The organism is Streptomyces sp. NPDC046870, from assembly GCF_040704595.1.
Taxonomy (GTDB): Bacteria; Actinomycetota; Actinomycetes; order Streptomycetales; family Streptomycetaceae; genus Streptomyces; species Streptomyces argyrophylli.
Genome location: NZ_JBEYXM010000019.1, coordinates 114,137 through 159,891, shown reverse-complemented (window position 1 = coordinate 159,891; position 45,755 = coordinate 114,137). Strand labels below are relative to the sequence as shown.

The 45,755-nt window shown below is 73.2% G+C and carries 46 protein-coding genes; 28 read left to right on the top strand and 18 right to left on the bottom strand.

The features are described from left to right. Positions 1 to 91 precede the first annotated feature (91 nt). A complete protein-coding gene (locus AB0946_RS30935) occupies positions 92 to 796 on the bottom strand; it encodes an SDR family oxidoreductase (RefSeq protein ID WP_366763963.1) in 705 nt (234 codons plus the stop codon). 607 nt (positions 797 to 1,403) lie between these two features. Between AB0946_RS30935 and AB0946_RS30930 the strand changes: the two genes are divergently transcribed. Beyond that, positions 1,404 to 2,201 carry an SAM-dependent methyltransferase gene (locus AB0946_RS30930; protein WP_366763962.1) on the top strand — a complete coding sequence of 266 codons (798 nt, stop codon included), beginning with the start codon at positions 1,404 to 1,406 and terminating at the stop codon, positions 2,199 to 2,201. A 329-nt stretch (positions 2,202 to 2,530) separates the two neighbouring features. Next, complete coding sequence (locus tag AB0946_RS30925; protein ID WP_366763961.1) at positions 2,531 to 4,009, top strand: glutamate--cysteine ligase; 1,479 nt, start codon at positions 2,531 to 2,533, stop codon at positions 4,007 to 4,009. 50 nt (positions 4,010 to 4,059) lie between these two features. On the opposite strand, the gene AB0946_RS30920 is transcribed toward AB0946_RS30925, so the two are convergent. Continuing rightward, a complete protein-coding gene (locus tag AB0946_RS30920) occupies positions 4,060 to 4,452 on the bottom strand; it encodes a helix-turn-helix domain-containing protein (protein WP_366763960.1) in 393 nt (130 codons plus the stop codon). Positions 4,453 to 4,582: 130 nt separating this feature from the next. On the opposite strand from AB0946_RS30920, the gene AB0946_RS30915 reads away from it, so the two are divergent. Then, the gene (locus AB0946_RS30915; RefSeq protein ID WP_366763959.1) at positions 4,583 to 5,233 is read left to right on the top strand and encodes an NAD(P)H-dependent oxidoreductase; all 651 of its coding nucleotides are present in this window, start codon (positions 4,583 to 4,585) and stop codon (positions 5,231 to 5,233) included. A 79-nt stretch (positions 5,234 to 5,312) separates the two neighbouring features. Here the strand turns inward: AB0946_RS30915 and AB0946_RS30910 are convergent, their stop codons facing one another. Further along, positions 5,313 to 6,074, bottom strand: a complete 762-nt coding sequence (locus AB0946_RS30910; protein WP_366763958.1) for a cache domain-containing protein — start codon at positions 6,072 to 6,074, stop codon at positions 5,313 to 5,315. A gap of 37 nt (positions 6,075 to 6,111) precedes the next feature. Next, positions 6,112 to 6,858: a GntR family transcriptional regulator gene (locus AB0946_RS30905; protein ID WP_366763957.1), complete on the bottom strand. Its 747-nt coding sequence runs from the start codon at positions 6,856 to 6,858 to the stop codon at positions 6,112 to 6,114. Between the two features lie 104 nt (positions 6,859 to 6,962). On the opposite strand from AB0946_RS30905, the gene AB0946_RS30900 reads away from it, so the two are divergent. The 8 genes from AB0946_RS30900 to AB0946_RS30865 all read left to right on the top strand — a co-directional run bounded on the left by AB0946_RS30900 (position 6,963) and on the right by AB0946_RS30865 (position 13,731). Then, positions 6,963 to 7,994: an ABC transporter ATP-binding protein gene (locus tag AB0946_RS30900; RefSeq protein ID WP_366763956.1), complete on the top strand. Its 1,032-nt coding sequence runs from the start codon at positions 6,963 to 6,965 to the stop codon at positions 7,992 to 7,994. 28 nt (positions 7,995 to 8,022) lie between these two features. Next, positions 8,023 to 9,222 carry an ABC transporter substrate-binding protein gene (locus AB0946_RS30895; RefSeq protein WP_366763955.1) on the top strand — a complete coding sequence of 400 codons (1,200 nt, stop codon included), beginning with the start codon at positions 8,023 to 8,025 and terminating at the stop codon, positions 9,220 to 9,222. Between the two features lie 3 nt (positions 9,223 to 9,225). After that, positions 9,226 to 10,119: an ABC transporter permease gene (locus AB0946_RS30890; RefSeq protein WP_366763954.1), complete on the top strand. Its 894-nt coding sequence runs from the start codon at positions 9,226 to 9,228 to the stop codon at positions 10,117 to 10,119. A gap of 41 nt (positions 10,120 to 10,160) precedes the next feature. After that, positions 10,161 to 10,976, top strand: a complete 816-nt coding sequence (locus AB0946_RS30885; RefSeq protein ID WP_366763953.1) for an ABC transporter permease — start codon at positions 10,161 to 10,163, stop codon at positions 10,974 to 10,976. 60 nt (positions 10,977 to 11,036) lie between these two features. Further along, entirely contained in the window at positions 11,037 to 11,318 is a 282-nt protein-coding gene (locus AB0946_RS30880) for a hypothetical protein (RefSeq protein WP_171150319.1), read from the top strand. Between the two features lie 69 nt (positions 11,319 to 11,387). Further along, positions 11,388 to 12,170 (top strand): DUF2071 domain-containing protein, encoded by a 783-nt coding sequence (locus AB0946_RS30875; protein ID WP_366763952.1) that lies wholly within the window; start codon positions 11,388 to 11,390, stop codon positions 12,168 to 12,170. Continuing rightward, a complete protein-coding gene (locus AB0946_RS30870; RefSeq protein WP_366763951.1) occupies positions 12,167 to 12,709 on the top strand; it encodes a hypothetical protein in 543 nt (180 codons plus the stop codon). The genes AB0946_RS30875 and AB0946_RS30870 overlap by 4 nt, the downstream gene beginning before the upstream one ends. A gap of 140 nt (positions 12,710 to 12,849) precedes the next feature. Continuing rightward, positions 12,850 to 13,731, top strand: a complete 882-nt coding sequence (locus tag AB0946_RS30865) for a DMT family transporter (protein WP_366763950.1) — start codon at positions 12,850 to 12,852, stop codon at positions 13,729 to 13,731. Between the two features lie 33 nt (positions 13,732 to 13,764). Here the strand turns inward: AB0946_RS30865 and AB0946_RS30860 are convergent, their stop codons facing one another. The 3 genes from AB0946_RS30860 to AB0946_RS30850 form a co-directional block, all read right to left on the bottom strand. Beyond that, positions 13,765 to 14,247, bottom strand: a complete 483-nt coding sequence (locus AB0946_RS30860; protein WP_366763949.1) for a carboxymuconolactone decarboxylase family protein — start codon at positions 14,245 to 14,247, stop codon at positions 13,765 to 13,767. A gap of 75 nt (positions 14,248 to 14,322) precedes the next feature. Continuing rightward, on the bottom strand, positions 14,323 to 15,882 hold the full coding sequence (locus AB0946_RS30855) for an alpha/beta fold hydrolase (protein ID WP_366763948.1): 1,560 nt from the start codon (positions 15,880 to 15,882) through the stop codon (positions 14,323 to 14,325). Further along, positions 15,879 to 17,012, bottom strand: coding sequence for a serine hydrolase domain-containing protein (locus AB0946_RS30850; protein WP_366763947.1), 1,134 nt, complete (start codon positions 17,010 to 17,012; stop codon positions 15,879 to 15,881). The genes AB0946_RS30855 and AB0946_RS30850 overlap by 4 nt, the downstream gene beginning before the upstream one ends. Before the next feature lie 388 nt (positions 17,013 to 17,400). Between AB0946_RS30850 and uppS the strand changes: the two genes are divergently transcribed. Both uppS and AB0946_RS30840 read left to right on the top strand, forming a co-directional pair. Continuing rightward, positions 17,401 to 18,147 (top strand): polyprenyl diphosphate synthase, encoded by a 747-nt coding sequence (gene uppS, locus AB0946_RS30845; protein ID WP_366763946.1) that lies wholly within the window; start codon positions 17,401 to 17,403, stop codon positions 18,145 to 18,147. Further along, the gene (locus AB0946_RS30840) at positions 18,144 to 19,616 is read left to right on the top strand and encodes an oxygenase MpaB family protein (RefSeq protein ID WP_366763945.1); all 1,473 of its coding nucleotides are present in this window, start codon (positions 18,144 to 18,146) and stop codon (positions 19,614 to 19,616) included. The genes uppS and AB0946_RS30840 overlap by 4 nt, the downstream gene beginning before the upstream one ends. Positions 19,617 to 19,643: 27 nt before the next feature. Here AB0946_RS30840 and AB0946_RS30835 read toward each other — a convergent pair whose 3' ends face one another. Further along, complete coding sequence (locus AB0946_RS30835) at positions 19,644 to 20,516, bottom strand: SGNH/GDSL hydrolase family protein (protein WP_366763944.1); 873 nt, start codon at positions 20,514 to 20,516, stop codon at positions 19,644 to 19,646. 373 nt (positions 20,517 to 20,889) lie between these two features. Here AB0946_RS30835 and AB0946_RS30830 point away from each other — a divergent pair, with 373 nt between their 5' ends. The 9 genes from AB0946_RS30830 to AB0946_RS30790 all read left to right on the top strand — a co-directional run bounded on the left by AB0946_RS30830 (position 20,890) and on the right by AB0946_RS30790 (position 28,800). After that, positions 20,890 to 21,045 (top strand): DUF6131 family protein, encoded by a 156-nt coding sequence (locus AB0946_RS30830; RefSeq protein WP_014676832.1) that lies wholly within the window; start codon positions 20,890 to 20,892, stop codon positions 21,043 to 21,045. 456 nt (positions 21,046 to 21,501) lie between these two features. Further along, the gene (locus AB0946_RS30825) at positions 21,502 to 22,272 is read left to right on the top strand and encodes a polysaccharide deacetylase family protein (protein ID WP_366763943.1); all 771 of its coding nucleotides are present in this window, start codon (positions 21,502 to 21,504) and stop codon (positions 22,270 to 22,272) included. A 150-nt stretch (positions 22,273 to 22,422) separates the two neighbouring features. Further along, on the top strand, positions 22,423 to 23,721 hold the full coding sequence (locus tag AB0946_RS30820; protein ID WP_366763942.1) for an extracellular solute-binding protein: 1,299 nt from the start codon (positions 22,423 to 22,425) through the stop codon (positions 23,719 to 23,721). Positions 23,722 to 23,768: 47 nt separating this feature from the next. Continuing rightward, positions 23,769 to 24,710: a sugar ABC transporter permease gene (locus tag AB0946_RS30815; protein WP_366763941.1), complete on the top strand. Its 942-nt coding sequence runs from the start codon at positions 23,769 to 23,771 to the stop codon at positions 24,708 to 24,710. Further along, a complete protein-coding gene (locus AB0946_RS30810; RefSeq protein ID WP_366763940.1) occupies positions 24,707 to 25,555 on the top strand; it encodes a carbohydrate ABC transporter permease in 849 nt (282 codons plus the stop codon). The genes AB0946_RS30815 and AB0946_RS30810 overlap by 4 nt, the downstream gene beginning before the upstream one ends. Before the next feature lie 158 nt (positions 25,556 to 25,713). Further along, a complete protein-coding gene (locus AB0946_RS30805; RefSeq protein ID WP_366763968.1) occupies positions 25,714 to 25,992 on the top strand; it encodes a hypothetical protein in 279 nt (92 codons plus the stop codon). Between the two features lie 125 nt (positions 25,993 to 26,117). Further along, the gene (locus tag AB0946_RS30800; protein WP_366763939.1) at positions 26,118 to 26,921 is read left to right on the top strand and encodes an alpha/beta hydrolase; all 804 of its coding nucleotides are present in this window, start codon (positions 26,118 to 26,120) and stop codon (positions 26,919 to 26,921) included. Next, positions 26,921 to 28,204 carry a SpoIIE family protein phosphatase gene (locus tag AB0946_RS30795; protein ID WP_366763938.1) on the top strand — a complete coding sequence of 428 codons (1,284 nt, stop codon included), beginning with the start codon at positions 26,921 to 26,923 and terminating at the stop codon, positions 28,202 to 28,204. The genes AB0946_RS30800 and AB0946_RS30795 overlap by 1 nt, the downstream gene beginning before the upstream one ends. Then, positions 28,201 to 28,800: a 2'-5' RNA ligase family protein gene (locus AB0946_RS30790; RefSeq protein WP_366763937.1), complete on the top strand. Its 600-nt coding sequence runs from the start codon at positions 28,201 to 28,203 to the stop codon at positions 28,798 to 28,800. Before AB0946_RS30795 ends, AB0946_RS30790 begins: the two co-directional genes overlap by 4 nt. A 50-nt stretch (positions 28,801 to 28,850) precedes the next feature. Here the strand turns inward: AB0946_RS30790 and AB0946_RS30785 are convergent, their stop codons facing one another. From AB0946_RS30785 to AB0946_RS30775, 3 genes are all read right to left on the bottom strand, one after another. Then, the gene (locus AB0946_RS30785) at positions 28,851 to 29,741 is read right to left on the bottom strand and encodes an SDR family oxidoreductase (protein WP_366763936.1); all 891 of its coding nucleotides are present in this window, start codon (positions 29,739 to 29,741) and stop codon (positions 28,851 to 28,853) included. Between the two features lie 78 nt (positions 29,742 to 29,819). Next, on the bottom strand, positions 29,820 to 30,002 hold the full coding sequence (locus tag AB0946_RS30780; protein ID WP_366763935.1) for a hypothetical protein: 183 nt from the start codon (positions 30,000 to 30,002) through the stop codon (positions 29,820 to 29,822). Positions 30,003 to 30,156: 154 nt separating this feature from the next. Further along, a complete protein-coding gene (locus AB0946_RS30775) occupies positions 30,157 to 30,771 on the bottom strand; it encodes a TetR/AcrR family transcriptional regulator C-terminal domain-containing protein (RefSeq protein ID WP_366763934.1) in 615 nt (204 codons plus the stop codon). Positions 30,772 to 31,034: 263 nt separating this feature from the next. Between AB0946_RS30775 and AB0946_RS30770 the strand changes: the two genes are divergently transcribed. The 4 genes from AB0946_RS30770 to AB0946_RS30755 all read left to right on the top strand — a co-directional run bounded on the left by AB0946_RS30770 (position 31,035) and on the right by AB0946_RS30755 (position 35,387). After that, a complete protein-coding gene (locus tag AB0946_RS30770; protein ID WP_366763933.1) occupies positions 31,035 to 32,495 on the top strand; it encodes an APC family permease in 1,461 nt (486 codons plus the stop codon). A 25-nt stretch (positions 32,496 to 32,520) separates the two neighbouring features. Next, positions 32,521 to 34,107 carry an amidohydrolase family protein gene (locus AB0946_RS30765; RefSeq protein WP_366763932.1) on the top strand — a complete coding sequence of 529 codons (1,587 nt, stop codon included), beginning with the start codon at positions 32,521 to 32,523 and terminating at the stop codon, positions 34,105 to 34,107. An 85-nt stretch (positions 34,108 to 34,192) separates the two neighbouring features. Beyond that, positions 34,193 to 34,594 carry a VOC family protein gene (locus AB0946_RS30760; RefSeq protein WP_366763931.1) on the top strand — a complete coding sequence of 134 codons (402 nt, stop codon included), beginning with the start codon at positions 34,193 to 34,195 and terminating at the stop codon, positions 34,592 to 34,594. A 73-nt stretch (positions 34,595 to 34,667) separates the two neighbouring features. Beyond that, positions 34,668 to 35,387: a hypothetical protein gene (locus AB0946_RS30755; protein ID WP_366763930.1), complete on the top strand. Its 720-nt coding sequence runs from the start codon at positions 34,668 to 34,670 to the stop codon at positions 35,385 to 35,387. A gap of 193 nt (positions 35,388 to 35,580) precedes the next feature. On the opposite strand, the gene bla is transcribed toward AB0946_RS30755, so the two are convergent. From bla to AB0946_RS30740, 3 genes are all read right to left on the bottom strand, one after another. Beyond that, entirely contained in the window at positions 35,581 to 36,510 is a 930-nt protein-coding gene (gene bla / locus AB0946_RS30750; protein ID WP_366763929.1) for a class A beta-lactamase, read from the bottom strand. Between the two features lie 220 nt (positions 36,511 to 36,730). Next, positions 36,731 to 37,384 (bottom strand): response regulator transcription factor, encoded by a 654-nt coding sequence (locus AB0946_RS30745; RefSeq protein ID WP_366763928.1) that lies wholly within the window; start codon positions 37,382 to 37,384, stop codon positions 36,731 to 36,733. Continuing rightward, positions 37,381 to 38,523 (bottom strand): sensor histidine kinase, encoded by a 1,143-nt coding sequence (locus tag AB0946_RS30740; protein ID WP_366763967.1) that lies wholly within the window; start codon positions 38,521 to 38,523, stop codon positions 37,381 to 37,383. Before AB0946_RS30740 ends, AB0946_RS30745 begins: the two co-directional genes overlap by 4 nt. 241 nt (positions 38,524 to 38,764) lie before the next feature. On the opposite strand from AB0946_RS30740, the gene AB0946_RS30735 reads away from it, so the two are divergent. Then, positions 38,765 to 39,331 (top strand): heme-binding protein, encoded by a 567-nt coding sequence (locus AB0946_RS30735; protein ID WP_366763927.1) that lies wholly within the window; start codon positions 38,765 to 38,767, stop codon positions 39,329 to 39,331. Between the two features lie 98 nt (positions 39,332 to 39,429). Here AB0946_RS30735 and katG read toward each other — a convergent pair whose 3' ends face one another. Both katG and AB0946_RS30725 read right to left on the bottom strand, forming a co-directional pair. Further along, the gene (gene katG / locus AB0946_RS30730) at positions 39,430 to 41,655 is read right to left on the bottom strand and encodes a catalase/peroxidase HPI (protein ID WP_366763926.1); all 2,226 of its coding nucleotides are present in this window, start codon (positions 41,653 to 41,655) and stop codon (positions 39,430 to 39,432) included. 33 nt (positions 41,656 to 41,688) lie between these two features. Beyond that, positions 41,689 to 42,126 carry a Fur family transcriptional regulator gene (locus tag AB0946_RS30725; RefSeq protein WP_366763925.1) on the bottom strand — a complete coding sequence of 146 codons (438 nt, stop codon included), beginning with the start codon at positions 42,124 to 42,126 and terminating at the stop codon, positions 41,689 to 41,691. A 333-nt stretch (positions 42,127 to 42,459) separates the two neighbouring features. On the opposite strand from AB0946_RS30725, the gene AB0946_RS30720 reads away from it, so the two are divergent. Further along, entirely contained in the window at positions 42,460 to 43,410 is a 951-nt protein-coding gene (locus AB0946_RS30720; protein WP_366763924.1) for a hypothetical protein, read from the top strand. Between the two features lie 222 nt (positions 43,411 to 43,632). On the opposite strand, the gene AB0946_RS30715 is transcribed toward AB0946_RS30720, so the two are convergent. Both AB0946_RS30715 and AB0946_RS30710 read right to left on the bottom strand, forming a co-directional pair. Then, positions 43,633 to 44,778 (bottom strand): PP2C family protein-serine/threonine phosphatase, encoded by a 1,146-nt coding sequence (locus AB0946_RS30715; protein ID WP_366763923.1) that lies wholly within the window; start codon positions 44,776 to 44,778, stop codon positions 43,633 to 43,635. After that, positions 44,775 to 45,563, bottom strand: coding sequence for a TetR/AcrR family transcriptional regulator (locus tag AB0946_RS30710; RefSeq protein WP_366763922.1), 789 nt, complete (start codon positions 45,561 to 45,563; stop codon positions 44,775 to 44,777). Before AB0946_RS30710 ends, AB0946_RS30715 begins: the two co-directional genes overlap by 4 nt. Positions 45,564 to 45,755: the final 192 nt, after the last annotated feature.

Here is a 45,755-nt window from a genome sequence, read left to right as displayed (position 1 = left end):
TGCCATGGCTCCGCCATGGCGCCCTCCTCCGCCTTGCGATGCACGGCACCAGACCCCGCTCCCTGATCCGGCCTGATCCAAACGAAAGACCCTAGGCCGACAGCTGGGGGTACAGCGCGGCCGGGTCTGCGGAGAGTCCCGCCTTGACCTGTCGGCTGATGTCGTCCGCCAGCACCTCGTACGTCCCGGCCTCCACACCGTCGAGGGCGAGCGCGGCGACGTCCCGCGGGGCGGACTTGGGCCCGTCCACGTGTGCGGCCATGTCGGTGTCGACGTAGCCGACGTGCAGTCCGGTGACCCCGATGCCCCGGTCCTTCAGCTCCAGGCGGAGCGAGTTGGTCTGCGACCACAGGGCCGCCTTGGTCGCGCTGTACGAGCCGGCGATGCCGATCCAGGACAGGACGGAGTGGACGTTGAGGAGGTGTCCGCCGCCGTTGCGCTCGATGGCCGGCACGAAGGCGCGGGTGACCAGCAGCGGTCCGTAGAAGTTGGTCTCGAACTCACGGCGCACGTCCTCCAGCGGGGCGTCCAGGAAGGAGTGCGCGCCGACCGAGATGCCCGCGTTGTTGACCAGGACGGTGACGTCCCCGGCCTGCGCCGCCGCTGCCGCGACGGACGCGGGGTCGGTGACCTCCAGCGCGAGAGGTACGGCGTCGGGGTGCGTGACGCTGCGCGGGTCGCGGGCCGTGGCGTACACCTTGGCGGCGCCCCGGGCGTACAGCTCCTCCACCAGCGCCTTGCCCAGACCACGGCTGCCGCCGGTGACCAGCGCGACAGAGTTCTTGATCGACGTCATGTCTCTCTCCAACCTTGGAAACCGATCTGTTTCCGCCACCGTAAACCGATCGGTTTCCAGAGGCAAGCCCATCAAGGCACGCATGTGTGGGCGTGCGCCACGGACGGGCTGGTGCGGATGCCTCTGCCGGTACGGATCCACCGGGCGGCGTGACCGGACGACTCGGGCGGGCCGCATGACCGGGCGGCGTGACCGGGCGACTCGGGTGGGCCGCGTGACCCGGTGGTGCGAGCGGGCGGTGTCCGGCGGGGCGGGGAACGGCCCGAGCGCATGGATTCACCGTTCCCCGCGCCCGCCGGACCGGCCCGCCACCGCCGCGCGGCGGGGCGACGTGCCGGTCCGTGGGGTCCGCCCTCGGCGGACGTGCCGGGATCCCGGTCCTGTTCCGACCCTGCGGCGCCGGGCCCGTGCGGGCCAGCCGGAAGGGTCCGGCCGGGTGAGGCGCCGCACGCGCGGCGCGGGTCCGGCACCGGCGGCCCGCTCCCCACGCGGCACCGGTAACCTGCGGGAACTCCCGACGCGATGACCGAAGTTGAGCGGTGATGTGGGAAGCTGTGCCCGGCCGTGCGCGGACCCGGGCCGTGAGGGTCGTCGAGAGGAGCTCAGCGTGACACAGGACGGCTTCGAGGCCGTGGGCATCGACACCAGCAAACCGCATCCCGCGCGGATCTACGACTACCTGCTGGGCGGCAAGGACAACTACGAGGTGGACCAGCAGGCCGGCGACCGACTCGCCGCCGCGGCACCCGAGGCGCGGATCGGTGTACGCGCCAACCGGGCCTTCCTGCAGCGCGCCGTCCGCTACGTCGTCGGCGGCGGGGTCCGCCAGATCCTGGACATCGGCACCGGACTGCCCACCTCGCCCAACGTGCACGAGGTCGCGCAGTCGGTGGCCCCGGACGTCCGCGTGGCCTACGTCGACAACGACCCGATCGTGGCCGCGCACGGCAACGCCCTGCTCAGCCGGTCCGGCACGACCCGCATCATCCTGGGCGACGTGCGGGAACCGCGGTCCGTCCTGGACCACCCCGACGTCCGCCAGCTCATCGACTTCGACCAGCCGGTCGCCCTGCTCCTCGTCGCCGTCCTGCACTTCCTCACCGACGAGGACCGGCCCGCCGAGATCGTCGCCACCCTGCGCGACGCGTTGCCCGCGGGCAGTTTCCTGGTGCTCTCGCACGCCACCGGCGACTTCGCCGACCGCAGCGCCGCACAGGCCGTGTACTCCAACGCGACCGCCTCCCTGAACCTGCGCACCCGCGCGGAGGTGGAGCGGTTCTTCGAGGGCTTCGACCTCGTCGAACCCGGCCTGGCCCAGGTGCCCTTCTGGCGCCCGGACACCCCGCCGCCGCCCCACTCGGCACAGATCGGCTTCTACGGCGGCGTGGCCCGCAAGACCACCTGACCGACGGGCCCGCGCACGGTCCTCGCGGTGCGCGGGTACGCGGGTGCACGGGCCGACGGCGCGGCAGCGGCCGGCCCCGTGGCCGCACCACGGCGCGGGGCCGCCGCCGACCGGCCGGGTCGTTCCGGTGGCCTCGCCCGGTTCGCCGACGGCTTCCCGACCCGCTCGTGCGTACGGCCTCGGCGGGGCCGAGCCGGAACCCCGCCCGCCGCACCCCCCTTCCGAGGCCGGGCCGAGTCTCCCGCCCCCGGCTCCTCGTCCGCATGGTGGCCGTCCGCCGCTGGTGCCACGCTGGGGGGAGAGGTCCGACGAGGGACGCTGGAGGGTCGATGGGGCGTGACGTCCCGGCGCTCGTCTTCACCCGCGAGGACCGCCGCCGGTACCGGATCAAGATGCAGGAGTGCCTGGACGCCTTCGCGCAGATGCTCCGTGAGGCACGGTTCGAGTCGGAGCGGCCACAGGTCGGCCTGGAGATCGAGCTGAACCTGGTCGACGACGACGCCGAGCCGGCGATGCGGAACACCGATGTACTGGAGGCGATCTCCGACCCGGCCTGGTCCACCGAGCTGGGCCGGTTCAACCTGGAGATCAACGTGCCGCCCCGGCGGCTGACGGCGGGCGGACCGGACGCCTGGGAGTCGGAGATCCGGGCCGCGCTGAACCACGCCGACCAGCGGGCCCGCTCGGTCGGCACCCGCCTGCTCATGGTCGGCATCCTGCCCACGCTGCGGCAGGAGGACATCGGCGAGGACACCCTGTCGGAGAACCCCCGCTACCGTCTGCTCAACGACCAGGTCTTCGCGGCCCGCGGCGAGGACCTGCGCATCGAGATCGACGGAGCCGACCGGCTGCGCACCTACGCGGACACGATCACCCCGGAGGCCGCGTGCACGAGCACGCAGTTCCATCTCCAGGTGTCCCCCGAGGACTTCGCCGGTTACTGGAACGCGGCGCAGGCGATCTCCGGGGTGCAGGTGGCGCTCGCGGCCAACTCCCCGTTCCTGTTCGGCAAGGAGCTGTGGCACGAGACGCGCATCCCGCTGTTCGAGCAGGCCACCGACACCCGCCCGGAGGAGATCAAGGTCCAGGGTGTACGGCCCCGGGTGTGGTTCGGTGAGCAGTGGATCAACAGCGTCTTCGATCTGTTCGAGGAGAACCTGCGGTACTTCCCGGCCCTCCTGCCCCTGTGCGACGACCAGGACCCGGCGGAGACGCTGGACCGCGGCGACGTCCCCGAGCTGCCCGAACTGACCCTGCACAACGGCACGATCTACCGCTGGAACCGGCCGGTCTACGCCGTCGCGAACGACCTGCCGCACATCCGGGTGGAGAACCGGGTGCTGCCCGCCGGCCCGACCGTGGCCGACACCCTCGCCAACGGCGCCTTCTACTACGGCCTCACCCGGGCCCTGGTGGAGGAGGACCGTCCGGTGTGGTCGCGGATGTCCTTCTCGGCCGCCCGGGACAACCTGCACGCAGCCGCCCGGCACGGCATCGACGCGCGGCTGTACTGGCCCGGGATGGGCGAGGTGCCGGTGCCGGAGCTGGTGCTGCGGCGGCTGCTGCCGCTCGCGCACCGCGGGCTGGAGCAGTCGGGCATGGACGCGGCCTGGCGGGAGCCGTTGCTCGGCGTCATCGAGCAGCGCTGCGTCACGGCACGCAACGGAGCGGTGTGGCAGAAGGAGACGTTCCACCACCTCGCCGGCACGACGCACGCCGGCCGGCACGAGGTGCTGCGCCGGATGACCCAGGTGTACATCGACTACATGCATCTCAACGCGCCGGTGCACACCTGGCCGGTCGACTGACGCGGGCCCTGGCACCGCGCCCCGATCCGGCCTGACCCGAACGCAGGACCCTAGCCCCGCGCCCCGGCCGGACGTTCCAGGTTCGCCTCGGTGCATCCCGACGCCTCCGGCAGGTAGGCCTTGGCCCAGTCCGCCAGTTTGCGCAGGGCGGGCTCCAGGGCGGCGCCGGACTCGGTCAGCCGGTAGGACACGCGCAGCGGCGGCCCCTCGTCGACCTCGCGCAGGACGAGGCCGGCCGCGCCGAGCTCGGCGAGCCGGTCGGAGAGCATGCGCTCGCTGATGCCGGGGATGGCCCGCCGCAGGTCGGCGAAGTACGCGGGCTGTTCGACGAGGACGGCCACGATCGGGCCACTCCAGCGTTTGCCGAGCAACTGGAAGACCCGGGTGATGCCGTCGTCCACCCGTTTGCACGCCGCGCTGTCGTGGTTCTGCTCCGCCGCCATGGCCCCAGCTTACTACCCCGCCGTAGGGGGCTGAGAAAAAGTAAGTGAGTGTGTTAAACATAGTTCTGAACGAAACGTGAGCCGGCACCTCGGTGTCAGGCTGTCCTGCCTTATTTCAGGAGAAATCCGCATGCCTACCCTGCTGCACATCGACTCGTCCGTGTTCTCGACCGAGGCGTCGGCTTCCCGCGCCGTGACGGAGACCTTCCGCAAGCACTGGGAGGAGCAGCACCCCGGCGGCACGGTCGTCTACCGCGACCTGGCCGCGGAACCCGTGCCGCACCTCTCGGCGGAGGCGCACGTCGCCGGCTTCGTCCCCCCGTCCGCGCACTCGCCCGAGCAGGCCGCCGTCTTCGCGGAGCGCGTCAAGCTGATCGAGGAGCTGGAGCAGGCCGACGCGGTGCTGATCGGCGCCCCGATGTACAACTACACGATCCCGTCGACCCTGAAGGCCTGGCTGGACAACGTGATCCTGTTCGGCCGCACCGCGGGCGAGACCCCGTCCGCCAAGGGCACCCCGGTCACCGTCGTCGCCAGCCGCGGCGGCTCCTACGCGCCGGGCACCCCGCGCGAGGGGTACGAGTACGTCCAGAACTACCTCACGGCCGTCCTCGCCGACGCCCTGGGCCTGGACCTGGACTTCATCGTCCCGGAGCTGACCATGGCCCCGCAGAACCCGGCGATGGCCGAGCTGATCCCGCTGTACGAGGCCTCCCGGGACCAGGCCCACGCCGCCGCGGCCGACAAGGCCAAGCAGCTCGCGGAGCGCCTCGCGGCCTGACGCCGGCCGTACCGCACGACGGACCCCGGGCACGGGCGGCCCGGGGTCGCGCGCGTGCGCGGGGCCGGCCGGAGAGCGCTCAGGCGAGCACCAGCACCAGCGGCACGCCCGGGCACGGCACCAGCCGCAGGCCGTCGTACCCGGCGGGCCGCCCAGCGGTGAGGAGCTCGCCGAAGTCCGGGCCCTTGGTGAGGGAGCCGGCCAGGTGGGCGGGGTCGGCGGAGGCGGCGACCCGGCCGCGCGCGTTCACCAGGCGGGCCGGCCGGGACAGGCGGCGCAGCAGCGGGAGCACGGCCGCCTCGAAGTGCCGCAGGTACACGTCGGCCGCGGCGACCCCGGCGAACCGCCCCTCGCTCCACACCGGTTCGGACAGCGTGAGGCTGTACTCGTCGGAGCAGAGGTAGTCCACGTACGGTCCGGCGACGGCCCGGCGCCCGGTGTCCCGGGGCAGCGCGAACCAGTCCCAGTGCGTGTAGTCGGAGTAGGCCGACCGACCGGGGTCGAGATCGAGGAGAAGCGGGCGTACGGCGCCGTCGGCGGCCGCCTGCCACCACTCCAGCCAGGCCGGCACGTCGGTCAGCAGGCCGGGGGCGGCGACGAAGCCGGCGCCGGAGACCAGTTCCTCGTGGTTCAGGCGCAGATGGAGACCGGGGCGCAGTGCGGCGAGGTCGCGGCTGGCGGGCCGGCGCCCCTCGGCGGCCACCCGCTCCAGCAGGGCCGCGGTGTCGGCACGGGTGGCGGCGACCGACGCGAAGACGGCCTCCAGCGCGCCGCACACCCGCGCGGCCACCCACGCCTCCTGATCCGTCGCGGCAGTGGCCGGCCCGGCGCTGACGCCCATGTGTCCTCCAGCGGACGAAGAACCGGACGCGGCGCGGTCAGAGGGTGAGACGTACGGCGACGAGCCGCCCCGTCGCCTCCCTGACGCACCGCTCGGCCAGCGTGCCGGCCGTTTCGTGGGCCCCATCCTGCACGGCGGAGATGACGGCGCGATGACGGTCCGCAACTTCTTCACGACATGCGTCGTCGGCGAGGACGAGGCAGAGCAGGGCGCCGACCTCGCTCTGCAGGGCGACCTGTTCGCGGGTGAGCCGGGCGGACTGCGCGGCGGCGGCGAGCTCGACGTGGAAGCGGCCGTACAGCCGGCTGCGCGCCGCCGCGTCCTCGGCGTGGCCCAGCTCCTCGGCCGTGCGGCGCAGGGGGTGGAGGTCCGCGGGTTCGGTGCGCTGGGCGGCGAGCCGGGCGGCGGCTCCGGACAGGGCGGCCCAGTGGTCGCCGAGGTCCCGCAGCTCCTCGGTGCTCCAGCCGCGCAGCCGCGCCCTGAGCCGGTCGTCGGCGGGCACCTCGGGCAGCGAGACGAAGCTGCCCCCGCCGCGGCCCCGGCGGGTGGTGAGCAGGCCCTGCTGCCGCAGTGCCATGAGCGCCTCGCGCAGGGTGACCGTGGAGACACCGAGCTGTCCGGCCAGTTCGCTCTCGCCGGGGAGCTGTTCGCCGTCGGCGAGGAGGCCCAGCTCTATGGCGTCGCCGAGGCGGCGGACGACGGCGTCCACGCGGGCCCGGCTGTCCACCGGGCTGAAGACCGCCTTGCGGGCGCCTCCGTCGGTCTCGTGCTGCCTCACGGCCATCACCTCGTGCGTTGACTCAAGCTTTACCTTAAGGGGACCTTGAGCTATGACCTATGACTTCATATGTTTACGGTCAACGATCAGCGCGCCAGAAAGGTTCCCGTATGGAGGGAATGGCGATCCGGCTCCAGGGTCTGCGGAAGTCGTTCGGCGGCACCACCGCCGTCGACGGGGTCGACCTGGAGATACGGGACGGCGAGTTCTTCTCGATGCTCGGCCCGTCCGGCTCCGGAAAGACGACGGTGCTGCGGCTCGTCGCCGGGTTCGAGACCCCGGACCAGGGCCGGATCGAACTCGCCGGGCAGGAGGTCACCGGCCTCGCCCCGTTCGAGCGGGACGTGCACACCGTCTTCCAGGACTACGCGCTGTTCCCGCACATGACGGTCGAACAGAACGTCGCCTACGGGCTGAGGATCCGCCGGACCCCCAAGGCGGAACGCCTGGTCCGCGCCCGCAAGGCGCTGGCCGAGGTCCGCCTCGAAGGCTACGGCCAGCGGCGGCCCTCCCAGCTCTCCGGCGGTCAGCGCCAGCGGGTCGCGCTCGCCCGCGCGCTCGTCGGCCGTCCCCGCGTCCTGCTGCTGGACGAACCGCTCGGCGCGCTCGACCTGAAGCTGCGCGAGCAGATGCAGGTCGAACTCAAGGCCATCCAGCGCGAGGTGGGCATCACCTTCGTCTTCGTCACCCACGACCAGGAGGAGGCCCTGACGATGAGCGACCGGATCGCCGTCTTCGACCAGGGCCGCGTCGCCCAGGTCGGCACCCCCGCGGAGATCTACGAACGCCCCGCGACCCCCTTCGTCGCCTCCTTCGTCGGCACCTCCAACCTGCTCGAAGGCGAGGCGGCCCACCGGATCACCGGCACGGCCGGCACGTACAACATCCGTCCGGAGAAGATCCGCGTCCTGAAGGAGGCCGCCGAGGCCGACGAGCCCGGGCACGCCACGGCCACCGGCACCGTCGCCGAGGTCGTCTACCTCGGCGACGCCACCCGCTTCCTGGTCGACCTGGACGGCGGCGGCCGGCTCACCGCGCTCCAGCAGAACCTGGAGACCTCCTCCGCGGACGTCGCCGCCTACCGCGGCACCCGGGTCCGCCTGCAGTGGCACCGCCGGCACGCCGTCCGGCTCCCCTCCTGACACCGTCCCCCTCCCCCTGGAGAACGCCGTGCGTCTCACCCGTACCCTGCGTGCCTCGGCCGTCTGCGCCGCCGCGCTGCTGCTCGCCACCGCCTGCGACTCCTCCGGCTCCGGCGGCACCTCCGCCACCGGCCTCAACCCGCCCGACCTCGAGGCCCCCGCGAAGCTCGGCAGGACGGAGGGCCAGGTCAACCTCGTCGCCTGGGCCGGCTACGTCGAGGACGGCTCCAACGACCCCAAGGCGGACTGGGTCTCCGGCTTCGAGAAGCAGACGGGGTGCCAGGTCCACTCGAAGGTCGCCGCCAGCTCGGACGAGATGGTCAAGCTGATGAAGACCGGCGAGTACGACGCCGTCTCCGCCTCCGGCGACGCCTCGCTGCGCCTGATCGCCTCCGGTGACGCGGCCCCCGTCAACACCGCTCTGGTCCCCAACTACAAGGACGTCTTCAGCGGGTTGAAGAACGGTGCCTGGAACTCCGTCAAGGGGAAGATGTACGGCATCCCGCACGGCCGGGGCGCCAACCTGCTGATGTACGACACCGCCAAGGTGAAGCCCGCGCCCACCTCCTGGTCCGCCGTCTTCGACGACGCCGCCCGGTACAAGGGGCACGTCACCGCCTACGACTCGCCGATCTACATCGCCGACGCCGCCCTGTACCTCAAGGCCACCAGGCCCGAGTTGAAGATCAAGGACCCGTACGCGCTCGACCAGAAGCAGTTCGACGCCGCCGTGGCCCTGCTGAAGCGGCAGAACGCGAACGTCGGGGAGTACTGGAGCGACTACCTGAAGGAGGTCTCCGCCTTCAAGAGCGGGGACTCGGTGGTCGGCACGACCTGGCAGGTCATCGCCAACCTCGCCGCCTCCGAGGGCGCGAAGGTCAAGGCGCTGGTGCCGAAGGAGGGTTCGACCGGCTGGTCGGACACCTGGATGGTCTCCGCCAAGGCCAAGCACCCCAACTGCGCCTACAAGTGGCTGGACTGGATCGTCTCCCCCAAGGTCAACGCCCAGGTCGCCGAGTACTTCGGCGAGGCTCCCGCCAACGCCAAGGCGTGCGCGGAGACCAGCGACAAGAACTTCTGCACGGTCTACCACGCCGCCGACGAGAGCTACTGGAAGAAGATCGCGTTCTGGAACACGCCCATCGAGCAGTGCCTCGACGGCCGCACGGACGTCCGTTGCGTCCCGTACGCCAAGTGGGTGCAGGCCTGGACCGAGATCAAGGGCTGAGCCGTGACGACCGATCTGCCGACCGCCGCCGGCCGGGGCACCGTCCGGCGGCTCGCCGGAACCCTGCACCGCAGACCCCGGCTGCGGCTGGCCCTCCTGCTCGCCGCCCCGCTGCTGTGGCTCGCCGTCCTCTACCTCGGCTCGCTGGCGGTGCTGTTCGTCTCCGCCTTCTGGACGACGGACTCCTTCACCTCCCAGGTGGTGAAGGTGTGGTCGACGGACAACTTCCACGCGCTGTTCACGACACCGGTCTTCCGGCAGGTCGTCCTGCGCAGCGTCGGGGTGGCCCTCGCGGTGACCGCCCTGTGCGCGGTGATCGCCTTCCCGGTCGCCTTCTACACCGCGCGCGTGGCCCGGCCGAAGTGGCGTCCGCTGCTCGTCGTCGCCATCCTCACCCCGCTGTGGGCGAGTTACCTGGTCAAGGTGTACGCCTGGCGGCTGATCCTCTCGGAGGGCGGTCTCGCCGACTGGATGCTCGCGCCGTTCGGACTGAGCGGGCCCGGCTACGGCCTGCCCGCCACCGTCCTGACCCTGACCTACCTCTGGCTGCCGTACATGATCCTGCCGATCCACACGGCGCTGGAACAGCTCCCGGCCAACCTGCTCGACGCCTCCGCCGACCTCGGGGCACGGCCGGGGCGCACCTTCCGCTCGGTCGTCCTGCCCATGGTGCTGCCCTCGGTCGCCGCCGGCTCGGTGTTCACCTTCTCGCTCAGCCTCGGCGACTACATCACCGTGCAGATCGTCGGCGGCAAGACCCAGTTGATCGGCAACCTCGTCTACTCCAACATCGAACTCAACCTGCCCATGGCCGCCGCCCTCGGCACGGTGCCCGTGGCCGTCATCGTCCTGTACCTGCTGGCGATCCGCCGTACCGGCGCCCTGAACAGCCTGTGACCCGCCCGCACACCCGTCGGAAGCTGGAGAAGAAGAGCGCCATGCACCTCAGCCGCACCGCGCGCATCGCCCTGCGCATCGGCGCCGGGCTCGGCTTCGCGGTGATCTACGTCCCGCTGCTGCTCGTCCTGGTCAACTCCCTCAACCCGGACCGCAGCGCGAGCTGGCCGCCGCCGGGCCTCACCGTGCGCTGGTGGTCGGTGGCCGCGCACAACTCCGGTGCCCGCGAGGCCCTGTGGGTGTCGGTGAAGGCGGGGCTGGGGGCGACGGCCGTCGCGCTGGTCCTCGGCACGCTGATCGCGTTCGCCGTGGCCCGGCACCGCTTCTTCGGCCGGGACACGGTGTCCTTCATCGTGGTCCTGCCGATCGCGCTGCCCGGCATCGTCACGGGCATCGCCCTCAACTCGGCCTTCAGCACGGTGCTGGAGCCGCTCGGCGTGGGGCTGGGGCTGTTCACCGTGATCGTCGGACACGCCACCTTCTGCATCGTCGTGGTCTTCAACAACGTGGTGGCCCGGCTGCGCCGTACGTCCGGCTCGTACGAGGAGGCGGCCATGGACCTCGGCGCGACCAGCTTCCGCGCCTTCGTGGACATCACCTTCCCGCTGGTCCGCTCCGCGCTGCTGGCGGGCGGCCTGCTCGCCTTCGCCCTGTCCTTCGACGAGATCGTGGTCACCACGTTCACCGCGGGGCCGGGCATCGAGACCCTGCCCATCTGGATCTTCGGCAACATGACCCGGCCGCAGCAGGCGCCGGTGGTGAACGTCGTGGCCGCCGTCCTCGTCCTGCTGTCGGTGATCCCGATCTACCTCGCCCAGCGGCTGTCGGCGGACACGGCGACGTCCAGCCGGGTGTGAACGACGGCGACACCCGCGCGGTGCGGTCCCCGGGGCCCGGGCCGGTGCGAACCTGCGCCCATGAAGAACCCTCCCGCCATCACCCGTTACGTCGACCGGGTCACCGCCGGCCCGGGCGGCGCGATGACCGACGAGGTCGGCGTCATCACCGGCGACCTCACCGTCGCCACCATCCTGAGTTCCGACGGCCACAGCGTGCGCGTCGTCGTCCAGCACTCCGGCAGCGACACCTGGTACACGCTCACCGGCAGCCCCGCCCCCGTGCCCGCCGGGCAGCTCGCGGCCTACCACCGGGACCTGCTCGGCCGGATCCGCCGCGGGGGCGGCACCCGGGCCACCTGAACCGGCGCCCCCGGGCAGGCCGGACCGCTCCCCGGGTTTCGGCGCGGGCGCCCGGGGGATTCGGTGCGCGTGGTCTCGTACGGAGCAGAGCAGCGCGTGCGCCTGCCCGCGTTGTGGGCCGGCTGGCTGACCCAGACCTTCGTTCACTGGGCGTACCCGCCCGAAGAGGTCCAGCGGCTGCTGCCCGACGGACTGGTGGTGGACACGTTCGACGGCGCGGCGTGGGTGAGCCTCACCCCGTTCGTCATGGCCGACGTGCGCCCGCCGGGGCTCCCGCTCGCGCTGCCCTCGTTCCCCGAGACCAATCTGCGGACCTATGTGCGCGACCGGAGCGGCCGGGACGGGCTGTGGTTCCTGTCCATCGAGGTGTCCTCCCCGGTGATGCTGGCCGCCCGCGCGGTCGGGGTGCCGTACCACGTCGGCCGCCTGGCGGTGGCGCGCCGCGGGGACAGCGTGGTCTACACCGGCGCCCGGCGGGGCGGCGGGCCCTCGTACGAGGTGGCCGTCCGCCCGGGTGAGCCGGTCCGGCCCGGCGCCCGGGACGTGTGGCTGACCTCCCGGTGGCGGGCCTTCAGCCGGCGGCTCGGCGCGCTCTGGGAGACACCCGTGGAGCACGCGCCCTGGCCGGTGCGCGAGGCCCGGCTCGACTCCGTCGAGGAGACCCTCACCCGGGCGGCGGGGCTGCCACCGCCCACGACCGCGCCGCTCGTGCACTACTCGGACGGCGTGCACAAGGTACGCCTGGGCCTCTCGCACCCCGTACGGCCGGATCGCCGCCGGGGTGCCGGAGACGGTCCGCCGGACGCACCGCACCCACGACCCCACGGCACACACGAAGGAGGCGCGCGATGAACCGTCCCGCCACAACCGGCCCCCGGAGCACGGGCGGCGCCGACATGAAACTGCTCGGCATCTACCTCAACGACCACCTCGCCGGTGCCACGGCGGGTACCCAGCGGATCGGCCACCTGGTGCGGTCGACCCGGGGCTCCGCGCTCGGCAGGGCCCTCGGGCCGGTCGCCGCGGAGATCGACGAGGACCGCGCGGCACTGCTGGACATCATGCGGGACCTGGACGTGCCGGTGCGGCGCGCCAAGGTCTACGCGGGCTGGACGGCCGAGAAGGTGGGGCGCCTGAAGCTGAACGGCCGTCTGGTACGGCGTTCCCCGCTCAGCACGGTCCTGGAGCTGGAGGCGATGCGGCTGGCGGTCGAGGGCAAGGCCGCGGGGTGGCTCACCCTGCGCCGGCTCGCCACGACCGACAAGCGCCTGGACCCCGGCCGGCTCGACACCCTCCTGGAACGGGCCCGGCGCCAGCAGGCCACCGTGGAGGAGTGGCGGGTGCGCCAGGCGGACACGGCCCTGCGTACGAAGGACGCGGCGACCGCGTGACCCCCCGGGGGCCGGCCGGCGGGTTCCGGCGCGCTCCGGCGCGAGGTGACTTCGGCCGATCCGCGGGGGACCGCCCGGTTCCGTAGGCTGGGAAGGTCCGTGACTCCCCCGGGAGACCGACCCGCAGGCAGGAGACGGTCGTGATCGAACTGGCCGCGGCGTTCGCCGTCGCGGGAGCGGCGAGCAACGCCGTGGGCACCGCCTTCCAGCGCAAGGCGGCGTCCGTCTCCCGGGGCAGCGGGATCCGGCTGGTCGCGGAGCTGGCACGCCGTCCGGCCTGGCTGATCGGCATGGCCGGGGTGGTCTGCGCCGCGGTGTTCCAGAGCCTCGCCCTGGTCAACGGCCCGCTCGCGCTGGTCCAGCCGCTCTTCATCCTGGAGCTGCCCTTCGCGCTGCTCGTCGCCGCCCCGCTGATGCGCCGGCGGCTGCCGCCCTGGGGCTGGTGGGGGGTGGGCGGCTGCGTGGCCGGGCTCGCCCTCCTGCTCGTCGCCGCCGCCCCGCACGGTGCCACCGACCAGGCCCGGCTCGTCCGCTGGGTCCCGGCCCTGTGCCTGTGTCTCGGCATGATGGCCGCGGCCGTCCTGCTGGCCGGCCGGGGCCGTCCGCCGGCCCGGCGCGCCGCGCTGCTGGCGGCCGCGTCCGCGACCGGCAACGCCCTGACCGCGGCCCTGCTGAAGTCGGCCTCCGGCACGTTCGCCGACCACGGTCTCGCGGAGTTCCTGCGGTCGTGGCAGACGTACGGCTTCGCGCTGGCCGGGGCGGCCTCCGTGATCCTGCTGGAGAACGCGCTGCAGGCCGGCCCGCTGGCCGCCGCACAGCCCGCGCTGACCATCGGCGACGCGGTGGTGAGCCTGGCCCTCGGCGTCTTCCTGTTCGGGGAGCGGATCCGGACGGGCTGGTGGCTCGTGCCGGAGGTGTGCGGGGCCCTGCTGATCGCGGCGGGCGTGCTGGTCCTCAGCCGGGCCGTCCAGCAGATCGTCGTCCTGCCGGTCCCGGCCCGGGAACGGCATCCCGCGACGTGAGGCGGCTCCCGGTCACCCGGAGGCCGCGTCGGCTCACTGCTCGGCCCGCACCCGGTGCCGGCTCATGACGGAGACCCGGTTGAAGGCGTTGATGGTGACGGCCACCCAGATCACCGCGGATATCTGGTCCTCGGTGAGGACGTCCCGCGCCGCGGCGTAGGCGGTGTCCTGGGCGGCGGTGTCGGCCGCGGCCGTGGTCGCCTCGGCGAGGGCCAGGGCGGCCCGCTCGGCGGGCGTGAAGAGGTCGGTGTCGCGCCAGGCGGCGAGCACGCCGAGGCGCTGCGGGGTGTCGCCGGCCCGCAGCGCCGCCCGGGTGTGCAGGTGCAGGCAGTAGGCGCAGCCGTTCAGCTGGGACACGCGGAGGTTGACCAGTTCCACCAGCACCCGGTCCAGGCCCGCGTCGGCGGCGACCGTGCGCACCGCCTCGGACGTCTGCACCAGCGCGTGGTACGCCTTGGGGCTCTGCTTGTCGATGTAGATCCGCCGGTCGGCGCCGGCCGGGACGGGACTGGTCAACCTGGGCTCCTCCGGGCGACAGATTTGTTGAACTTGAAACTATCACGACCGCTCCGGAGGGTGGGGCCCGGGTGGTCAGCCGGCGGGGCAGGTGAGGTCGCCGGGCGGGAGGTGGCCGGTCGCGAGGTAGGTGTTGACCGCGCCGTCCACGCACCGGCTGCCGTAGACGCCGTAGACCGCGTGCTGATCCGCGCCGCGCAGGGTCACCAGGCGGGAACTGGGCCAGGCGCTGCGCACCGCCTCGGCCATGGGGTAGACGGTGCGCGGGTCGCCGGTGGCGTTGACGAGCAGGGCCGGCAGGTCGTCGCGGACCGTCGTCGGACGTTCGCGCGGCGGGTCCCAGAACGCGCACGCGTTGATGTCGTACGTGACGGGCGCGAACAGCGTGTCCCGGCTGCCGGCGCGCCGCAGATCGCGCCAGTACGTCTCCGGGTCACGCGGCGCGGCCACGTCCCCGCAGAGGATGGCGGTCTGCGCGCTGCCGTACGAGGACTCGTGCCCGGTCAGCACGAACTCCAGCGCCGAGGCCAGCCACGGCGAGGGCGTGACCCGCCTGCCCTCGGCGGCCTGTCGCAGCTCCCGCACGCCCCGGGCGAAGTCGCCGTACGCCGTGGCGTTGTCCTGCGAGAGACCGTTGAAGAGCAGGACGGGCAGGACATGGTCGTCCACCCGGTACCCGCCGATGCTCAGGGGCGTGCGGGCGGCGGCCGACCGGACCCCCTCCACGGTGGCCAGGACGGCGCTCCCGGTGCGCCCCAGCCCGTAGGCCGCGTGGTGGGCGGCCGTCCAGTCGGCCCAGTCGCGCAGGGCGTGCCGGTTGGCCTCCTCCGTGCCCCGCAGCAGCCGCGGGCCGTACCGGGCGGGGTCGGCCACGCCGTCCAGGACGACCCGGCCGGTGCGCCGGGGGAACATCGTCGCGTAGACCTGGCCGAGGTAGGTGCCGTAGGAGTAGCCCAGGTAGGAGATCCTGCGCTCGCCCAGCGCCGCCCGGACCACGTCCATGTCGCGCGCGGTGTTCCGGGTGGTGGCGTACGGCAGCAGGTCACCCGCGTTTGCGCGGCAGCGGCGGGCGAGGTCTTCGGAGAGGGCGACGATGCGGTCGAAGCCGGCGCGTCCGGTGCCGGCGCCGCGGATCATGCTGCCGGTGGGCCAGTGGCAGTCCAGGGTGGTGCTCCGGCCCACGAAGCGGGGGTCCACGCCGACCACGTCGTAGCGTTCGGCGACGTCCTTCATGGCCCTGCGCACCCACGGCGGATCGCCGAGCGTCTGCCCGCCGGGGCCACCGCTGTTGAGCAGCAGCGCGCCGACGCGGTGGGCGGTGTCGGTGCCCCGGATCCGGGAGATCGCGACGGTGACCGTACGGCCCTCGGGGCGGGAGTAGTCCAGCGGCACGGTGACGTCGGCGCACCGGGCACCGGCCTGTTCGAGTTCCTTGCCGGTGGTGTCGTCGGGGCCGAGCCGGCAGCTCTTCCAGTGGAGGTGCTGGTGGTGGTAGCGGGCGAGGGGGTCGGCGGCCGGGCGGGCCGGGGCGGCCGGCGCGGGCGCGGTGCCCAGGGCCAGTGCGCCCGCGAGCGAGAGGGCGAGGGCCGCCGGGGCCCGGGACAGGAGGCGGCGCGGGAAGGTGGCGCGGGTCATACGGGGGTCCTTTCGGCGGACGGGCCCTCGCAGAGGGCTTTGTCGACGACGTCGAGGAAGTCCTGTTCGGCCTGGAGCGTGGCGGGCACCTCGTTCAGGGCCACGGCGACGGCGCGGCCGTCCGGACCGGTGGCGACCAGCGCCCGGTGCCCGCCGGGCACGGTCCCGGCGTGCCCCCACCAGGTGCCGCCGCAGGACAGTGGTGAGGAGATCAGGCCGAGCCCGTAGCGGGCGCCGGGCCAGAGCCGGTCGGGGTCGGCGGCCACCGTGCGCCGCATCTCGGCGCGTTGCGGTGCGGGCAGCAGCCGGCCGGTGAGCAGCGCCCGGGCGAACCGGGTCAGGTCGGCCGGCGTGGACACCAGGGCGCCACCGACCCCGCCGAAGGTCGTGTTCCAGGCGGTGCCGTCCGCCCGGCGGCCGTCCTCGGCGGTGAAGTAGCTGTGCGAGTAGGGGCTTCGGATGCGGGTCTGGTCACCTGGCCAGTACGTGTCGTGCAGCCCCAGGGGCGCGATGATCCGGCGGCTGATCTCGGTCTCCGGGCTGTGGCCGGTGACCTCGCGCACGATCAGCCCCGCGACGAGGTAGTTGGTGGTCGCGTAGTGCCAGGGGCGGTCCGGGCGCGGCAGCCGCAGGGCGCGGGCGACGAGCCGGCGCGGCTCGAAGTGGCGGTACCGCAGTCGTTCGATGTGCTGCCACTCGGGCGCGTCGAGGTAGTCGGGCAGCCCGCTGGTGTGCTGGAGGAGCTGCCGCACGGTGATCCGGCGGCCGTCGTACGCGCCACCGCGGATCAGGCCCGGCAGATACCGCTCGACGGGCGCGTCCAGGGACAGCCGCCGCTCGGCGGCCAGTTGGAGGACGACCGTCGCGGTGAACGTCTTGGTGACGCTGCCGGCGCGCAGCCGGTCGGTGGTGTTCATGGGGCGGCCGGTGCGCAGTTCGGCCACGCCGTCGGCCGCCGTCCAGCGGGCGCAGGGGGCGTCCGGGCCGGCGCCGGTGACGAGGACGGCGGCGCCGGGGATCCGGTCGTGCGCCACGAGGCGGTGCACGGACCGGCTCAGCGCCGGGTGCGGGCCACAGGCACCGGCCGGCTGGCGGGACGGCTGCGCGGCGGCGGCCGGACCGACGGCCATCAGGCAGGCCGTGGCCAGGGCCGCCAGGCCGGTACGCCGGCGCCGTGCGGAACCGGGCGGACGGGACGCGGAACCCGGCGGACGGCGGGACGCGGAATCGGATGGGCGACGGCGCGCGGATGTCGACGGGCGGGACACGGAACCCGGTAAGGAGATCGCCATGTCCCCTGACGCTAGGCACCGCCGGGGCCGCGCTCACTCCTGCGGGCAGGCGGTTCCGGGCGGGGCCCAGCACCAGCGCGCGCCGGGGGGCGGGCCCCCGCACGCGCCGCACACCACTCGGACATGCGTGCCAAGGGTGAACGGCGGGCGATGCGCCGTATCCGGAACGCGGGACTGACACCCTGGACGTGACGAGGGGGTCCGCTCATCGCTGCGGGGGGCAGGCGTGACGGTTGAGGGCAGCGGCCCGGCCCGGCGGACGCCGCGGCACGTGGCCTGCGTGATGGACGGCAACGGCCGCTGGGCGGCGCGGCGTTCGCTGCCGCGTACGTCGGGGCACCGCGCGGCGGAGACGACGGTGATCGACGTCATCGAGGCGGCCCGGACGGCCGGTGTCGAGTGGCTGAGCCTGTACGCGTTCTCCACCGAGAACTGGCAGCGCCCGAGCGCCGAGGTCGACTTCCTGATGCGGCTGGTCCGCCGCGTGGTGCGCAAACACGCCGCGCTGCTGCACGCGCGCGGGATCCGGTGCCGGTTCCTCGGGGTGGCGGATCCCCGTATCCCCCCGGCGCTGGCCCGGGACTTCGCCGATCTGATGACGCTGACCGGTGAGAACCGGGGCATGACGCTGACCGTCGCCTTCGACCACGGCGGGCGCCGGGACATCGTGGCGGCGGCACGGTCCCTGATCCGCAGCGGGGTGCCGGCCGAGGCCGTGGACGAGCGGAGCTTCGCCGCTCATCTGCCCTTCCCCGACACCCCCGACGTGGACCTCGTCATCCGGACCTCCGGGGAACAGCGCATCTCCAACTTCATGCTCTGGCAGGTCGCCTACGCGGAATGGACGTTCCCGCCGGTGCTCTGGCCCGACTTCCGCGCGCCGCACTTCATGGAGTGTTTGCGCGCCTACCAGCAGCGCGACCGCCGCTTCGGCGGCGTGGCGCCCGACACGAACGGAGAACGACGACCGTGACGGACACGGGCAGGGACGAGCCGAGGACCACCGGCACCGAGGCCACCGTCGGCCGGCTCTTCGGCGAGGGCGGCCAGTTCCACGCCTTCTTCAACGATCCGCGCTGGGCGCTGGCCGTCATCCGGGCGACCGTGCTGGAGGCGGCGCACCCGCAGATCGGCGGGGCCCTGATCGACAACTCCACGTTCGTGACGCACCCGTGGCGACGGCTGCGCAACACGGTCGTGAGCCTGCAGCGCATGTTCGGTCCCGACGACGGGGTACGGCACAGGGAGGCGGCCCGGCTCAACCGGCTGCACGCCCGGCTGAGCGGCACCGACGCGCGCGACCGGCCGTACGACGCGATGGACCCCGAGGTGCGGGCCTGGGTGGTGGCGACGCTCTTCGAGAGCAGCGTCACGATGTGCCGCCTGAGCGGCCAGCCCCTGGAACAGTGGGCGATCGAGCAGCTGTACGCCGAGTTCCGTGCGTACCTGGCCCTGTTGGACGGTGACGCCGGTCATCTCCCGCCCACCGTCCAGGAGTTCTGGACGTACTACGACCGGGTGGTCGAGGAGCGGCTGGAGAACACGGAGGCGATGCGTGTCATCCTCTACCGGCTCTTCGACCACCTGCCCGCGCCGCCGCTGCTGCACGGTCTGCCCACGCTGTGGGCGGCCGGCCGCGCGCTCGCCGGTCCGCTCATCGGTGTGATCACCGTGGCGTCCCTGCCGGAGCCCTTCCGGCGGCGCGCCGGACTTCCCGAGCTGCCCGGCGCCCAGACCCTGATGCAGAGCGCCTACCTGGCCGTCGGCCTCGCGCGGTTCCTGCCCGACGGCCTGCTCCGGGCCGACGCCGTCGTCGACCTGCTCTCCGTCTCCCTCGACAGCGACGACCCCCGGGCCCGCACCATCAGCGCGCTGCGGGACCGGATGAAGCGGGCCGGAGCCCTGGTCCGGCTGATCTCCCCCCTGCCGTCCCAGGAGCCGGACCCCGACGCGGGAAGCACGGCCCGGCGGAGCGCGGAGGAGTTCTTCGCGGCGGTGCTGGACCAGACCGGGGACGGATACCTGGACTGGCCCGACCTCGCCGCCATGGCCCGGGAACTCGCCGGCCGCCTCGACCTGGACGAGCCGGAGGAGACCCGGCTCTACGACGCCTTCGCCGGCTGGTGGCGGGAGCTCCAGGCGGCTCTCGACACCGACGGCGACGGACGTGTCAGCGCCGGGGAGTACGCGGCGGCCGTGCCGTCGCTCGCCGGCCCCGCCCTGATCAGGGTCGCCGAGGTCCTCTTCGACGTCACCGACGCGGACGGCGACCAGCGTGTCGACGCGGACGAGTACCGGGCGTTGTTCCGCACCGCGTTCCGGCGGGACATGGCCGGCGCGGACGGCACGTACGCGCGGGGCGCCTTCGTGCGGGACTTCCTGGCCTTCATGTCGGGCCGGGAGCGCTCCACTCCGTACGACCCGCTGCTCGCCGACGCCTGACCGGCGGCCCCGGCACGGTGGCGCCGGTCAGCCGAGGCCGAGCGTGCTCAGGGTGTGCTCGGCCATGCGCCGCTCGCCGAGGGCGTTGGGGTGGACGGGGACGACGTTCTGCCCGAACAGCAGCGGCTCGATCCAGCGGGTGCCGACGGCCTGGCAGGCGTCGTGTCCGGCCGAGACCTCGGAGAAGTCCACGTAGGTGGCTCCCGTCTCCTCGGCGGCGCGCCGGACCACGGCGTTGAGGTGCGCCTGGAGGGCGTGCAGGTAGGGCACGTCGCCGGTGGCGACGGGCAGCCTGACGAAGCAGGACGGGTCGGCGGTGGCGGGCGTGATCCACGGGTAGCCCAGCACCGCCACCCGGGCCCGGGGAGCCTTGGCCCGGACGCCGCGCAGCGCGGACTTCAGCGCGGGATAGGTGTGGGCGTCGATCTCGTCGTCGAAGGAGGTGCCGTACCGGTCCGCGCAGGGACTGCCCTTGCCGCCGCTGAGGACGCCGGCGGTGCCGCAGGCGGTGATGGCGTTGATGAAGGTGCCGTTGTCGTTGCCGCCGATGGTGAGGGTCACCAGGTCGGTGTCGGCGCCGACCGCGTCGGCCTGGGGTGCGACGCCGGGGTACTGGGCCTCGGTGAAGTCCTTGGTCTGGGCGGCGCCGCAGGTCACGTCCGTCAGCCGGGCCCCGGTCCGGGCGGCGATGACGTGGGGGTAGTTGGCCGTGGAGCGCAGACAGAGCGGGCTGCTGAGGTCGACGGGGAGGACACCGGAGGCGGCGCTGTAACTGTCGCCGAGGGCCGCGTAGTTCAAGGGTGCGGTGGCCTGGGCGGGGACCGCGCCGAGGCCGAGGACCAGTGCGCCGACGGCCGCGCAGGCAGCGGTGAGGACGCGGCGCGGGGTGGGTAGGGACATGCGGTGCTCTCCCCTCTCGGGACAGGACACGGGGCAGACGGGCATGGCGGCGCCAGGGACGGCGGTGCCGTAGGGACGGCGGTGCCGTAGGGACGGCGGTGCCTTGGACATGGTGGTGCCGTGGGCGTGGCGGGGCGTGGCGGCGCGGAGGGCTGGGGTGGGAGACGACGCGGACGGCGTACGGGAGGCGACCGCGGGGCGTGGGGGTGGCGGCGGGGTTACCGTGGGGTACTACCGCTAGGTAATGTGAGGCCGCCGCATCGCCGAGTCAACACGGTCGACAGAACTTCTTGAAAGTCGGAGCGTACTGATAGGACCGGCGTTTCGGGGGCACTCGAAGGGCAGGAGCCCCGTCATCGGCTGGAGGCACGCCATGATCGCCCTCGGCATCATCCTGCTCATCATCGGCTTCATCACCGGCATCTCGATCCTGTGGACCATCGGCGTCATCCTGCTGGTGGTGGGAGCCATCCTGTGGATCATGGGGTCCATGGGTCACGCGGTCGCCGGCCGCCGTCACTACTGGTGAAGGCCGCTCCGGATGAGCGGCCACCAATGAACCCTCCCGGCGGGCGCGCCCAGCGCCCGCCGGGCGGCGTACGCGGCCCCCGGCGTCCGAGCTGACCCGGGTCCGCGAACCCTGACGTCTCCCCCGGATGCCACGGCCCGTCAGCACCGGGCCCGGCGGTCACCGCCGGGCGCCCGGCGCACGCGTCCGTCGCCGCCCGCCGATGTCACGGCCCGGACAGCACCCCGTCGCTGATCCCGGCTCAGCGGCCCGCCGATCCCGTGGGGACAACCGGGCGGCCCCCCGCGACGGGCGACTGTCGCGGGCGCGCCCCGGAACTGTCCGTGATCCGTAACAGCGGGATCCCGCGCCCGGTCCCCGCCGTCCTGCCAGGTGCACCGGTTGCGCTGCGCGGAGCTTCGGCTCGGCAACGCACCGGCACGGCACAGGCATCGGCACGGCAGGGGGCGGACGGACATGGCGCGGCATGGTGGACGGGGTTGGTACGGCCGGGTGATCGCGGCGGCGGTGGGGGTCACGGCGGTCGCCGCCGCCACATCGGTGTGGACGGCACAGGCCGGCCAGACCGGCGGGCAGGCCGCACCGCGTGCCTCGGCCCGGGCCGAGGCACCTGAGGCGCGGCCTGTGTCCGTCACGATCGCCCACGCCTCCGACCGGGGCGCGCACGCGGTGAACATCACCATCGACGACGGCCCGGACCCGGTCTGGACCCCGCAGGTGCTCCAAGTGCTGCGTGACAACGGCGTGAAGGCGACGTTCTGCATGGTCGGCACCCAGGCCGAGGCGCACCCGGAGCTGGTCCGGCAGGTGGTGGCCGCCGGGCACCGGCTGTGCGACCACACGGTGTCGCACGACACCACCATGGACACCAAGTCCCCGGCGTACCAGGCGCAGCAGATCGTGGACGCCGAACGGCAGATCACCAAGGCGTCGGGCGGGGTGCGGCCGATGTACTACCGGGCCCCTGGCGGCGCGTTTACCCCGTACAGCCGGAAGCTGGCGGCCTCGCACGGGATGCGGCCGCTGGGCTGGAACGTCGACTCCAAGGACTTCGAGCGGCCGGGCAGCGACGCGATCATCGCGACCGTCGAGCGGGAGCTGCCGGGCGGGCCCACGCTCCTCTTCCACGACGCGGGCGGCGACCGCTCCCAGACGGTGACGGCCCTGCGCGCCCTGCTGCCCCGGCTGAAGCAGCAGGGGTACGCGTTCGGCTTCCCTGTGCGCTGATCCGGGCGGGCATTGCGCGGGGTGCGTCCCGCTGTCACGGAGGGGTGGCGCCCTCTTGTGGCGTGTTCATGCAGTCCCTAGCCTCCGATGTGTTGTGCACAGCGAAATCGTCGTTGCGCATGTTGCAACGACTCATCGGAGGAGCACTGCATGAAGCTGTCCGTCCGTTGGGCTGGGCTCACCGCGCTCGCCACCGCCCTCGTCGCCGCCTGCGCGCCCCAGACCTCCGGCACCTCCGCCTCCGACCAGGACGAGAAGACCGGCACCGTGCGCGTCTGGCTCTTCCAGGAGGTCGACAACCAGCCCAAGCGGCGCGTCGTCGACGCGGTGGTCGCCGGCTTCGAGAAGGCGCACCGGGGCACCGACGTCAGCGTCGAGTACATCCCCGTCGAGACCCGTGCCCAGCGCGTCAAGGCCGCCTTCAACGACCCGAAGTCCGCGCCCGACGTGATCGAGTACGGCAACACCGACACCGCCGGCTACGTACGGGACGGCGGACTCGCGGACGTCACCCGGGAGTTCGACGCCTGGAGCGAGGCGAAGGACACGGATCCGACCGCCCGGCAGTCGGTCACCGTGGACGGCAAGGTCTACGGGGCGCCGTACTTCGTCGGTGTCCGGGCGCTGTACTACCGCACCGACGTCCTGCGTGAACTCGGCCTGCGCGCACCGAGGTCGCAGGCCGAGCTGATCTCCACCGCGAAGCGGATCCGGGCCGCCAAACCCGGCCTGTACGGCCTGGCCGTCGGCGGCGCCTACACCTACGGCGCGATGCCGTTCATCTGGGCCAACGGCGGTGACCTGGCCAGGGAGCAGGGTGGCGCGTACGCCTCCGCCATCGACAGCCCGGCCGCCCGGAAGGGCATCGAGGCGTACACCTCCCTCTTCGGTGACGACAACTGTCCCGCCGCCAAGTGCGCGGGCATGGGCGGCAACGACACCGTGACGGCGTTCGCCTCCGGGAAGGCGGCCATGGCCATCGGCGGCGACTTCAGCCACGCCGCCATGGAGGCCGGCACGGTCAAGGGGAAGTACGCGGTGGTGCCGCTGCCGGGGGTGGAACCCGGCTCGATCGCACCGGCGTTCGCGGGCGGCAACAACATCGGCGTCCTGAAGAGCACGTCACACCGCACGCTCGCGGTGGACCTGATGGAACGGCTCGCCTCCAAGAAGACGCAAGGGGAACTCTTCGACGCGATGGGCTTCCTGCCGACCTTCACGGACGTACGGCGGCGGGCCGCGGCCGAGAAGCCGTACGTGAAGCCGTTCGTCCGGACCCTCGCGGCCGGCACCCGGTTCGTACCCGCCTCCCCCGCCTGGGCCCAGATCGACTCCTCGCTGGTGCTGCCGACCATGTTCCAGGAGATCGTCAGCGGCAGGAAGGACGTCGCGGCGGCCTCCGCCGACGCGGCGGAGAAGATGGACGACGCGTTCGGAGCCGCCAGGTGAGCCGGCTGCCGGCGCCTTCCGGGCCGGGACTCGTGGAGCCCCCGCGGGTGCGGGCGGTTCGCGGCGCGGCGCGCCCGCGCGGCGCCAGCCGCTCGTCGAATCCGGCCCCGCGCCGCCCGGGTGGATGGACGCCCTGGCTCTATGTGGCACCCGCCCTGCTCGTCCTGGGCGGCCTGCTGGTCTACCCCGTCTACCAGCTCGGCCTGATCTCGTTCCTGGAGTACACCCAGGCCCAGGTCAGCGGCGGCGAACCCACCCGCTTCCGGGGCCTGGCCAACTACACCGAACTGTTCGCCGACGACCAGTTCCGGCAGGTGCTGCTGGCGACGGTCGGGTTCGCGGCGGCCTGTGTGGTCTGCACACTGGCGGTGGGCTGCGCGCTCGCCGTCCTGCTCACCCGGGTCCGCGCGGTCCCGCGGCTCGCGCTCCTGCTGGCCGCGCTGGGGGCGTGGGCCACACCAACCATCACCGGCTCGACGGTCTGGCTCTTCCTCTTCGACCCCGACTTCGGCCCGGTCGACCGTCTGCTGGGCATCGGCGACTTCTCCTGGACCTACGGCCGTTACAGCGCCTTCCTCCTGGTCCTGCTCGAAGTGGTCTGGTGCTCCTTCCCGTTCGTGATGGTCACCGTCTACGCCGGCATCCGCGCGGTGCCGGCCGAGATCCTGGAGGCCGCCGCCCTGGACGGCGCCTCCCAGTGGCGGATCTGGCGCTCGGTGCTGGCGCCGGCCCTCAGACCGATCCTGGTCATCGTCACCGTCCAGTCGGTGATCTGGGACTTCAAGGTCTTCACCCAGATCTACGTGATGACGGGCGGCGGCGGCATCGCGGGGCAGAACCTGGTCCTGAACGTCTACGCCTACCAGAAGGCCTTCGCCTCCTCGCAGTACGGCCTCGGGTCCGCGATCGGCGTCGTGACACTGCTGATCCTGCTCGCGATCACGCTCGGGTACCTGCGGCTGCTGCGCCGCCAAGGGGAGGAACTGTGAGCCTCGTACGCGCTCGGGCGGTACGGCGGCCCTGGCGGCTCGCCGCCGAGGCGACCGCGCTGCTGGTCGCCGCGGTCGTCGCCTTCCCCCTCTACTGGATGCTGCTCGGCGCGCTCAAGCCGGCCGGGGAGATCGAGTCCACCGAGCCGAGACCCTGGACGGCCTCGCCTTCGCTGGACTCCTTCCGGCGCGTGTTCGAACAGCAGGAGTTCGGCCGGTACTTCGTCAACAGCCTCGTCGTCGCGGTGAGTGTCGTGATCGCCTCCGCGCTGATCGCCTTCCTCGCCGCGACCGCCGTGACGCGGTTCCGGTTCCGCTTCCGGACCACCCTGCTCGTCATGTTCCTGGTGGCCCAGATGGTGCCGGTGGAGGCGCTCACCATCCCCTTGTTCTTCCTCATGCGGGACCTCGGTCAGCTGAACACACTGGGGTCGCTGATCCTGCCGCACATCGCCTTCTCCCTGCCGTTCGCGATCTGGATGCTGCGCGGTTTCGTGAGGGCCGTGCCGGAGTCCTTGGAGGAGGCCGCGTACCTCGACGGGGCGAGCCGTGCGCGCTTCCTGTGGCGCATCCTCCTCCCACTGGTCCTGCCGGGGCTCGTGGCCACGAGCGTGTTCTCCTTCATCTCCGCCTGGAACGACTTCCTGTTCGCCAAGTCGTTCATCATCAGCGACACCTCGCAGTCGACCCTGCCGATGGCCCTGCTGGTCTTCTACAAGCCCGACGAGCCGGACTGGGGCGGGGTCATGGCGGCGTCCACGGTGATGACCGTTCCGGTCCTGGTGTTCTTCGTCCTCGTGCAGCGACGGCTGGTCTCCGGGCTGGGCGGAGCGGTGAAGGACTGAACTGCTCCGGGGGCTTCCGTGCCGGCATGTTGAAACAGCAATCAAGAAACGTCACAAACCACCATCAAACGGACATGCCTCTGGGTAAATCGGGCAACCGGGTGAGTGTCGGAGCGACCGCAACCATCCGCACCATCCGCACGGACCTGGAGCACGCCATGATCATCAAGAAGATGCACGAGATGGGCATCCGCAGCGAGCACGCCTACATGGCCGGCATGGCCTCCATCGGCCTCACGCTCGTCGCGTGGATAGGCTCGCTGAAGATGGAACCCGGCACCGGCGTGGACCGCGCCGATCGCTGGGGCATCTTCGTCGGCGAATGGGCGCCCACCTTCTTCGGCCTGGGCCTCGCCCTGTCCCACTACGAACAGCAGGACGGCACCCTCACGGCGAGCAACGTGCACGAGCTCCGCGAACGGCAGAAGGCCGTCTGAACGCGCCGGGGGCGGCGCCGCCACGGCGGGGCGGCGCCGTCCCCGTCCTCGCGCCCCCGCCCGAGGGCGGGGGCCGGCCCGGGCGGGCCGCCGCGTCCAACCCGCTGACGTGCGAGGATGGGGACATGGGCATCCTCCGCAGGAACAACGTCCGGGTCATCGGGCAGGAGTCCGGCCGGACCCTGGTCCTCGCGCACGGCTTCGGCTGCGACCAGAACCTGTGGCGCCTCGTGACCCCCGCCCTGGCCCGGCACTTCCGTGTGGTGCTGTTCGACTACGTCGGCTCCGGCCGCTCCGACCTGGCCGCCTGGCGGGAGGAGCGCTACACGACCCTGGACGGCTACGCCCAGGACGTGATCGACGTGTGCGAGGAGCTGGACCTGCGGGACGCCGTGTTCGTGGGCCACTCGGTCAGCGCCATGGTCGGCGTCCTGGCCGCCGCGGCGGTACCGGACCGCCTCGGCTCCCTGGTCATGGTGTGCCCCTCCCCCTCCTACATCGACGAGGAGGACTACCGCGGCGGCTTCAGCGCGGCCGACATCCACGAGCTGCTCGACTCGCTGGAAGCCAATTACCTCGGCTGGTCGGCGGCCATGGCCCCCGTCATCATGGGCAACCCCGACCGGCCGGAACTGGGTGCGGAGCTGACCAACAGCTTCTGCGCCACCGACCCGGACATCGCGCGCGTCTTCGCACGCACCACGTTCCTGTCCGACAGCCGCCAGGACCTGAAGACGGTGACCGTCCCCACCCTCGTCCTCGAATGCGAGCAGGACGTCATAGCGCCCCGGGAGGTCGGGGCGTACGTCCGCGCCGCCGTTCCCGGCAGCCGCCTGGTCACGCTGGCCGCCACGGGCCACTGCCCGCAACTGAGTGCTCCCGGGACCACCGCCCGGGCGATCACCGCCTTCGTGGAAGAGCTGGGCTGATGTCCGGCTCCGGCCCGCCTCCCCCGCCCCCGGGGAAGGCGTGGCCACTGATCGGTACGGACGTCACCGCCCTGCTGGAGGACAGCACGGAGGAGCTGTACGAGTCCGCACCCTGCGGATACCTGTCCACCCTGATGGACGGCACCATCGTCAAGGTCAACAGGACGCTGCTGGGCTGGCTCGGGCTCTCCCGGGAGGAGGTCGTCCACCGCCGGCGGTTCGCCGACCTGCTGACCGTGGGCGGCAAGCTGTACCACGAGACCCACTACGCCCCGCTGCTGAGCATGCAGGGTCACGTGGGGGGCATCGCGCTGGAGATGAAGGTCGCGGACGGGTCCCGGCTTCCGGTGCTGATCACCTCGGCCGTGAAGCGGGGCGCCGACGGCCGGCCCCTGCTGATCCGCACCACCGTCTTCGACGCCACCGACCGCCGTGCCTACGAGGCCGAGCTGCTGCGCGCGCGCCGCGCGGCGGAAGAGGCGCGCCGCCAGGCGGAGGCCGACCGCGAACAGCTGCGCGAGGCACTGGCCGTACTGCAACAGAGCCTGCTCCCGGCGGGCCTCCCGGCGGTGCCCGGCGTGCAGGCCGCCGCCTATTACCACACGGCCTCACCGATACAGCTGGGCGGCGACTTCTACGACCTGTTCCCCCTCGACGACGACCGTTTCGCGTTCTTCCTCGGGGACATCTGCGGAAAGGGCCCGAGGGCCGCGGCGGCGACCTCCCTCGTCCGCTACACCCTGCGCACCGCCGCCCTGCACGGACTCGCTCCCGAAGCCGTCCTGTCCGCCCTCAACTCGGCACTGCTGGAGCGCTACGGCGATGAGGAACCCCGGTACTGCACCGCCGTCTTCGGCACCCTGGAAGCGGAGGGGCAGAGCGTCCGCGTCCTCCTGGCCTCCGGGGGCCACCCGCCCGCGCTGCTGCTACGGGCGGACGGCCGGGCCGAGTACCTGCCGACGCCGGGTGGACTGCTGGTCGGGGCCTTCCCCGACGCCTCCTTCACGACGATCCGCACCACCCTCCACCACGGCGACACGCTGTTGCTCTACACCGACGGCCTCACCGAGGCGCACACGGGCGAGAGGAGCGGCCTGTACGGCTACGACGCGCTGCAGTCGTTCGCCACCGAGCTCGCCCCCGCGGATCCGCGCACCGTGGTCGACGCCCTCGTCCGTCTGCTCGTCAGCTTCGGTGAGGGACTCGAGGACGACGCGGCCCTCCTCGCCCTGGGACGCCCGCGTCGCTCCGGCACCGCGCAGTCCGGGACGGTGGCCGGGTGAACGGGTACGCGGCTTCCGGCGGGGCCGGGCCGGCGGACGCGCTCAGGGTGGCGCCGACGCCGCGGACCGCGGTGGCATGGCTGCCGCCGCCGGAGCTCTGGCCGGCGATCCAGGGGATCCGCTGGGAGCACGATCCGCAGGTCCGCCGGTGGCCGCCGCACGTGAACCTGCTGTTCGGCTTCGTACCGGAGGAGGAGTTCGAGCGGGCGGTACCGCTGCTCTCCGCGGGAGCGGCACACGGTACGCCGTTCAGCGCGCGCCTGGCCGGGGTGCGTTCCTTCCGGCACCGGCACTCCGCCACGGTGTGGCTCGACCCGGCCGCGGCCGACCCGGCGCCCTGGGCCCGTCTGCACCGGGAGCTGAGGCTGCGGTTCCCGCTGTGCGGGGGACGCGGTGAGCGTTTCACCCCGCACCTGTCCCTCGGCCGTACCCGGGACCCGCACGGACTGGCCGCCGAGTGCGCCGCGCGGCTCGGCCCGCTGTCGGCGGCGGTCGAGGACGTGGTCCTCCTCTCCCGGCGCGACGACGGCCCCATGCGGCCCCGGGCCGTGATCCGCCTGGGCACGGGCGAGGTCCGCCGGACGCAGGAGTACTGACGTGGGAGCATCGAGGGCCGGGGCAGGCCCCGCCACCTCCCGTCCGCGGGTCAGGGCAGCGGGGTGCCGCCGGTCGCGTTGAGGATCTCGGCGGTGATGAAGCCGGCCTGCGGCGAGGCCAGGTACACGTAGGCGGGGGCCAGTTCGGCGGGCTGGGCCGGGCGGCCGAGCGGGCTCTGCTTGCCGAACTCCGACGTGTCGGGCATGGTCGACGGGATGAGCGGGGTCCAGACGGGCCCCGGTGCGACGGCGTTGACGCGGATGCCGCGTTCGGCGAGCATCTGGGCCAGGCCCTGGGTGAACGTGACGATCGCACCCTTGGTCATCGCGTAGTCCAGCAGGTGCGGACTGGGCTTGTACGCCTGGACCGACGTGGAGTTGATGACGCAACCGCCCGCCGGGATGTGCGGCAGGGCGAACTTGGTCAGCCAGAACATCCCGTAGAGGTTCGTCCGCATCACCCGGTCGAACTGCTCCGTGCTGATCGCCTCGATGCCCTCGGGCTGGGACATCTGGTAGGCGGCGTTGTTCACGAGGACGTCGATATGGCCGAACTCGGGGACCGCCCGGTCGATCAGCGACCGGCAGTTGTCCTCGTCGCGGATGTCGCAGGACACGGCGACCGCCTTGCGTCCGGCGTCCTCCACCAGCCGGGACGTCTCGCGGGCGTCCTCCTCCTCGTCGGCGAGATACGTGAAGAGCACGTCGGCGCCCTCACGGGCGAAGGCGATCGCCACCGCGCGCCCGATGCCGGAGTCCCCTCCCGTGATCACGGCCTTGCGGCCGTCGAGACGGCCGGAGCCGCGGTAGGACTCCTCGCCGTGGTCGGGCGGCGGGTCCATCGGGCCGGTCCAGCCCGGATGCGGCTGGTCCTGGGAGGGGAAGTCGGGGCGGGCGTGCTGTGTGACCGGGTTCGGACGATCACCCTGCTGATCCGTCACAGTGGCCTCCTGTGTCTCGGGGACGGGACAGACCAGCGGGTTCCCCCTCCGAGGCGGGCGAAAAGCGGTCCGCGCCGGTCAGGCGGTGGGCGCGCCCGGGCCGCCTGCGCGCATCCGGTCCCTGCGGGCGAGGTTGTACATCCGCAGGAGGTGTTTCGCCACGGCACAGTGCGCGGCATCGGCGTGGCACTGGCGGCAGGTCCGCATGTGCTGTTCGTAGGTGAAGCGCGCGTCGTCCAACGCGTCGTTGACAGAAGGCATGGACTTCTCCGGGCAGGGCGCGTCACGGGGACGGCGCCGAGTTGACTGACTGGTACACCCGGAAACAGGTGATCATGTTACTGCCGGTACTGGGAAACCGAGGAAATCCGTACCGAGGTCTTCCACCCCGGCGCCACCGGAACGCGGCCGGCTCCTACCGCCCCCGCTCCGCGCGGAGCGCCCGCGCGTGGTTCAGGAACGCCGTCAGGCCCACCTCGAACGCGCGGTCCGCGCGCCCGTCGCCGACCGCCGCGAGCGCCTCCGCGAGGCGGGGCGTCGGCACGTGGTCCGTCAGCTCCCACATCGCCTCGGGGGCGGCCAGGTCGAGGGCCGAGCCCAGCACCAGGTTCTCCAGGGCGATGACCAGCGGCATGATCTCGGCCCGTTCGAAGCCGGCGGCGAGCAGCACGCCCACCGCGCGCTCGTACTGCTCCAGGACCCGGGGCGCACGGACGGGCGAGGTCATCAGCAGCGGGATCACCCGGGGGTGGGCGGCGAACGCGGCCCGGTAGGAGCGGGCCCAGGCCTCGACGGCCGCGTCCCAGGGGGTCAGCTCCAGCGTGGCCGGATCGATGGCCGCGCAGACGCGTTCGCGCAGCAGTTCCACGATGCCGTCCCGGCCGTCCACGTGGTGGTACACCGACCCGGTCTGCGCGCCGAGCCGGCGGGCTATGGCCGGGACGCTGAAGTCACCGGTCTCGTCGATCAGCCGGAGCGCCGTGGTGGTGATGCGCTCGCGGTCGAGGAGCGGTGTGCGCGGCCGTCCCATGGTCAGCGATCCCCCTGATGTCCTGCCGAGGTCTTCCCGGATGCCCAACGGCAGGTTACATTGCCGAAACCGAAAGCCTTTAGGTTTACGGCTCCGGGCGCCCGCCACCCCCCAGGGCTCCCGCTCCGGGCGCCCGCCCTCCCCCGGGCTCCCGGGACACACCGGCCCGGACGGCCCACCCCGGCCCCGTCCGCCGGTGCCCGCGCCCCGGCTGCCCCGCCACCGCCGACCCCTCCCGTCCGCCGCCAGAAGGGCACCCCCGTATGTCCGTGACCACCACCGACCTCCCGGAGGACGACGCGTCGTCCGACGCGCCCGGCCTCCGGTCCGGCTCCCTCGGCACCGCCGACATCGCCTTCTTCGTCGTCTCCGCCGCCGCGCCCCTGACGGTCATGGCCGGGGTCGCCCCGCTCGCCATCCTGCTGGGCGGCGTCGGCGCACCCGTCGGCTACCTCCTGGCCGGGCTGACCCTCGCCGTCTTCGCCGTCGGCTTCACCACCATGAGCCGGCATGTCACCAGCGGCGGCGCCTTCTACGCCTTCATCGCCCGGGGCCTCGGCCGGCCGGTCGGCATCGGCGCCGCCCTGCTGGCCCTGGTCGGCTACAACGGCATGGAGATCGGCGTCTACGGCCTCCTCGCCACCACCACCCGCGACACCGTGCACTCCCTGTTCGGCTCCGACGTGCCCTGGCTGCCGATGTCGCTGGCCGGCCTGCTGCTGATCGGCTACGGCGGATTCCGTTCGATCGACTTCGGCGCCAAGGTGCTGGGCGTGCTGCTCGTCGCCGAGACCGGCATACTCGTCCTGCTCGCCGGCGGGGTCCTGCTCAAGGGCGGCGCCCACGGGCTGTCCCTCGCCTCGCTGGCCCCGGCACACGTGTTCGTGCCGGGCACGGCGGCCGTCCTCGCCTTCGCCTTCGCGGCGTTCACCGGCTTCGAGTCGACGGTCATCTACCGCCGCGAGGCCCGCGACCCCGAGCGCACGATCCCGCGCGCCACGTACGCGGCCGTCGGATTCCTCGGCCTGTTCTACGCGTTCGTCGTCTGGATCGCCGTCCAGGCGTTCGGCGACGAGCGGGTCGTGGAGGCGGCCGGCGCGGACCCGGCGGGGCTCTTCTTCACCGCGATCACCACCTACGTGGGCGGCTGGGCCGCGGATCTGATGCACGTCTTCATCGTCACCAGCGTCATCGCGTCCCTGCTCGCCTTCCACAACGCGATCAACCGCTACGCACTCGCCCTGGCCGAGGAGGGCGTGCTGCCCCGCCGGCTCGGCCGCGTCCACGCCCGGCACCGCTCCCCGTACCTCGCCGGCGTCGCCCAGACCGTGCTCGGCGCGCTGGTCGTCCTCGCCTTCCGGGCCGCCGAAGCCGACCCCTACCAGCAGCTGCTGCTGTGGGTGAACACCCCGGGGATGATCGGCCTGCTGCTGCTCCAGCTGCTCGCCGCGATCGCCGTGCCCTGCTACTTCCGGCGGGTCCGCCACACGGAGGGCACCGTGCGCACGGTGGCGGCGCCGGTCCTCGCCACCGTCCTGCTGGCGGCCGCGATCGCGCTGGTGGTGAGCCACATCGACCTGTTCACCGCCGCGTCCCCGGCCGTGAACGTCACCCTCGTCGCCGTGGCGCCCGCCGTCTTCGCCCTCGGCCTGCCGCTGGCGTGGTGGCTGCGCCGCAACCGCCCGGACGTCTACGCCACGTTCGGCACCGGAACCACCAAGTAATCTTCTGGACAAGGGAGTTCATCGCATGCCCGCTGCCGACCTGATCCTCGCCGGTGCCGAGGTCCGCACGCTCGACCCGGCCCGCCCCACGGCCACGGCCGTCGCCCTGCGCGACGGCGTGATCACCGCGGTGGGCACGGCGGACGACGTACGGGACTGGCGCGGACCCGGCACGGAGGTCGTCGACCTGCACGGCGCGCACCTCGTGCCGGGCCTCGTCGACGCCCACAGCCACCCCGTGTGGGGGCTCGACATGGCGACCGGCACCGACCTGTCGGGGGTGACGGACCTGGCCGGACTGCGCGCGGCGCTCGCCGGGGCCGAGCGGGTGGACGGCTGGGTGGTGGGCCACGGCCTGGACCACAACGCGTTCGAGGGCCGCCCCGTCCACCACGGACTGGTGGCGGACGTCCTGGGGGGCACCCCGGCCTTCCTGCGCCTGTACGACGGCCACTCCGCCCTCGCCAACGAGGCCGCGCTGGCCGCCGCCGGGGTGACCGGGCCGCGCGCCTTCGACCAGCGCGCCCAGGTGGTGTGCGACGCGTCCGGACGGCCCACCGGGCACCTGGTGGAGCACGCGGCGATGGACCTGGTGGCGGACGTCGCCCCCCGCCCCTCGTACACAGAACGGCGGGCGCGGCTCCTGGAGTTGCTGTCCGCCATGGCCGCGACCGGGCTGACCGGCGCGCACGTGATGGACGGCGGCGACCTGGACCTGGTGGCGGCGGTGGCGCGGGAGACGGTGCTGCCGGTGCGGCTGCGGTTCGCACCCTGGTGCATGCCGGGCGCGGACGCGGACGCCCTGCGGGAGCTGATCGAGGCGCAGGGCAGGGGCGGCCGGCACTGGGTGGTCGGCGGGGTGAAGTTCTTCATGGACGGCACCGTGGAGGGCGGCACCGCCTGGCTGGACCACCCCGACTGCCACGGCCAGGGCACCGACGCGTTCTGGCCCGACCCACGGGCGTACGCCGAGGCGGTGCGCACCCTGCACACCGCCGGTGTCCGCACCGCCACGCACGCCATCGGGGACGCCGCCGTCCGGCACGTCCTGGACACCGTGGCCTCGCTGGGCCCGAGCGGGCACGGCGCGCACCGGATCGAGCACATCGAGACGGCGCCCGACGAACTCCTGCCCCGGTTCGCCGCGTTGGGGGTCGCGGCCTCGTTGCAGCCGCCGCACACCGGCTACACGCGTGCCGACGGCACCGACGAGTGGTCGCGCCGGCTGGGCGGTGACCGGGCCGTCCGCGCCTGGCGGCTGCGGGACCTGCGGGAGGCCGGGGCCACGGTCGCCCTCGGCTCGGACTGGCCCATCGCGCACTACGACGTGCGGGCCGTACTGGCGACGGCCCGCCGGCCCAGGGGCGCGGCGGCGCACCGGCCGGGCCTGACGGCTGGGCAGGCGCTGGAGGGCTGCACCAGCCATGCGGCGGCCGCCGCCGGCGAGGCGGATGTCGCGGGCCGGATCGCGCCCGGCCGCCGCGCCGACCTCACCGCGCTGTCGGTGGACCCCGTGCGGGCGTCCGTCGACGAACTCATCGACGCGCCGGTGGTGTTGACGGTGACCGGCGGGCAGGTGGCGCACCGGGACCCCTCGGTGTCGACCCGGTAGGATCGTCGTACGGCATCGCGTGTCGGTCACCGGCCGGGTGAGGCATGGAGGTGCCCGTGAGATTGCCCTCGGAGGCATTCCACTCATGTCAGTCGAGTTGAACCACACCATCGTCCACGCCCGGGACAACCGGGAGTCCGCCGCGTTCCTGGCCCACGTCCTCGGGCTGGAGGCCGGCCCAGCGTGGGGCCCGTTCGTCCCGGTCGCCACGGCCAACGGGGTGACCCTGGACTTCGCCACCGTCCCGGCGGAGTCGATCGTCATGCAGCACTACGCCTTCCTCGTCTCCGACGAGGAGTTCGACGCGGCCTTCGCCCGTATCCGGCAGGCCGGGATCACGTACTACGCCGACCCGCACCGGAAGCAGCCGGGCGAGATCAACCACCACCACGGCGGCCGGGGCGTGTACTTCATGGATCCGGCCGGACACGGCATGGAGATCATCACCCGCCCCTACGGCAGCCACGCGCAGCCGGCCGGGTCCTGAGCGGACGGGCGGGCCGGGACCCGCGTCCCGGCCCGCCCGGATCGGCCGATCCGGGTGAAGGCACACTGTGGGCGTGAACGACTACCCCCTGGTCGACCAGGACCCCGCTCCGCAGTGGTACGGCCGGCTGCGGGTGCGGGCCGACGACCTCTCCCCCGCGAACTGGCTGAGCCGGTCGGAGCCGGGTGCGCTCGGCACGGTGGCGGGCGTCGCCGCGCCGGGTTTCGCCGCCTACGCGCGGATCCTGCACCCGGCCCGGCTGGACGAGCGGCCGGTGCGCTGGTCGGCGGTGGCCGCCGCCCACGGCACGCGCGTCACACCGCTCACCCGCTGGCACCAGGTGATCGGGACGGACCAGGACCACGCCGACCGCTCGGACGGTCTGCCCGGCGTGTGGGACGAGCATCCCGGTGAGGGTCCGACCCCGCCGGACGTCGCCCGGGTGCTGCTGCCCGTCCTGGCCCGGCACACGGGCACCCCGGACCGGTGCTGGTTCGGGCTGTGGAGCGGGTACGGCCGCTGGGACTGGAGCCGGTTCGCCACGTTCGGGACGCCGGGCCGGGACGAGGTCCTGCTGGCCGGCCGGCTGGCCGACGCGGTCTCCCCGGTGACGCTGGACGAGTTCGCCGAGCTTCCCGACCTGTGGTGGCCGCAGGACCGCACCTGGATCGTGGGCGGGGACGTGGACCTGGTCAGCACGTACGTCGGCGGTTCACCGGGGCTGATCGGCGACCTGCTGGCCGTGCCCGGCCTCGAGGTCCACCCGGTGTCACCCGGCGACCCGGTCGGCTGAGCGGCACCGCCGCGTCGGCCGCTTCCGCCCGCTGCGGCCGGAAGCGGAAGGTCGCCCTGCGGCGGCCTCCCGCGTTCCCTCACCGTGGTGCAGTGGTCACGGCGTCACGGGTAGGGAAACCGTCACGGACGCATCGACAGTCGCGTACATGGTTCACATTCGGAAAAGTGAACTCCCGGACCGCTGACCGGAGTTACTCACCAGGGGCGAGGGTGCGGGCCACGACGGCCGCCGCGTCGGCGATCAGCGCCTCGTCCACGGGCGCGTCCGGGGTGCTCTTGTCCGACAGGACCGCGAGGACGACGGGGGTGCGGCGGGTGGTCCAGGCCACGCCGATGTCGTTGGCGGTCGCGTAGTCGCCGGTACCGGTCTTGTCCGCCACGATCCACTCCTTGGGCAGTCCCTTGCGGAACCGTGCCGAGCTGGTGGTGTTGCCCTTCAGCCAGCCGACGAACCGCTCACGGTCGGCGCGGGCCAGCGCCCGTCCCAGGACGAGGCGCTCCAGGCTCGCGGCGATCGCCTCCGGGGTCGAGGTGTCGCGCGGGTCCCCGGGGATCGCGGTGTTCAGCTCCGGCTCCCACCGGTCGAACCGGCTCACCTCGTCGCCGAGCGACCGGAGAAAGCGGGTGAGACCGGCCGGACCGCCCAGTTCCCGGAGCAGCAGGTTGCCGGCCGCGTTGTCGCTGTACTGGATCGCCGCCGCGCAGAGGCCGGCCACGGTCATGCCGGTCGCCAGGTTCTCCTGCGTGCGCGGTGAGTTGGGCAGGAGGTCGTGCGGCGGGTAGTGCACCACCCGGTCCAGCGGCGCGCAGCCGGCCCGGTCGCGCAGGACCGCCGCCGCGGCGAACGCCTTGAACGTCGAACACGTCGCGAACCGCTCCCCCGCCCGGTGGGACAGGGTCCGCCCGGTACGGACGTTGCGCGCGTACACGCCGAGCCGGGCGCCGTGGCGGCGCTCCAGCTCGGCCAGTTCGGCCTGCGCGGCGCGTGATCCGGCGTCCGGGCTCGCGGAGGCGGCGGGTGCGGCGAGCGCGGTCGTGCTCAGGGCGGCGCCGGGGAGCGCGAGGCCGGCCTGGATCAGGCGGCGGCGCGGCAGCCGGGTGGGGCGGTCGAGGTCGGTCATGGGTGAGGTCCTCCCAGGTCGGGCCCGTCATCGGGCCCGTCATCGGGGCCGGTCTGCGGGGTCGGTCAGCCGGATCGGCCGACGCGGCCGGTCGGCGGGCGCGCAGCGGCGCCCGCTCCGGCATCGGTCTGCGCCGGACGGTGTCAGCGGGGACAGCGAAACAGCGTGAGGCCACTCATGTCCACGAGGGAACGGATCACCGGCGTTCTGTGCCCACCGGTCAGGGCAGCAGGCGTCGTTCCACCGCCACCGCCACCGCGCCCGCCCTCGTGTCCACGCCGAGCTTGTCGTAGACGCGCCGCAGATGGGTCTTCACCGTGGCCTCGCTGATGTGGAGCGCGCGGGCGATGGCGTGGTTGGACAGGCCCCGCGAGAGGTGGGTGAGGATGTCCCGTTCGCGGGGTGTGAGGGCGGGGCGCGGGTTGCGCAGGCGGGACATGACGCGGCCGGCGACCGGGGGCGAGAGGGCCGGGCGGCCCCGGGCGGCGGCGTGGATCGCCGTGAACAGGTCCTCGGCGCGCTCGGCCTTCAGCAGATAGCCGGTGGCGCCCGCGTCGACGGCCCGGGTCACGTCGGCGTCGGTGTCGTACGTGGTGAGGACCAGGACGTGCGGGGCGGACGGCTCGGCGCGCAGCCGGCGGGTGGTCTCGACGCCGTCGATGCCCTCGCCCAGTTGGAGGTCCATGAGGACGACGTCCGGCGCGGTCTTGCGCGCGAGGGCGAGCGCCTCCTCGCCGCTGCCGGCCTCGCCGACGACCTCGATGTCCGGGGCGCTGTGCAGCAGCGCCAGCAGTCCGGCGCGTACGACGGCGTGGTCGTCGCAGACGAGGATGCGCACCGGTACCGGTGCGGCCGTCCCGGGGGTGTGGGTCATCTCGGCTCCAGCGGGATCGCCGCGGACAGCGCGGTGCCCTCGCCGGGCGCCGACTCGATCGTGAGGGTGCCGCCCAGCTGGCGCAGGCGGGCGCGGATGGCGGGCAGGCCGTGGCCGCGGGCGCCGGCCGGGGCGGCTCCGGTGGGGGGCGGGGTGCGCGGGTCGAAGCCGCGGCCGTCGTCCGTGACGTCGAGGACGATCTGGTCGTCCAGGCAGGTCAGGGTGAGAGTCGCGGTGGTGGCCGCCGCGTGTTCGCGGACGTTGGCGAGGGCTCCCTGGGCGATGCGCAGCAGGGCAGACTCCACGGGGGCGGGCAGCGGAACGGACGGGCTGCCCTCGGTGTGGACGCGGACGGTGAGGCCCGGTGTCGTCTCCCGCTCGGCGACGGCGCGCAGGGCCTGGAGCAGGCCCCCGCCCCCGGCCAGGTCGGCCGGGGTCAGGTCGTGGACGAAGCGGCGGGCCTCGGCGAGGCTGCGCTCGGCGATGGCCGCCGCCGTGCGGACGTGGTCGTGGGCGGTGCCGGGCGCCGTCTCCCAGAGGCGGTCGGCCGCCTGGAGCAGCATGCGCTGGCTGGACAGGCCCTGGGCGAGGGTGTCGTGGATCTCCCGGGCGAGCCGTTCGCGTTCGGCGAGGGTGCCCTCGCGGCGCTCGGTGGCGGCGAGTTCGCGCCGGGTGCGGACCAGGTCGTCGATCAGCACCTCCTGGCGGGCCGCCTGGCGCTGCATGACGACGAAGACGGTGGTGGCCACGGCGGCCACCGCGGGCGGTGCGAGCAGCACATTCGGGTCGGGCCAGCCGGCGAGGCCGAGCTGGGTGGCCACCGCGAGCGCGGTGAGGAGCGCGACCAGCGGGATCGCGGCGCGCGGCGGGAGGGTGCGCAGGCCGGTGTAGAAGAGCGGGACCGCGCACCAGGCGAAGCTCGGGGCGAGGACGACGAGGAGCGCCCAGGCGGTGACGACCAGGCCGAGCCAGGTCAGGCGGCGCGGGGTCGGCCGGGTGCCGAGGGCGGGCCCGAGGACGTAGAGCGCGGCCAGCAGCGCGGACAGGGCGATCACCCAGGGGGTGTGCGGTCCGTCGGCGTGCCGGGCCAGGTAGCGGGCGACGGACGCGGACAGCAGCACGAAGAACGCCGTGTGCATGACGACGGTGAGGGCGCGGGTGTCGTCGCGCTCGGGCACGGCCACCGCGAGTACCTCCCTCTCCGCGCTGAACTGGGCAAACACCCTCCATTGTGCCCACGCCCGGGCCCTTCGGTGTCATCCGATCGGATGACCCCCAGGGCATCCGGTCCGGGGACGGAACCCGGCTCGCACCGGACGGAGGATCGGTTCCGGGAGCGACCCCGCTCCCGGCCTCGCCTCTACCGGAAGGTTCCTCCGCATGCCCAGCCGCACGAAGCCGTCCCTCCGTACCCGCGTCCTCGTCGGCGGCGCAGCCCTGGCCGTCGTCGGTGTCGGTGTCACCGGCACGGTGGCCGCCGGCGCCGCCGGCTCCACGGACACCACGCCCGCCGCCGCACCCGTCGCGGCCCGGAACGGCGAGCTGACCCGGAGCACGCACCTCACCCTGGACGCCGCGACGAAGGCGGCGCGCGCCGCGGTCGAGGCGGCCGGGAAGGACGGCCGGCACGTGTCCGTGGCCGTCGTCGACCGCGACGGCAACACGCTGGTCACCCTGCGCGGGGACGGGGCCGGCCCGCAGTCGTACGTGTCCGCGGAGCGCAAGGCGTTCACCGCGGTGTCCTGGAACGCGCCGACCTCGGAGCTGGCCGGGCGGCTGGCCCAGGCGCCGACCCTGAAGGACATCCCGGGCACGCTGTTCCTCGCGGGCGGTACGCCCGTGACCGCCGAGGGCGCCCCGGTCGCGGGCATCGGCGTCGCGGGCGCCCCGTCGGGCGACCTGGACGAACGGTACGCGCGGGCGGGCGCGGCGGTGCTGGGCCGCTGACGCGCCCGGTCCCGCCGGAACGCGGGACGTCCGGGTCCGCCCAGCGAGGCGGACCCGGACGTCCTGTTCCACGGGTCGGGCGTACGGGGACCGGTCGGTCAGACGAGGTCGAAGCGGTCCGCGTCCATGACCTTGGTCCAGGCGGCGACGAAGTCCTTGACGAACTTCTCCTTCGCGTCGTCGCTGGCGTAGACCTCGGCGAGCGCGCGCAGCTCGGAGTTGGAGCCGAAGACGAGGTCGGCGCGGCTGCCGGCCCACTTCACCTCGCCGGTGGCGGCGTCGCGGCCCTCGAACGTGGTCTGGTCCTCGGAGGTGGCCTTCCACGTCGTGCCCATGTCGAGCAGGTTGACGAAGAAGTCGTTGGTGAGGACGCCGGGCGTCGTGGTGAGGACGCCGAGCTGCGACTGCTGGTGGTTGGCGCCGAGCACGCGCAGGCCGCCGACCAGCACGGTCATCTCCGGGGCGCTCAGGTCCAGCAGGTTCGCCTTGTCGAGGAGCAGGTACTCGGCCGGCAGGCGGTTGCCCTTGCCGAGGTAGTTGCGGAAGCCGTCCGCGGTCGGCTCCAGCGCCTCGAAGGACTCGACGTCCGTGTGCTCCTCGGTGGCGTCGACACGGCCCGGCGTGAAGGGCACCCGGATCTCGTGGCCGGCCTCCTTGGCGGCCTTCTCCACGGCGGCGGCGCCGCCGAGGACGATGAGGTCGGCGAGGGAGACCTTCTTGGCGCCGGAGGAGGCGTTGAACTCCTGCTGGACGTTCTCCAGGGTGCGCAGCACCTGGGCCAGCTGGTCGGGGTCGTTGACCTCCCAGCCGCGCTGCGGGGCGAGGCGGATACGGGCGCCGTTGGCGCCGCCGCGCTTGTCGCTGGCGCGGAACGTCGAGGCGGACGCCCACGCGGTGGTGACCAGCTGGGACACGGACAGGCCGGATTCGAGCAGCTTGGTCTTCAGGGTGGCGATGTCCGCGTCGTCGATCAGCTCGCCCTCGCGCTCCGGCAGCGGGTCCTGCCACAGCAGCGTCTCCTGCGGGACCTCCGGGCCGAGGTACAGCGACTTGGGGCCCATGTCGCGGTGGGTGAGCTTGAACCAGGCGCGGGCGAAGGCGTCCGCGAACTCCTCCGGGTTCTCGTAGAACCGGCGGGAGATCGGCTCGTAGATCGGGTCGAAGCGCAGCGCCAGGTCGGTGGTCAGCATCCGCGGGCGGTGCTTCTTCGACGGGTCGTGCGCGTCCGGGATGATCTCGGGGGCGTTCTTGGCCACCCACTGGTTGGCGCCGGCCGGGCTCTGCTCCAGCTCGTACTCGAACTCGAACAGGTTCTTGAAGAACCCGTTGCTCCACTGGGTCGGGGTGCTGGTCCAGGTGACCTCCAGGCCGGAGGTGATGGCGTCCCCTCCCTTGCCGGTGCCGTAGGTGCTCTTCCAGCCCAGGCCCTGGTCCTCGAGCGAGGCGGCCTCGGGGTCGGGGCCGACGTTGTCGGCGGGGCCGGCGCCGTGGGTCTTGCCGAAGGTGTGGCCGCCGGCGATCAGGGCGACGGTCTCCTCGTCGTTCATCGCCATGCGGCGGAACGTCTCACGGATGTCGCGGGCGGCGGCGATCGGGTCCGGGTTGCCGTTCGGGCCCTCGGGGTTGACGTAGATCAGGCCCATCTGCACGGCGGCGAGCGGGTTCTCCAGCTCGCGGTCGCCGGTGTAGCGCCTGTCGTCCAGCCAGGTGGTCTCGGGACCCCAGTAGACGTCCTCCTCCGCCTCCCACACGTCCGCCCGGCCGCCGCCGAAGCCGAAGGTCTTGAAGCCCATGGTCTCCAGGGCGACGTTGCCGGTGAGGATCAGCAGGTCGGCCCAGGAGATGCTCTGGCCGTACTTCTTCTTGACCGGCCACAGCAGACGGCGGGCCTTGTCGAGGTTGCCGTTGTCCGGCCAGCTGTTGAGCGGGGCGAAGCGCTGCTGGCCGGCGCCGGCGCCACCGCGGCCGTCACTGATGCGGTAGGTGCCCGCGCTGTGCCAGGCCATACGGATCATCAGCGGGCCGTAGTTGCCGAAGTCGGCGGGCCACCAGTCCTGCGACGTCGTGAGCACCTCGGCGATGTCCCGTTTCACGGCCGCGAGGTCGAGCGACTTGAAGGCCTCGGCGTAGTCGAAGTCCTCGTCGAGCGGGTTGGCCACCGCCGGGTTCTTCGCCAGGATCTTCAGGTTGAGCCGCTCCGGCCACCACTGGCGGTTGCCACCACCCTGGGCCGGGTACAGGGCCCGGTCGTGCGCGACGGGGCAACCGCCGCTCCCCTCCTCCGACTTCGCGTCTGTGACGATCGCGTCGTGGTTCTCAGTCATGGCAATCCTTCCGAACTGTGCGGAACTCGGTGCTCAGGTACGGCGGCCGGTGGAACAGCCGGGGCACAGGCCCCAGTACACGACCTCGGCCTCGTCGATCGCGAAGCCGTGGTCGTCTGCGGCGGTCAGGCAGGGCGCGTCGCCGACGGCGCAGTCGACGTCGGCGACGGCGCCGCAGGACCGGCACACGATGTGGTGGTGGTTGTCGCCCACGCGCCCCTCGTACCGGGCCGGGTGGCCGGCCGGCTCGATACGGCGTACCAGACCCGCCGCGGTCAGCGCGTGAAGGGCCTCGTAGACGGCTTGCAGGGAGATGTGGCCTACGCGATCGCGGACCCCGGTGGCGATCGCCTCGACACCGAGGTGGTCGCCGTCCCGGACGGTCTGAAGCAACGCGACGCGGGCTGCCGTCACGCGCAGGCCGGCACCGCGGAGCTCCTCGGCGGTGGTCGGGAGCGGGGAGGCGGTCATGCCGCCGAACCTATCCTCATAAACACGAGGGATTCAAGAAAACGAACGGTGCAATTTTGGCCGAGTGCCGTCGCCCCGCGTCCACTCCCCCGTCCCGTGCCATCCACCGCACATTCGCACACGCATACGCCCATTTCGGCCGACCGGAGGCCGGTCCCGGGCATTCCCGCATCATCGTGCCCCGGCTGGGCACGATCCGCGCGGCGAGCCGGACGGTCCTCCGAACGGGTGACTGGGTGCGCGCCCCCGGCGGATGGGCCCGCGCGGCACATGAAGCCGCCCGGGCGAGAAACCCGGAGCCCGTCATCGAGCCGGCCGTCGGGAGGGACGCTCATGGACCTGGACGCCGTCGCCGACGAGCTGTACGGGCTGCGGCCGGAGGAGTTCGTGGCCGCCCGCGACCGCCGCGCCCGGGACGCCCGCAAGGCCGGTGACCAGGCCCTCGCCAAGGAGATCGGCGCCTTGCGGCGGCCGAGCCTGGCCGCCTGGGTCAGCAATCTGCTGGTGCGCCGGAAGCCGGAGGAGGTCCAGCCGCTGCTCGGCCTCGGCGAGGAACTGCGCCGCGCGCACCGCGAGCTGAACGGGGCAGAGCTGCGGAGACTGGCCCGTCGGCAGAACGAGGTGATCGGCGCGCTGGGACGGCAGGCCCGGCAGCTGGCCGCGCGGGCGGGGCATCCGGTGGGCGAGGGTGTCCAGCGCGAGGTCGAGGAGACCCTGCACGCCGCGCTCGCCGACCCGGAGGCCGCGCGGGAGTGGGCGGTGGGGCGGCTGGTGAAGCCGCTCAGCTCGACGATCGGGTTCCCGGCGGCGGACGAGGCCCTGCTCGGCGGCCGGCCCGCGCCCGAGCCGAGGAAGCCCGCCCGGGGCAAGGGCCGCGAGGACGGCAGGGGCCGGCAGGGGGGCGGGGCCCGCGAGACCAAGGTCCGGGAGGGGGGCAAGGCCCGGTTGGACGAGGGCCGGGAGGCCGAGGAGCAACGCCTACGTGTCGCCGAGGTCCGCGACGCCGAGCGGGAGCTGCGCGCGCACGAGCAGGAGGCCGACGCCGCCGCGCGGGCGGCGGAGGAGGCCGGCGCGCGGCTGGCCGGCGCACAGGAGCGGGTCCGTGAGCTGCGGGACCGGCTCCGGGACGCCGAGGCGGAGCAGCAGCGGGCGCGGGCCGCGGAGCGGGACGCGCGGGACCGTGTGCGGCGGACCGGCCGCGCGCTCCGGGAGGCCAGGCGCCGCGCCGAACAGGCCGCCGCGCGGCTGGAGCGGACGGCCACGGGTGCAGGTTCCCTCGGCTGACGGCCTGCGCGGCTCCGGTTCCCTCCCCCCGGCCCGTGGCGACGAGCGAGAACGTGGTCACCGCGGTCACCGACGGTGTGGTGGGCCGCCACCGGGGACGCCGGAGCGGCGGAGGCCGACGCCGCGGCGACCGCCCGGCGCGAGGGCGGGACCCGAACCTCACCCACCGTGGGCAGACGCTCGTGGAGGTCCGGCCGGGGCCGGGCCGCCCGGCCCCGGCCGTCAGCCGGCGGCGGACGCCCCGTCGCGTCGGACGACCATCATGGCCATGTCGTCCTGGACCAGTCCGCCCGCGTGGTCGCGCAGGTCGGCGACGATCTCCCGCAGCAGGGGGCCGGGCTCCAGGTGGGACCACTTGGCGAGGCGTTCGGCGAGTGGGTAGAACGTGCCGTCGCTGTCGCGGGTCTCGGTGACGCCGTCGGTGTAGAGCAGGATCCTGTCCCCGTCGTGGAAGGGGAACGTCGCCGCGGTGTACGTGTTGTCGGACAGGGCGCCCAGGCCCAGCGGCGGGGCCGGGTCTGTGACGTGGAGCGCGGTGGCGGTCCCGGACGACCGGCCCAGCAGGAGGGGCGGCGGATGCCCGCAGCTGATCATGTGCACCACCGGCTGGTCGTCCGGGATGTCCAGCACGGCGGCGGTGACGAAGCGTTCCCCGGCGTACGGATCGGCTTCCGAGAACTCGTTGAGGCCCCAGTGGACGGCGTCCTCCACGTAGGCGACGAGTTCCGGCAGCGCGATGGGACGGTGCGCGGCGGCGCGGAAGGCGCCCAGCACGATGGCGGTGTCGCTGATGGAGGCGAGGCCCTTGCCGCGGACGTCCCCGATGACCAGGCGGGTGGAGCGGCCGGACCGGGCCGCGGCGTAGAGGTCGCCGCCGATGTAGGTGTCGGCCTCGGCGCTGTGGTACTCGCTGGCGAGGGCCAGCGGTCCGGCGCGTGTGGGCAGCGGACGCAGCACGACGCGTTGCGCGGTGTCCGAGACGGCACGCGCTCTGAGCAGTTCCAGTCCGCGCCGGTCCCGCAGGTGGGTGAAGACGACCAGCAGCACGCAGAGCGCCGTGAGCGTGCACAGTTCGACCAGCACGCTCTCGGTGAACAGGGTGCCGCGCTCGGTCCCGGCGGTGATCAGCGCGAGGACGGCGAGTGCGCCGACCAGCGACGTGGCTCTCGGGCCATAGGCCATGGCGGTGAACGCGGTCGCGACGGCCAGGAGGTGGGCGAGATGGATGTCCGGCGGCAGGAACGCGTCGGCCGTCGGGATGGCGATGACCACCAGCAGCGGGGCGGCCAGCCAGAACGGACGGGGTGATCCCCGTTCCCGGCGCGGCAGGACCCCGGTCGTGTGTGTCTTCGTCGTCGCAGCCGTCACGTCGTGCTCCGGTCCATGGTGCGGGATCCGTCGGTGCGGGTTTCGCCGGTGCGGGATTCGGTGCGGGTTCCGTCGTCGGCAGGTGTGGCGCGGTCGTCCTCGATCAGCCGGGTGAGCCATTCGGCCAGCAGGGCGCGTTCCGCCGGGGAGAGCGGGCACGGAGAATCGCAGCGCAGCAGCGCCGCCAGCGTGGTGGCGGCCCGCCGCCTGGTCACCGGCGGGGACGTGTCGCCCGTGGACGTCTCCGAGATGAGGACACCGGCCAGCACGACGTCCCTGACCCGCGCCGACAGCTCGGTGCCGGGCCGCATCCCGGGCCGGGTCAGCAGGGTGAGCGCGACACCGGTGTTCGCGGAGATCACGATGTCGGCCGCCCGGTCGGGCTCGACCGCGAGGCGCCCCGCCTGTGCCACGCGCTCCAGTGTGGCGCGCAGCAGCGCGTGCATCTCGTCGATCGCCTTCGGTACGCAGGCCGGCCCCGGGGCGGCCATCAGGCGGTACAGATTGGGGTGCTCCAGGGCGAACTGGGTGTGCTGGTCCCAGCCGCGCCGTAGGTCCGCGACCGGATCGGCGGTCGGCTCGGCGGCCCGCTTGGCGGCCAGGTACCGCGCGAACCCGCGATCCACGACCGCGGCCAGGAGCGTGTCCTTGTCGCCGAAGAGGCGGTAGATGACAGGCTGCCGCACACCCGCCCTCTCGGCGACGCCGCGGGTGGCCACGTCCCCGGTCGGGGACGCCTCCAGCAGTTCGGTCGCCGCCTCCAGGATCAGCGATCTATTGCTCACGTTATCAACGATACCAGGGGTCGTTGAATTCGGAACATACTTCTCCTTTTCGGGATTTGGCCATGATGTGACGGATGACGTGTCTCACCCGTGCGGGCGCGCGCGGTCCCGCCGTCCGTGGCACGGACGGCGGTCCGTGGTTCGGCAGCCGTGTGATGTTTCCCGTGTGACGTGAGGGACCGGGAGCCGGCG

Bases quoted from the DNA above. Each gene is read 5' to 3' on its own strand.
- AB0946_RS30935 (WP_366763963.1), bottom strand. From the start codon at position 796: ATGACGTCGATCAAGAACTCTGTCGCGCTGGTCACCGGCGGCAGCCGT.
- AB0946_RS30925 (WP_366763961.1), top strand. From the start codon at position 2,531: ATGGGGCGTGACGTCCCGGCGCTCGTCTTCACCCGCGAGGACCGCCGC.
- AB0946_RS30920 (WP_366763960.1), bottom strand. From the start codon at position 4,452: ATGGCGGCGGAGCAGAACCACGACAGCGCGGCGTGCAAACGGGTGGAC.
- AB0946_RS30915 (WP_366763959.1), top strand. From the start codon at position 4,583: ATGCCTACCCTGCTGCACATCGACTCGTCCGTGTTCTCGACCGAGGCG.
- AB0946_RS30910 (WP_366763958.1), bottom strand. From the start codon at position 6,074: ATGGGCGTCAGCGCCGGGCCGGCCACTGCCGCGACGGATCAGGAGGCG.
- AB0946_RS30905 (WP_366763957.1), bottom strand. From the start codon at position 6,858: ATGGCCGTGAGGCAGCACGAGACCGACGGAGGCGCCCGCAAGGCGGTC.
- AB0946_RS30900 (WP_366763956.1), top strand. From the start codon at position 6,963: ATGGAGGGAATGGCGATCCGGCTCCAGGGTCTGCGGAAGTCGTTCGGC.
- AB0946_RS30885 (WP_366763953.1), top strand. From the start codon at position 10,161: ATGCACCTCAGCCGCACCGCGCGCATCGCCCTGCGCATCGGCGCCGGG.
- AB0946_RS30880 (WP_171150319.1), top strand. From the start codon at position 11,037: ATGAAGAACCCTCCCGCCATCACCCGTTACGTCGACCGGGTCACCGCC.
- AB0946_RS30870 (WP_366763951.1), top strand. From the start codon at position 12,167: ATGAACCGTCCCGCCACAACCGGCCCCCGGAGCACGGGCGGCGCCGAC.
- AB0946_RS30855 (WP_366763948.1), bottom strand. From the start codon at position 15,882: ATGACCCGCGCCACCTTCCCGCGCCGCCTCCTGTCCCGGGCCCCGGCG.
- AB0946_RS30850 (WP_366763947.1), bottom strand. From the start codon at position 17,012: ATGGCCGTCGGTCCGGCCGCCGCCGCGCAGCCGTCCCGCCAGCCGGCC.
- AB0946_RS30835 (WP_366763944.1), bottom strand. From the start codon at position 20,516: ATGTCCCTACCCACCCCGCGCCGCGTCCTCACCGCTGCCTGCGCGGCC.
- AB0946_RS30830 (WP_014676832.1), top strand. From the start codon at position 20,890: ATGATCGCCCTCGGCATCATCCTGCTCATCATCGGCTTCATCACCGGC.
- AB0946_RS30825 (WP_366763943.1), top strand. From the start codon at position 21,502: ATGGCGCGGCATGGTGGACGGGGTTGGTACGGCCGGGTGATCGCGGCG.
- AB0946_RS30820 (WP_366763942.1), top strand. From the start codon at position 22,423: ATGAAGCTGTCCGTCCGTTGGGCTGGGCTCACCGCGCTCGCCACCGCC.
- AB0946_RS30805 (WP_366763968.1), top strand. From the start codon at position 25,714: ATGATCATCAAGAAGATGCACGAGATGGGCATCCGCAGCGAGCACGCC.
- AB0946_RS30800 (WP_366763939.1), top strand. From the start codon at position 26,118: ATGGGCATCCTCCGCAGGAACAACGTCCGGGTCATCGGGCAGGAGTCC.
- AB0946_RS30795 (WP_366763938.1), top strand. From the start codon at position 26,921: ATGTCCGGCTCCGGCCCGCCTCCCCCGCCCCCGGGGAAGGCGTGGCCA.
- AB0946_RS30780 (WP_366763935.1), bottom strand. From the start codon at position 30,002: ATGCCTTCTGTCAACGACGCGTTGGACGACGCGCGCTTCACCTACGAA.
- AB0946_RS30775 (WP_366763934.1), bottom strand. From the start codon at position 30,771: ATGGGACGGCCGCGCACACCGCTCCTCGACCGCGAGCGCATCACCACC.
- AB0946_RS30770 (WP_366763933.1), top strand. From the start codon at position 31,035: ATGTCCGTGACCACCACCGACCTCCCGGAGGACGACGCGTCGTCCGAC.
- AB0946_RS30765 (WP_366763932.1), top strand. From the start codon at position 32,521: ATGCCCGCTGCCGACCTGATCCTCGCCGGTGCCGAGGTCCGCACGCTC.
- AB0946_RS30760 (WP_366763931.1), top strand. From the start codon at position 34,193: ATGTCAGTCGAGTTGAACCACACCATCGTCCACGCCCGGGACAACCGG.
- bla (WP_366763929.1), bottom strand. From the start codon at position 36,510: ATGACCGACCTCGACCGCCCCACCCGGCTGCCGCGCCGCCGCCTGATC.
- AB0946_RS30745 (WP_366763928.1), bottom strand. From the start codon at position 37,384: ATGACCCACACCCCCGGGACGGCCGCACCGGTACCGGTGCGCATCCTC.
- AB0946_RS30740 (WP_366763967.1), bottom strand. From the start codon at position 38,523: ATGCACACGGCGTTCTTCGTGCTGCTGTCCGCGTCCGTCGCCCGCTAC.
- AB0946_RS30735 (WP_366763927.1), top strand. From the start codon at position 38,765: ATGCCCAGCCGCACGAAGCCGTCCCTCCGTACCCGCGTCCTCGTCGGC.
- katG (WP_366763926.1), bottom strand. From the start codon at position 41,655: ATGACTGAGAACCACGACGCGATCGTCACAGACGCGAAGTCGGAGGAG.
- AB0946_RS30725 (WP_366763925.1), bottom strand. From the start codon at position 42,126: ATGACCGCCTCCCCGCTCCCGACCACCGCCGAGGAGCTCCGCGGTGCC.
- AB0946_RS30720 (WP_366763924.1), top strand. From the start codon at position 42,460: ATGGACCTGGACGCCGTCGCCGACGAGCTGTACGGGCTGCGGCCGGAG.